Here is a 54,295-nt window from a genome sequence, read left to right on the forward strand (position 1 = left end):
GGACAGAATATCAATTCGCCATATTACTTAATAATTTTTCGGGGCTATCCGTGTCGCTACCTGCGTTAAAAATTTCTCATTTAGAACAACTAAATAGCGAATTTTTTGCCTAGCTATCAACACGTTTTTCCATCATCCAAAATAGATCACTTAATCAAACGAATTGGTATAAATGATTACTCGGCCGCAGCTTGTTTGGTTTTTCTAAACATAAACTCAAGGGGAATGTGTAGGCGCTTTGCCCATGCGTTTTCGGTGTGATCTTCCCCCGGGAAATACTGGCTTTGCCATAGCTTTGCTGGGTATTGTTGCGCCATAAATAAATCATCAATTTGCGCTTGTAGCTTAGGGTACATGGCATCTAAAGTGCTGTCGCCATAATCAAAATACACTTTTTGGTTACTTAGCTTGGCGATGTTGTTGGCAATGTAATTTTTAAACTCGGCAAATACCTCGTCGTCGTGGCTAAAAATACCCGGCCAGTGGGTCGACATACAAATAGCGCCGGCAAATTCGTTAGGGTAATTAAGTAGTGTATACCACGATATAAGCCCACCCATGCTAGAGCCACCAATATAGCGGTGCTGCGCGCCTTTGTTTACGTTGTAGTTAGACTCTATGTAAGGAATAACTTCTTTAACTAAAAAGCGTGAGTAGTTGTCTGAGTTCACCTTAGAGGCAAATAATTTGTGGCCTGGGTATTTTTCTAACTGGTATAGGGCGTTTTGTTTTTGTTTGCTTAAGGCTTCAAACGGTTGTTGTGGGTAGTATTCGCTGTGGCGGTTTTCAACGGCGTTTGGAATGCCTACCACAATAAATGGGCGTACTTTGCCTTGCTCTATTAATGAGCCGGCTACTTCATCTACGCGCCATTCTTGCTTGTTCCATGTGCTATTGGCATCAAACAGCATGCGGCCATCGTGCATGTAAAGTACATCGTAGGTGGTGTTTTTGTTGTAACCTGGCGGTAGCCATACATTTAAAAAACGGTTTTTTAAAAACTGTGATTCTATATTGTCGATCACCTCAATATGGCCCTTGCTTACTTGCACGGTGGGCGTGTTTGCATAGCTGGTATGCACTACAAATATTGATAAGCTAAACAGTAAAGCAACTAATTTCATGGTGGCACCTTAGCATACAAAAAGTGCACTATCACAAGCTTGCATTGTTAATTCAATGTGAATACGTATGCACTTGCATTTAAGCTACAAATGCACACGCATACAATTTATAAATCGCTGCGCCAGCCCATGCCCGACTCTTCCATAAGGCGCTCGTATACGCCCTCAATATTAAGTGGCAGCCATGCTTTGTATTGCTTTAAATCTGAAAATTCATCGAGCTTAACGTTTTGTTTTATTTGCTCTAGGCTTTGCCCTGCAAGCGCTGCTGCGGTTACTTTGTTGTACAGTTGCTCTATATAACTTAAATAACGTGCAACATCGGCTTTATTACCCATATCGGCATGGCCGCCCACAAAGGTATTAAAGTCGTAATTTAAAACCGCTTGGGTTGAATTAATCATACCTTGAATATCGTAGCTCCATAGTTTTTGCCATGGCATTCTGCCAATGACTATCCAATCGACCACAAATAGTGTTTTTTGCTTTTCGAACAGCATACTTACCGAGCCTCGGCCATCGTTAGGGCCGTGGTAGTTAAGTTTTAAGGTTGAGCCGCCAAGGCTAAGTATTAGTTCATCATCAAAAGTAAGGTTAGGCATAACCGTTTTTATTTTTGTGTTTTTAATATCTTGGGCGGTAAGTTTGTGCGCAACAAAGGTTGTGTGCGGGCTTTTAAATACCTCTGCGCCGTAAATATGGTCGCTGTGATTATGGCTATATACAACGTATTTTACCGGTACGTTATAGCGGGTTTTAATTTGCTCCTTTAACCACGTGGCAGCTTTTTTATTAAGTGGGTCGGTAACTATTGCACCTTGTGGGGTGATTAAAAATACCGAGCGGTGTCTGTCGTCAATAAAGCGGTGGAGGCCATCGCCTAAATCTTCAATTTCGTAACTTTGCGCCATAAAACCTGAAAATAGTAAGCTGGTGGCAAGTAGTGTTTGTAATAAGCGAAGCATGCACAATCCTGTTTAATGTTCTAAGGGTCTGTTGACCTTTGCGGATTAAAATTTGTTCAAACTAGGGGCTATTTAATCGCGGCGCGAGGTTTGTAACCTAGTGGGCTAAGTAAAAGCCGAGCAAAGCTTCCGCGTCCTGCTCACGCCCTTTACATACATCCATGTAGGCAACAAAGAGTAAATAGCCCCTAGGAAGAACCCTTTGGGCAGCGCCTGTTTGGCATTAATGCTACGTTATCGCCTATTTGTGGGGAACAACCACACTATATAGGCTCTGCCTTGTCTAAATACCAAACAGACAGCTGCAAATTTAACCTTAAAAGATCAACAGACCCTAGCATTAAGTAAGAAAGTGCTAATGAGTATAAAATTTCAGTCAAAGTAAAAGCCATTTTATTTTAAATATAAAATGGCTTTGTTAGGTTGGGTTTAACGCAGGGTGAGCTGCTGGTTTATTTCTTCAAAAATACCGGCGTCGTCTATGGTTGAAGGTATTTGTAGTTCGTCGCCATCGACCAGTTGACGTAAATTTTTGCGTAGTATTTTACCTGAGCGAGTTTTTGGTAATCGCTCTACGCTTACTATCGTTTTAAGGCACGCTATAGCGCCTATTTGGTTGCGTACTGTTTGCACAAGCTCTTGCTCTACATCGGTAGGGGAGCCGGTAAAGTCGTTTTTAAGTACGATCATGGCCATCGGTAATTGGCCTTTTAGTGTATCGGCAACCCCAAACACCGCGCACTCTGCAACGGCTGGGTGGGATGCGACTATTTCTTCCATTTCGCCGGTTGAAAGCCTATGACCTGCTACGTTTATAACATCGTCTGTACGGCCCATTATAAATAGGTAACCATCGCCATCTATGTAACCACCATCGCCGGAAAGATAATACCCTGGGTACTGAGTTAAATAACCGGTTTTAAAGCGCGCTGTGTTTTGCCAAATGGTGGGTAAGCAACCTGGTGGCAGCGGCAATTTTATAGCCACCACGCCTTGCTCGTTTGGTGCGCATTGCTCGCCTTGCATATTCAATATTTGCACATCAAACCCAGGAGTTGGCACGGTAGAGCTACCTGGTTTTGTTACTAATTCTTCTATGCCTACGGGGTTACAGGCAATGGCCCAGCCGGTTTCTGTTTGCCACCAGTGATCGAGTATTGGCAGGTTGGTTTTTTCTTTTAGCCAGTTGTACGTTGGCGGGTCGAGCCGCTCGCCAGCTAAAAATAGTCGTTTTAAACTACTGGTGTTGTACTGCTTAAAGCCCTTTGCATTTGGGTCTTCTTTTTTGATGGCTCTAAACGCAGTGGGCGCTGTAAATAATGCATTTACTTGGTACTGCTCTACTACTCGCCAAAATGCACTGGCATCAGGTGTGCGAACTGGTTTGCCTTCAAACAACACTGTTGTACAGCGATAAATTAGCGGGGCATACACTATGTAGGAGTGCCCAACGACCCAGCCTATATCTGAGGCAGCCCAAAATACGTCGCCGGGCTGCATGCCGTAAACGGTTTCCATGCTGTAGTGCATAGCAACACCATGGCCGCCGTTTTCACGCACTACGCCTTTAGGCGTGCCTGTAGTGCCTGAGGTATATAAAATATAAAGAGGATCACGCCCACTTAAAGGTACTGGCTCTACTGCAGTGGCTGTTTGCATTGCCTCATCCCAGTTAATATCTCTTGTGGGGATAAGCGTGGCTGCTACTTGTTCGCGCTGGTAAATAACGCAGTGATCTATTTTATGATTGGCAAGATCTATGGCGTGATCAATCAGCGGTTTATATTCTATTACGCTATCTACCTCTACACCGCACGAAGCGCTCAGTATGAGTTTAGGTTTTGCATCGTCTATACGTACGGCGAGTTCATGCGCTGCAAAGCCACCAAATACCACAGAGTGTATAGCGCCTAATCGGGCGCAGGCCAGCATGCCTATTACAGCTTGGGGGATCATGGGCATATAAATAACAACGCGGTCGCCTTTACTAACGCCTAACGATTGCATTACACCGGCAAATTTAGCTACCTCTTGCTGTAGCTGGTAGTAGCTATACTTCTGCTGCGTGTTGGTTACGGGGGAGTCGTAAATAAGCGCGGTTTGCTCGCCAAAACCGGCAATAACGTGTTGGTCGAGCGCTAAAAAACTGGTGTTTAGTTGGCCATCATCAAACCAATGGTAAAGGCCGTCAGTGTCTTGTGTGTAGGCGTTTTCGGGCTTTTTATACCAAGGTAGGCGCTTTGCTTGTTCAAGCCAAAATTGTGCTGGGTTTTGTTTAAAGCTTTCGTATTGTTGTTTATATGGGCCTAACATAGTGGGCTCCTAATACTAAATGTGTGTGAGAGACCTTACAAAAGGTAGGCTTTTTTTTAATCGATAGGTATTCGACTATGGTCGGCTAAAAGTTAAACAACACTTTAGGTTTTAAAATACAAAATTGACAATACAAAGCGTGTGGCTCAGCATGGCGAGCAATTAAAATAAGAGAAAACACAATATGAGTAACGTAGTAAGAGTAGGGGTTGCGGTTATTATAATGCGCCAAAACACTATTTTATTAGGTGAGCGAATAGGGTCGCATGGTGCAAATACATGGGCAACGCCTGGTGGACATTTAGAATTTGGTGAAAGTGTTGAGCAGTGCGCAATACGCGAGGTATTTGAGGAAACAGGGCTAAATGTGAGTAAAATTACTAAGCTTGATTTTACTAACGATATTTTTAGTGCTGAGAATAAACACTACATTACTTTATACGTAAAAGCCGATTACGAGGGCGGCGAGCCTGTGCTAAACGAGCCAAATAAATGTATGCAGTGGCGCTGGTGCGACATTAATAATTTACCATCGCCACTGTTTACATCACTTAAAAACTACTTAACTACAACAACGCTTACGGTTTAGTTGATGGGCTTAATACTAATTTTTTAAAGCTCACTTGGGCGTAATCACCATTTTGCTTGTCGGTGGCCCAATCGCCAGTGCCTAAACAGCCTGGGTACCAAATGCCTTTAGCGCTTTTGGTGCTACATTGGTTATAAGCACCCGCTTTAAAGTAATGCCAATCGGCAGCATAGCCATTAGGGTGATCTTTTTCATCTACCTTGCCATAGGCATCTACGTTATTGCCTAAGTTAATTGCGTAGTTAACGTCTTTTTTGCCTTGGGCGCTAAAGGTTAAGTACATCATGTTTTTATGCACGTTTACTGTGTAACTAAAGTCTTCGCCAAGCGCTATGCCTGTCGCACCGGGATCGTCCGAGTTTTCCCAGGTATTACCCCACACAGGGTATGTAATGTCGGTTCGGTTAGGATCTTTTTTTGGTAAGTTACGTTCGTAATTCCAAAAAACAGATCCGGTTTTATGGCCAGGCCATTTTTTATAATAAATTTTAAGTGGTTCGTTACCCCAGCCAAAACCCAGTTTTGTATCTATTAAGGCTTGGTCTTTACCTGCGTGAATTTGCCCTACCACCACAGAGTAAGCGGCTTTTTTATTAGGATCGTTAGCGCGAAGCGCAACATGATCCACCTTTAGCGTGGCTTCCATTTTTCCGCCTACCGAGCCAAAGCGCTCCGATAGCGGGTGTACAGCTAGGGCAAAATTATTCTTTGAATTTTTAGTTTTTATTTTGGTATTAGTGCCGCGGATCATTTGTCTTAGTTCACTGCGGGTATTGGTTGAATTGGCACTGGTAAGCGCTTTATTTGGCGAGGTAAATACCATATAACCTTGATCATCAAGGTAGAAAAAATCAGGGTGCGCGTAGGTTTGGATCTCTTCTACGTCTACGGTATCTATTTTTCCATCGTTATTGAGATCTACAGGTACGTTTATTTTCCATTGCGATAAATCAAATTTTGACGCAGGTACTGCGACATTACTATCAACAGGTGTACTTGTGCTGGCACAGCCCATAAATAGCAAAGGGGTAACAGCAGCCAGTGCTGTGAGTTTAAAAGTAGATGTTAGATTTTTCATTGTTGTCTCTGTGTGATGATATTAAAAATGAGCGATATTAACTTCGCTTAACTTTAATCTAACATACCAATTTAAAATATCAACATTACCAATTTTTTGTTTTTGTAGTTTTTATAGTGCCTTTTTGGTTATACCAAAGTGGTTTTTTTGTTGTTGTTGTTTTTTGCGTTTTTTATTTAGGTGTTTGCGCTGCGCTTTTTTTACATGCTTAACTATCCACTTTGTCATAAGAGGCATAAGTTCTGGCGCAAAGTTATGGCCCATCCCAGGGACTACTCTTAGTTTGGCTTTTTTTATAAGGCTTGCCGTTTTTTTGCCTGCACTTACGGGTATTACCACATCGTCGCTGCCGTGAATTACTAAAGTAGGCGTTTTAATTTTACGAATTAAATGTTGCCTGTCTTTACTCGCGGCCATAGCAATAAGCTGGCGTTTGTAGCCACTTGGATTATGCGAGCGCTCTACAATTTGCGTTGCATGATGGCGAAGTGCGTCTTCTGATTGAGGGTAAGCGGGGCTGCCAATAAGTTGGTTAAGTTTAATGTTGTAGTTTATTGCCTCATCACGGCTGGATGTTTTGGGCTTTAATTTGGCAAGCTTTATAAATACGCCAATGCTTTTGGCACTCAGCCTTGGCAGGCTAGAGCTTGACATAATAGTGGTTAAACTTAGCACCTTTTTTTTATGCTGAGCTGCAATTAGCTGAGCAATCATACCGCCCATAGAAGCACCTACAAAATGCGCTTTTTTTATTTTAAGCGCCGCCATAAGCGCCAATACATCGTTTGCCATATCATCAAGTAAATAGGGCGTTTTCGTGCGTATGGGCAGGCGTTTACTTAACCACGATTTAAATAAACTCGGGCTAGGGTGATGCTCTAAATGGGTAGAAAGGCCAGTATCGCGGTTATCAAAGCGTATAACCCTAAACCCTTTTTTTACTAAGGTGTAGTAAAGCGAGTCCGGCCACACGGTCATTTGTGCGCCTAAACCCATAATAAGTATGATTGCAGGGGCTTTTTTATCGCCTTCGTCTTGGTAACTGAGTTTTATACCCTGAGGTGTTTTAATTGTTCGCATAGCCAACTAGCAGTGTTTGCGTTGATAAAATTATAGACCCTGTTTATTACAACTTGTTGGCAGTAGCCGGAAGCGGTAGCTGCCACTTGGTTAAAATAGCCTGATATTCGCCGTTTTCTTTTAGCGCGTTAAGTGCATGGTTAATAGCGCTTGCGGTGTGTTTATCTAGGATTTTGTTGGCACTAAAATATAATTTTGAAGGGTAGTCGGTTAAATGAATTCGTTTCGTTATTAAATTGGGATTTAGGCCTGAGTGCTTTAGCTCGTTATTTAACGTAAGTGTGTTGGTTAGTACAAAGTCGATGCGTTTTTTATAAAGCATTTGCCACAGTTGCTGATAGTAGCTTACAAGAACTAGGTTTTTGTCTTCGGTAAAACCGGCGTTTTTCAAATAGGTGGCACTTGAATAGCCACGTATTGTGGCCACTTGGTAAAATTTTGCGTGATTAAGGTGGGTAACTTCATCAGTACGGTTTTTTAAGCTAACTAAATAAGCATCGGCAAAGTATGACTCACCTAGCCAGGTGTATTGCCTTGCTCTAATGGGGGTTTTTAAAAGAGACAACGCAATTGCATTTGGGTTGTTTTCAAGCATTGTAAAAATACGCGCCATAGGAATTATTTCAAACTTGGCGGATAGCTTTGCGTGTTTAATGGTGGCTTTGGCTAAATCGACTAATGCGCCGTCGGGTTCGTTATTTTCATTTATAAAATGATAAGGCGGGAGATCTTCTGCTACAAAGGTAATGGTTTGTGCGTTGCACATGGCGCTATAAAGCATAAACACACAAATACTTAATACTACACGCACAAATAAAACCCACATTTTTAATTATTATGCGCTCTAGTTTAAAGAGTGTTGATTAAAAGGTATACCATAAATGTTTATTTAATGTGAATAACACTGCGGTTCATTTACGTTTTAAAAATTGTGTGGGTGTGCAATGGTGCCATCGTAAAAAAGCACGATTAAACGAGCTCTGATCTTTAAAGCCTAACAGGTTAGCTAGTTCGCTAAGTGGGAGCGTACCAATTAACGTGTGGGAGCGGTTTTTTCTTTCTTGTTCAAGCAATTGCGCAAAGGTTACATGTTGTTTTTTTAAATGTCGCTGTAGCGTGCGCGGTGTTACGTTTAGTGCGCTTGCAACTGCAATAAGCTGGCTATTTTGTAATGTTGTTTTTGCGAAAAGTAGCTGTTTAACTTTTTCTGTTAGGCACAGCTGACTTTTAAAACGCGATAGCTGCTGTTGTGAAAGCTGCTTAAATGTAGCATTTACAATGGCGTTGTCGGTTTTAAAGGCAAGGTTTAAATAACTGCTCGGAAAGTTTATTTGGTTATGCGCTGCGCCGCTTATAACGGGGCATTTAAACCAGGCCTCTAACTGTTGTGTGTGTCTTTTAGGCCAATTATGTATAAAGCTGATACTGCTTGGGCAAAGCGATGCGTTTATTAATTGGCGAATAACGCTTACCCACGCAGTCATGTTTCGTAATACTACTTGTTCATTACAATGAGGATGAGCATGCCAGCGCACCGTAGCGGTGTCTGCAGTTTGCAAAAACTGCGCTTTACCAATATCTGCCACTAAGCTGTCGTAATTTAACAGTGCCTTTATAGCGCTACTTAGGGTATCGCTCGATTCTATTAAATAGCCCAATATACCGTAATCTGCGGGGCGAATGTGCATACCTAAAGTAAAACCAAACAGCGCATCGTTTAGCACTTTTTGGCCGTACACAAGCAGCGCATTGTAACTTTGTAAACTAATACGGGGTGCTAATTGCTGACTATGCTGGCGACTAAATTCAGTAAACCCGATTGCCTTAAGAGCCGTATTAGAATCAATATCTTGGGTTTGCAAGTAATCTAAAATGCTCGAAAAGTAATGATCAGCCAGTGTATGCATTTGTCGTCTAAAGCTAAAAAATGGTCGTGTATGAGCAAGCTTGCCATGTTCAATTTTTATATGCTAGTTACATGTGTAATTATCTTCGCTGTAAACTATGATCTTTATATCAATAAAACAAACGCTTAATGCAGATCCTTTGCAAATAATAACCACCTTGTTGGATCATCAGCAGTTAGATCGCTTTTTTAATGCCAAGTTTGAGCTAATAAAAACAGCAAATAGCGGTGAGCTAAAAGGCGGTAAAGGCGCTATTAGGCAAGTGAAAATGGCAAATGCTACGTTTAATGAGCGTATAATAATGGCTAACCCCAGCCACATTTGCTACCAAATAGTAGGCAATAAGCCTGTGGCACACCATCAAGGTGATATTTATTTAGTTGCTAATAAAGGCGCTAAAAGTATCACTACTGAGCTTAATTATTGTATACGCTGCAAAGCGCCGTGGTGGCTGCCAAATGCTTTGCTAAAACACCTAATTAGTAAAGATATAACCCAGGCATTAAATAAACTGCAGCATTACTTTATGGTGGGCAAAGTATGAACTCAGAAATTATTTTACTTGCCCTAAGCCCTGTGTTTTTAGTGTTTGTATGCTTTGAATTTGTAAAATTTAAGCGCTATTACAATATAAAAGACAGCCTAGCAAACACCGTTTTAGCCTTGTTGCACCAAGGCGCAGATGCAATGGCACTGCTGCTACTTATGCCATTTTTTTACATGCTTTACGAGTACCGCTTATTTGATATAAAGCTAAGTGTATTAAGCGTTGCTTTTGCATTTTTACTGCAAGATTTTTTGTACTATTGGTTTCATCGTGCGTCGCATCATATTCATTGGTTGTGGGCTGCGCATGTGGTTCACCACAGCTCCACTAAAATGAATTTTACCACTGCGTTTAGGCAAAGCATAATGTACCCAGTAGCCGGCATGTGGGTATTTTGGCTACCTATGATACTACTAGGGTTTGACCCTTTAACCGTATTTAGCGTAGTGGCACTTAATTTGGCATATCAATTTTTTGTGCACACGCAAATAGTGGCTAAGTTAGGTTGGTTTGAAAGCGTATTTAATACGCCATCGCACCACAGGGTTCATCATGCAATTAATAAACGCTACCTTGATAAAAACTTTGCCGGTGTGCTTATTATTTGGGATAAGTTATTTGGCACCTTTGTAGAAGAAGACAAAAATCAGCCCTGTAAATACGGCATAGTAGGGCAGCTAAATAGTAATAACCCACTAATAATAACGTTTCATCAGTGGGCTCATTTATTAAAAAGTACCTATACGGCGAAAGGGTTAAAAGCTAAATGCAAAGTACTATTTGGCTACCCAACCAGTAGCGTTAAAGTTAAATAACAGACTTAAAAGTAAAACTGCACTGCAAAACTAGCCGCAGTATTATAGCTGTGCCATTTTTCGTGCTTTATTTGGCTGCGAAGCGCTATGTTACGCGACAGCGCGTAGCTCCAAGTTAGGGCAGCTTCGCTGTGGTTATTAGCATTATTATTGCTTAGCCAAAACATATTACCTGTAAGGGCTAGTTTGTGATTGTTATTTACTTGCCAAATAACGCCCGCCTCACTGCCTAATCCAACGCTGAGCTGGTTAGTAATATCTCCAGTATTTAGCTCAAACTGTCCCAAAATGTAGCCATGCACACTGTTTGGATTGCCATAAGATTTACCGTATCCACCCTTAGTAAAAAACCGGCCAGAGCGTTTGTTTGGGCTTGGTTGCCTATCAAAGCCCATTTTTATATTCCACGACCAGCTATCAAATACACGGTTATCGGGGGCAAGCGACATAGCATCAAGTAAGTAAAAGTGCTCAATATGGCTATTCCCGCTATCTGATAGGTTGGCTGATAAGTCAAAAAAGCTAATTTGTGCACCGGGTATAAAGCCTGCGGGTCTGTCTAGTAAATCATGATAAGCAAGGCGATAAGCTACATTGGTGGTGATTTGCTGGTTATTATTTTGCACTCTTTTAGCCGTTAGCCTTGAAGAGCCATGGCCTTGCTCTGGTGACGCTTTAGGCTTTGCCGGCTTAGACAAAGGTGAAGGAACCGCATACTTACTGCGCATTAAAAGTAACTTAGTAAGACGAGGGGCTATTTCCTCACGGTTAAGGGCTTTGTCGTAAAATTCAAAATTTAACCATTCGTACGCCATTTCTAATATGGCAACAAGTTCTTGCTGTGAGTAATTACGTGTATTTAATGGCTTGCCTTGCATAAGGGCTCTGGCATCACTTAGTTGTTGGTCACTTAATTGCGTTGAATAGTGGAATAACTTAGTGCCAAAGGCGGGACGATAATTTGGCGTTTGCAGTAAATTGTTATCCCTTAACACGGCAACAGTGTCTGAAGGAATAGCCTGCATATTAAATTGTGAGGTTAAGTTAAGCTCCTCATTTGCTAATTGCAGTAACGCGAGTAACTGATAGGAGCAATTTTCGTCTATAAAAAAATAATCAAAAGTGGCGTTTTGTAGCTCCCACAAATGCAGTAATACCAGCTCAACTTGTTGCTCGGTTAAGTTGAGTTTGTATTCCCAAATATCGCGTGATTCTAAATCATTATATTCGCGTACTTTTTTATAATACGGCATAAGCGAAAACTTACCCGGGTAGCTACCAATAAGGCCTTTTAATGCGTACATAGCAGCGTTATCTGAGCCATCAGGTTCTGCCGCAAAGTTTACAGCAAAGGCAATCAGCTCTTTACTACGGGTTTGATCTTTAGCATCGATGCGCAGCAAAGTGTGCCCAAACATAGAAGAAGGGCTGTTCATAAATGCAGTAGGGAATACAAGCGTAACTCCTTTAGGATTAATGACTTGTTGCCAGGCCTTAAGCTCAGCGCAATCAAGAGCAGGCCAATTGTTTTTAATTTTTGATTTTAGCCATGTGTAGCGAGCTGGAAATTGGCAGCTGTATTTTTGTTGACTGCTTTTATTGGCATTAAATGCGCTAATGGTGGCATTTAGCTCATCTACTGGGCTGGTTTTACCTGTAGGCGATAAAAAAAACTCGGCGCTATCTACTTCGCTTTTAAAGCTACCTAATGTGGTATTGCGGTAGTGGCCCAGTTTAAGCCAATAAGGGTGTGTGGCTAAGGTACTTTTTTCAATACTTTTAGCATGTGAATGCGTACTAAAAAGTATGGCTAGCAAGGTAAATAATATTTTTTTCATAATCACTAAATCATAAAAAAGCCGCTAGAGGATACTCTAGCGGCTTTATTTATACATATAAAACCGGCTAATTTAGCTGATTAAGAAAGAGTATAAGAAGCTAGTTGTGCATCGCTTGCTACAACAGCGTTTAGGTTTTCTAACACTGTTTGTGAAGTTACGTTCTCAGAAGTAAATACTGAAGAAAACTGTGCTTGAGCAAGCTTGTTGAATGCTGCTTTATCTTGTTCTGAAACGCCCCAAACCTCAGCAAGTGTTGCTAAAGTTTCGCCTTCACCTTGAGACATATCACGAGCAAGCTGCTCCATGTTGCCATCGATGAATAATGCGATTTTTTCAGAAGAAGTAACTGTACCAGTACCGTCACAACCTAAAGTACCAAATGTGATACCGAAAGTTTGGTTACCAGAAGTACCATTAGTTGTAGCGCCTAAAATTTTAACGCCTTTACCTTGCTGACCAGCAAATAACATAGAGCCTAGGCCACAACCAATATCTTGGTCAGCCATTGCATTAGAGAAAGGAAGTAAAGAAAGTGCTGCTACTGCGATTATTTTTTTCATATTCATAAATCCATATACGATTAGTCTTTATTTAGGGTAAATAAAGATCGCGGAGGATTCTAACAGAGTTGTAGAAAAAAGGAACATAACTAGCTATGAATTTTTTCATGTTGCGTTTACTTTAAGCAATAAAATAAACAAGTTACTTACTGTTTTTAGCTTGCTTTTAAGAGCTTGGCTTTTTACTTCTTGGCGCTCCGAGTAAAATAAACATGTGGCAAATACAAATAGATAAAAACGCACTCACACCTAAGGCACCGCCATAACCATCAAGCTTTGGTACTAGGTATTCAAATAAAAACGAAAATAAAATAGATGAGCTGGCCACGGTATAAATACCAAATCGGTGTGGGGCGCTCATGCCTATAAACGTGCCGCCAAAAAACACGACTGAGTATAAGTCGGGGTTTAGGTTTAAAGCACTTAATAGTAAATAAGCAATAATAGAAAGCGAGGCCGATGCACGTATGCCGTCAAAACGATTATGTTTGGCTAAGTAAAACGTTAGAAACGCACCTAATAAGGCTATAAATGGGTATTCTAAATTCATAAAACCATTCCTTTGGCCAACATAAATAAAGCCACGCTGGCAAAGGCAACACTGCCAAGCTTACCGCCAAATCCGGTAAACATATTTATGGTAAGCACATATAAACTGGCGCCAATAACAGAAATTATGGCTATTTCCCAATAACTTGTAATTAAGTATGTAGAGCACATACCGGCAAAACTACCTGCGTAAATAGCCGCATAGGGATGATTTTTAAACCGAGCAGGAAAAGGAATAAACGAGCCAATTAGCCCTGTAAGCGCCGCCGAAATAACTAAAGGCAATGCAAAAGTAGTGTGCATGGCAAAGCAGGCAACAAAGCCTAAAAAGAAGGTTATAAACTTTAAAAATAAGAATTTAATCATAGTGGCGCATTTTAAACTAATCCTTTTACGCTTTCTAACTATCTCTAATAAATAAAATGTGGGTGTTAGCGTTAAATGTTATTAAGGCTACTTTTTAAGCTGGATTGGTATTAACTATGCTTATTTGTGGCTGTTAATGTTTCATAAATTATATTTTATGTATAATAGAGGTTATTAATATACAAATTTAAAAGATTAAAGGTAATTTATGTCTAACTGTTTGCACTTGGCTATACCCGCTGGCGATTTAAAAGTAGCGAAAACGTTTTACTGTGATGTGCTTGGCTGTAAAACAGGGAACAGCGAAGAAGGGCGCTGGGTAGACATAGACTTTTGGGGTAATGAGCTCACCTTACACCAAAGCGAAGAGCGCTTACCCACTGTTCGCCACGATGTAGATATGGGCGCAGTGGCGGTACCGCATTTTGGTATTCATTTATCTGAAGATGAATTTAACGGTTTAAAAAAACGTATAGAAGATGCGGGGCTTGAATACCTAGATAAACCGTATCGCCGTTTTGTTGGTGATGAGTTTGAACAAGAAACCTTTTTTATTGAAGATCCAAACGGCAACGTGCTTGAAATGAAAACCATGGTAAACCCTGAGGTTTTATTTAAAAAAGCGTAAGCAATATTTATTAAAGAATAGGCCACTTTTGTAGTGGCCTTTTTTGTACCTATAGATGAAAATAATTACACCGTATGAGTGATATTTATTCACTCTACAGTACGGAATTTTAAACGTAGACTAACGCGCAACTCTCATACTTTATAGTTATTTATGTTGCTGTTAAAACTCACCATTGCGCCATTACTTTTATTATTTATTCACTTTGCTCAAAAACGCTTTGGCAGTTTTGTAAGCGGTATTATTCCGGGCTTGCCTATTACATCGGGCCCTATTTCGTATTTTATTGCGCTTGAGCAAGGTAAGTTATTTGCCAGTAACTCGGCTGTGGCGTCGCTGTATGGCATGAGCGGTATAGGCTTATTTTGTTTTTGTTATGCTGCCATGCTTGCAAAATACGGGGTAGTTAAAGCGCTGTTTGCTGCATTAACACTATGGTGCGCTTTTAGTGCATTTACCTTGTTATTGCCGGTGAATATTGCCTTTGCATCGGTGCTCTCGCTCAGTACTTTATTGGTGCTTGCGCTGGCATCGAGTAAGTTAAAATTTGCGCCCGATGCCAAACCTTTTACCGCTGCGTGGGAGCTGCCGCTAAAAATGTTACTGGTCAGCTGCTTTATTATGTTAGTTACGTTTATATCGGCAAAAATAGGGGCAATGTGGAGCGGGTTACTTTCTACTTTTCCGGTAATTTTGGCGGTTATGGGCAGTATTGCGCATGCAAGTGATAAAAAATACTCGGCGTATAAGGTGCTTAACGGCGGCATTATTGGCTCGTTAGGGGGCTGTGTGTTTTTTGCTGTGATTGCACTCGCGCTTAAGTTTGAATTTGTGATTTGGCAGGTATATGCAGCGGCTGCAGTGTGCTCAACTTTATTTACCATTATTATGAGCCACTATGTAAACCGTAAACAATTTGCCAAGCCGGCTACGGTTTAATAGCAATAAGCAGTATTGCTTAAATTTAGCCATCTACTAACGTGAGCGGTTTAACCTTTCGTTGTATTTTTTCGTGGTACATGGCGGTGTCGCCCGCTTTTAAAATTTCATCAATAGAGTGGGGCGGTTCACTAAATACGGTAGTACCCATACTCGCTTTAATGGCTATAGGGTCGTTGTTGTGATTTATTGTGAGCCTATTTAAGGCGGTTTTTAAATGATGAGTTTTAGGATTTACCTGCGCATTAGTATAAAAATGTGCAAGTACGACAAATTCATCACCGCCTAAGCGCCCTACAGCATCGCTGCTGCGAACACTGCTTTTTAAGCAACGGGCAACGTTGCATAAAGCGTCATCGCCTACAGCATGGCCGTAGCTGTCGTTTATTTGTTTAAAGTCGTCTAAATCTATATACATCAAACATAATACGCCGCCTTTTTTGGCGTGCATATTGATAAGCGCGGATGATTTTTTAGCCCAGCCCCTGCGGTTTAAAATACCACAAAGGGGGTCGTAGTCTGCTTCGGTTTCGGCGCGCTTTTGTGCAATTCGCATTCGGCTTATACGCCTTGAAACCGCAACAGCTAATAAAAATGATTCAACCGCAAACGCTAAGACAAACCCATAACGCTGCATAAACGGGCTTTGGTTAATAAGCAGCACCCTAAAAATCATACTTACTAATACAAAGCTAAGCGCTACAAATACGAGTGTTGCCTCGCGTACACCTTTGAGGGCTTGCATGGCTGCTAAAGTAAAAATAACAGCCACAATAAACAGCGAAGAATAAGCCATTATATGCCCTGCTATTGTCCAAAATAACAGGTCGGTAACGAGCATTTTAAGTACCGCGCATAGCATTACAGTACAGGCCAATGTTTTGAGCAGCTTGGTTAATTTAGGCCAGCGTTTATTAGTCTCGAGTAACGCAAGCATAAACCATGTGGCACTTAGTACGGTTAAGCCAATGCTAAGTAGGTATAAGTTAAAAATAACGCCAGAGACATGCTGCGTTACAAATAAATACAGTTGCCCTTCTTGGAGTAAAATAAAGCTGCCAATACAAAAAATGTAAATGCTGTAGAGCTTAAATACACTTTCGTTAAGTCTATGTCCCATTATTAATACATAAAAAATAAGTGTAATGCACAACCCATAAAATGAGCCCATAATCAGCGAATGTTGCTGTGCTTTTTTAAAATAAATATGAGTTGGCTGCCATTTAAACCGCGGTGTGTAATTAAGCTTTGATTCTAATGTTATTGTGGCTGTAAAAGCCCCCGAGTCCATTAAGTAGGCTACTTGCCCTGCTTTTAAGGGCGCTTTTACAGTGTTGTTTTGCTGCCAAGTAAAGCTATCTAGCCCCGGGCGTAAAAAGCTTAGTACGCCACCATTTTTAACAGAGCAACTTATTTTATATTGATTAACACCGCGTTGAGCAGTGAGTTCAGAAGGAGTATTTACCTTTAGCACAGAGGCAGGCGTGGGTGAGTTTAAGTGCTTTATTTTACATGTATCGGCAGCATGAGAATCAAAAGTAATAAATAACGTGAGCAAAGTAATGAAAACAAAAAAGAGCGCCCCCTTATTTTTAGGTGGGAAAAACGTCAATCTATTACCTTTATAGCTCATAAGCGGATCCAATTTTTACTACTTTTTTTATACTAGCAGAGCCGGACTATTTAGCTATTAGTTTACTGTTTAATAACGCTTAAAAGTGCGCTATTAAACTAGCTCCTGAGGTGCTTATGCCCGCTAAGTACAAAATAGCCGCAACTTAGTTAAGCAATTAAAAACACCATGTTGATAATTTGGCAATAATATTCGTATTAATTGTTTTAAATGATGATAGTAAACTGTACTCATTGGTTACTAGCCTTATTAACAATAAAACAGGATCACACTATGAAATACTTACACTCATTATTAAGCTCTAACGCAGGAATGGCAGCACTTATTTTACGTGTACCCGTTGGTTTAATTTTAGCAGCGCACGGCGCACAAAAATTATTTGCTTGGTTTGGTGGCTACGGTCTTGAAGGCACAGGGCAGTGGATGGCAAGCATTGGCCTTGAGCCTGGCTATTGGCTTGCAATGATGGCAGGCAGCGCTGAATTTTTTGGCGGCATTGCCTTAGTCATTGGTTTATTAACGCGCCCAGCGGCTGTAGTTACGGCGTTTACTATGCTGATTGCGATATTTAGCGTACACATTAGTCATGGTTTATTTGCAGCAAACAACGGCTATGAGTTCGCACTTACTTTGTTAGTTGCCACGGCTGCACTGGCTATACAAGGGGCAGGTAGCTTATCGGTTGATAACGTAATTGCTAAAAAGTTAGCGAACAAATCGCTGCCTCAGTAGTAGTAAATAACAATTCAGTATTAAAAAAATAGCGGCTAAATTAGCCGCTATTTTTGTATGGGTTAAGCGCTGTTTTATTTAGCACTGAATTTTAAAGAGTAGTTGTATTGCTTTTGCTCTAGTAAATACTCTTTATGGGTACTTGGGCTCCACGAGTCATCGCCGCCAACCCCCATATGTTGATGGTCAATATGTACATGTAAGCAATCATCAGCGACTAGCTCATTAGTGTGCTTTGCTTGCGTTAACATGCTTTGCGAATACTCGTTGGCGGCAAATAAAAACGTACCAGTCACGTTTAAGTTATTAATGCTTAGTAATTGGCAATCACTACGTACGCCATTATCGGTTGGGAATATATACGGAGTATGTAGCTCATTATATTGTGCGCTGTAATACCCTAAGCGCGCAGCAGCTTTACGATCTGGGTAGTTTTCAAATGGGCCTAAACCAAGCCAATTTACTTGTATATCGCTTGGTTTATTAAGCGTTGTGCTTACCCCTATGCGTGGCATGGGCGGGAGAGTATCGTTTAGTTGTACATCAATATTTAAGTTAATTTCACCTGTATTATTAAGTGTATAAAACCAAGTTGTTTTTGCTTGTACTGCGCCATTAAATTCATAACTAAATACACAGGTAATACGTATATCTACTTTTGATTGCACGACTTCAAACGAGCGACATGTACGCTGCCACTGCCCAATACCTGCTCTTAACCAGCGTGCTTCCCATGCGTTAGGGTCTAGGTTGTCTACTTCGCTTACGCCTATGTCGTTATCAAGCGGGGCGCGGTAAAAATTATCAACCAATGGGCTTTTAATAACTTGGGTTTGATTGTGCAGCCATTGCTCAATAAGGCCTGATTGGCTATTAAACACAAGTTTAAAGGTATCGCCTTCAATGCTTAGCTGTGTGTTGGTTTCGCTAATATTTAGTGCGCCGTGCGTTGAGGCGTTTGTTAACGCAGGCGAAAATGTATCAGCGCTTAAACTTTGGCTATTTATAAGCTTAAATTGCTCGGTGTTTAATACATGCTCGGCATTTGCAAAGCTTGAGTCGTTAATCAGTGCAACATCTAAATTAAGGTGATATTGCGCACCTGCTTTAAACACCAATTTTGTATTAATCGTTAGCGTTTGCGTGCTTTGCGGAGCAATATTAATAACTTGCTCGCCTTGCTCTACACATTGGCCATTTTCTATTAACTGCCAAACCAGTTTTTCGTTATCGGTTGCTCTAAATACATAATCACTAAATACATCAACGGTGTATTGGTTTTGAGTTTGCTCTCGCAGCGTAAATTGTAAATGTTGCTGGCTGTATTTAGCTTCAAACAGGCTTGGGTGCGGTGTACGGTCTGGAAATAATAAGCCGTTTATACAAAATTGGCGGTCGTTTAGTTCATCACCAAAATCGCCACCGTAAGCCCAGTAATGCTTGCCGTTTTTATCTGTTTTAGATAAACCTTGATCGACCCAATCCCAAATAAAGCCACCTTGCAAACGCGGGTATTCTCTAAATGCTTGCCAGTAATCGTCAAAGCTACCTAGGCTGTTACCCATTGCATGGGCGTATTCACATAAAATAAGTGGGCGCGTTTCACCTGGTAGGCTTAACCATTTTTTTATAGAGTATTTAGGTACGGCGTCATCGGCAACATGGGTATCTACACGGGCATACATAGGGCAAATAATATCGGTTGCGGTGGTATTTGCGCCGCCACCTTCGTATTGCACTGGGCGCGATGGGTCAAAGCTTTTAGACCAGCCGTACATCGCATCGTGGTTGGCACCGTGCCCGCATTCGTTACCCAGTGACCAAATAATAATAGAGGCGTGGTTTTTATCGCGCTCAACCATTTGCGTATAGCGCGACATAAATGCACCAGCCCACTGCGGATCGCTCGCTAAACGCCCCATAGGAAACATGCCGTGGGTTTCTATATTGGCTTCGTCTACTACGTATAAACCTAGCTCGTCACATAACTCGTAAAAGCGTGGATGGTTAGGGTAGTGAGCGGTGCGTACTGCATTAAAGTTATTTTGCTTCATCAGCTTAATATCTTCAATCATGTCGGTGGTACTCACCGTGTGGCCGTTTTCGGGGTGGTGTTCGTGGCGGTTAACACCGCGAATAAGTAGCGGTTTGCCGTTTAAGCAAAGCTGCCCGTTAAGCATTTCTACTTTTCTAAAGCCAATGTTGTAGGCTTCTACATCTACAGTGTTGCCTTGCTCATCTAGTAAGCTTACAACACAGCGGTATAAGGTCGGGGTTTCGGCGGTCCATTTTTTAGGGTTTTGTATATCAATTGTTTGAAATACTACATCGCTCCAACCGCCTTTTTCATCAACGCGTTTATTGTTAGTGCTTTGTATGTGTGGCTCACACAGTGCCTGTTCACCATCAAAAACCTGTACTGCTACTTGGTAGTTATTTGGCGCATCTATTGCGGTTTTTATATGTAGCGCTGCATCGCGGTAGCAGGCGTCTAAATCTGGGGTTATAAATACATCGCGTATTTGGTGTTGTGGTTTAGTAAGTAAATTAACATCGCGGAATATACCGCTTAGCCACCACATGTCTTGATCTTCTAGGTAACTGCCATCGCTCCAGCGAATAACCATAACCGCAATGCGGTTGGTGCCAGCCACTAACAGTTTGCTTAAATCAAATTCGCTGGGTAAGCGGCTATCCTGCGAGTAGCCCACCCATTGACCGTTACACCAAAGGTGAAACGCCGAGTTTACGCCTTCAAAAATAATATGATTACGCTGAGCTAATTGATCCGCCGTAATAGTAAACTCAGTGCGGTAGCAACCTGTTGGGTTATCGCTTGGTACAAATGGCGGGTTTACTGCAAAGGGGTATTTAACATTACAATAAATAGGTTTATCAAAGCCGTGTAGTTGCCAGTTAGAAGGCACTGGAATACTTTGCCAGTCGCTGGCGAGTGTTTCACTTAGCAATGACTCATCAACCGCTTCGGGTTTATCAAATAATTTAAAATCCCACTGGCCGTTTAAACTTTGTTTTTGTGATTGTGTGTTGGTACGGGCATGGTCAACGCTTTTAAAACCATTAAGTGGGCTGTGTGCTTTTACTTGATTAACTTGCACCGAAATAGGGTTTTCCCAATCGCGACGGTTAATTATGTGCTGTAGTGAGTTCATTAGTGTCCTATTGCATGTGTGGCAATTAAAGTGGCTTAAATATAGCTAAAATAATGTGTTGCGGTTATGCTTAAAGCTCTCTTTTATTTATCCAAAACTATCATTTTAAATTATGCGCAACACCATTGTAGATGTACTCGATATTGGCCCAGAGTGTACAGAGCGGTTTATTGATTTAGCCACGCTTTCGCAAATGCCAAGCCTTGAAATAGAGCTGGCAGGTTGCTCAAATTTATTGGGTGATTATTGTGTTGCGCGTACTAACCCGCTTGAACACACTCTTTTTTATACCTTGGCTGGCCAGGGCACGCTAAAAACCATTAATAACCAATATGCACTTGCCGAAAATAGCTTAGCTATATTGCCTGCAAGGCAAAGTTTTGAGGTTAAAATAGCGAGCGAAAAATGGGATGTTATTTGGCTAAACCTTGCAAACACCAAGCGTTGGCAACATTTAAATTTAGCGCAGGCTAAAGTATTAACTAATCAGCAGTTAGCGCCATTACATTTAGCTATGGAGCTTTTATACAGCGAGACAAACGCTACTTTGCGCGAAGGCGTAATGCCTATTTTAAGCCACTACTTAAATACTACGCTTCAAAGCGAGCCGCAAATAGGCGGGCAAAATAGATTAACCAGCTTGTTTTTAGAGGTAGAAGAACGCCTGCAGTTTGATTGGACAATAGAGGCTATGTGCGAACAAGTACATTACTCAGCACCGCATTTACACAGGTTATGCCAAGCGCAATTTGGTAAAAGTCCTATGCAGCAGCTGATTTATTTACGTATTAAACGGGCTAAAAACTTGCTACTAAATACCCGCTGGCCGGTTGCCCATATTGCCGCTTACGTGGGGTACCCTAATATATTTAATTTTTCAAAACGGTTTAAAAAATCAGTGGGCGTGTCACCCACTGAGTTTAGAAAAATGAGCATTTAAAAAATAGCTTGGTATAAAAAGCCTGCACCAATAGCCATAGTAATAATGACAAACAAAAAGGCGGCTATCATTTGGTTTTTAAAAATTGATTTAAGCAAAATAACTTCTGTTAAGCTTGCGCCCGCGCTGCCAATTATTAATGCCATTACCGAGCCAAGCGCCATGCCTTTTTTGACCAATGCGGCACTTAGCGGAATAACGGCTTCGGCTCTAATATAAAGTGGAATACCAATAATGGCTGCAATAGGAATGGCATACCACATACCATCGCCCGCATATTTAGCAATTAGCTCGGTAGGAATAAAGCCATAAATAAACGAGCCTATTGCTACCCCTAGCATTAAGTACGGAAACACCTGTTTAAAGTCTTTAAAGGTTGCATGCCACACTTTTACCCAGCGATTAGGCTGCGCTTTTTTAGTAGGCTCTATTGCTTTAGGTTCGCCGCAGCTTGTGGTTGCACAGCTTGGCTCAACTTCTTTAGGCTCACTACAGCTTGGTTTTGCGCAGCTACTAGTAGATTCTGTGCTGTAAGCTTCTGGTTTTACATACCTTTCAAAGCCTAGCTTTTCAAGGGTATAGCCTGCTACAACCGACACCACCATAGCCACTAAAAAGTAAAATAAAGCGACCTGCCAGCCAAAGGTAATTACAAATAACCCAATGATCACCGGGTTAAGTAGCGGGCTGCCAAATAAAAATACCATCATAGGGCCAAAGCCCGCTCTCGCTCTTAATAATCCTTTTAAAAACGGAATGGTTGAGCACGAACAAAATGGTGTAATAGCCCCCAATAAAGCAGCAACAACGTAGCCCTTACCGTTTTTTGAACTTAAAATAGATTGAATTTTTTCGGGTGTTATAAATAGCTGTAAAACACCCACTAAATAACTAATAACAATAAATAAAATAGTTAACTCTGTAGCTAAAAAGGCAAACATGCCTAACGCCTCTTTTGCCATTGCTAGCATTTCATTACTCATAACGCACTCCAAAGTACACAGGGTATAACTTACGTTAAGTAAGTTATATTTCGAATTTTATGGAAGTATATTGATGGGCAATAATATCGTCAATACTTTATTTCTAGATATATAGAAATAGTTTTTATGCCCTTGTTTTTAAATGTTTTATTTTTTAACTTTTAAGGTAACTTGCTAATAAAGCTGTATTTAAAGATTCAAATTGTTATTATTTCTAATAATTTAGAAATTACGAGGTTGTAATGGAAATTATCGACGTTGCAAAAGCATTAAAAGAATTAGGCCATCCTACGCGTTTAACTATATATAAGCGTGTAGTTAAAGCAGGGCACACTGGAATTAGTGTTGGCAATATACAAGAAGAGCTAAGCATGGCGGGCTCTACACTTTCGCACCATATATCGGGCTTAGTTAACGCTGGGCTAATTAGCCAAAGGCGCGAAGGGCGCACGCTTTATTGCGTGGCTATGTACCAGCGCTTAGACGATGTAATTGGTTTTTTACAAAACGAATGTTGTGTAGACGAAGGGCAGTAAACTTTTATCAACGGTTTTGCGCGTTGTTTATTGACCTCAAGACGCGCGCGGGTTTAATATGCCGCTGTTCCTAGTTTGTAAAATAGGAACCTACTTTAAATTTAATTAGGTAATGGATGCGCTCAAACTACTTTTTAGTCGTGATACTTCTTGTGCTTGTACACAGCTTTATTAGCTGTGATGCTGCCGCGTATCATTTACAAGAAGAAGTCGATCATGCTTCGCACATTCAGTCTGTGGCCGATACAGACGATGAAGACGCGCAACCACCTACCGAAATTCATGCCCATCAGCATTGCCACTGTGGTTACTACAGTACGATAAATCATTCAATAAGCCCTGAACAAAGCCAAGCCACAAACAATGCTTGTTACAATGGTTTAAATTACCCACCAGATGTTCCGCCACCCAATTTTTATAGCTAGTTTTTAATTTTAAACACTTTGTATATAACTGCCTGCGCCTGTGCGCTACAAGGCTAGTTATGTACATATTTAGGTTGCTTAATCGCGCTTGTTTTTAAAATAGGCATAGTGATTAAGCCAACTCTGTTTGTTAAAACGGATATGCTATATGAACAAAAAACTACTTATGCTGGTGGCGCTACTGTGTGCACTACCAACACTGAGCGCTTTGGCAAAAAGCGAGCCTCAAAACGTATTAACGCTAAAGCAAGCGCTTAAAAATACCGAGCAGCAAAACTTACAGCTTAAACGCTACCCGTACCATCAAAAAATATTAACCGCGCTTAAAAGCCAAGCCGCGCTTTCACCTAACCCTGAGCTGAGCTTTGAAGCTGAAAACTTTTTAGGAACTCATGGCTCTCATGCGTTTTCGGGGGCGCAGTACACGCTGGCTTTAAGCCAGTTAATTGAGCTTGGCGATAAACGCCAAAATCGTATTAATTACGCTACTGCAAATATAAAAGCGCAAACAATTGAGTATAAAAATACTCGGTTAGCACTTTTAGCAACCACCGCTGAGCGTTATTACCAAGTGCTAAAATTTCAGGCGTTAATTGCACTAAACAGTGAGCGTAAAAACACTGTTAAGCAGGCACTCAACGCAATTGAAAAACGCGCTAAAGCCGGTGCGGTCTCAAGTGCTGATGTAACCCGCATGCGTTATGCATTAAGCCAAGTAGATTTAAACACGGCCATGCTACAAAGTGAATTTGAGCGCTCTCGCTTAGCACTCAATGAGCTTTGGCAAGAGGAGCAAGTGAGTGATTACTATGCGGGAGATTTATCAAAAATAGCTGCTATTAAAAGTGAGGCAGCGTTACTTGATATGGTAAATACAGCACCAGAATTTGCACTACTACAGCAGCAATACATGCAACAAACGGCTAATTTAGCACTGCAAAAATCAACGGGTCAAAGTGATTTAACCCTTGGTGGTGGTGTGCGATATAACCAGCAAGCTGATGCCAGCTCGTTAGTGTTTTCGTTTTCAATGCCGCTGCAATTAAGTAACGCTAATGGCGGTAATATTGAGGCGGCGCAGCATCAGCTTACGCTACTTAATGAACAACAAGGGCAATTACGTATACAGTTACGTAAGCAAATACGCACGCTCTATGCGTATTACCAAGGTAAAGCGGCGCAAGCACAGCTTTTAACACAGCGCGTTATTCCACAAGCGCAAACGCTCATAAAACAAAGTTTAAAAAGCTATCAACAAGGGCAAATATCGGTATTGCAATTACTCGATGCACAGCAAGCTTTATTTGATTCTAAACGTGCACTTATCAACACCCATAGCGAGCTATATCAAGTGCTCCTTACCCTTGAGCGTTTAACTGGCCAACCTTTAATTGAGACTCATCAATCATGAATAAAACTCTTATCGCATTATTAATTACGCAATTACTTACACTCCCATTTTTAAGTAGCATGGCTATGGCATCTGATGACAATCACGAAGAAAGTCATGGTGACAGCCACGAACAAGGCCATAAAGACGAACACACACAAAAAGGCCCGCATGGCGGCTTTTTACTAACCAATAACGCCCTTGATTTAGAGCTTAAATTAACCCAGTTTGCCGGTAATACCGAGCTGCGAATATATGGGTTTAATAACGGTAAAGCCGTTGATGTAAACCAGTTAGAGGTAACCATAAACGTGCAGCGTTTAAGTGAAGCGCCACAGCTTATTCGCTTTAAAGCTGAAGATGACTATTTAGTAAGTACCGTGAGCGTAAACGAGCCGCATTCTTTTAAGCTTGATGTAATGGCTCGCTATAAAGGCGCTGAAATAAATTATCATTATGAGCAAGAAGAAGGGCGTACAACGCTAAGCGAGAAAGCAATTGAACGCGCTGGTATTAAAACTGACATTGCAAAAGCAGGTAGCGTTGAGCTAACCGATACTTTATTTGGTGTTATAGCGCCCACTGCGCAGAGCACCGTTGAAGTAATGGCGCCTTATACCGGGTTAGTTAACGATATTTTTGTAAGCATTGGTCAAAACGTTAAAAAAGGCGATAAGCTTGCCAGCATAACCAACCGCGAAACCCTACAAAATTACACCATAAAAAGTCCAATTACAGGCGTTATTACCGAGCAATATTTAAAGCGCGGCGAGCTTGCCAGTAGCGCGCTAACGCAAATAGTAAACCTTGAAACCGTATGGGTTGAGCTGTCGGCCTTTCCCGATAACATTGAAAAGCTCGCCATAGGGCAAAGCGCTACAGTGTACGACTTACATCATCATTTAAATGCCCAAGGTGAGGTGTTTTACATAGCCCCAATGATGAGTGGCGGGCACATTGCACGTGCGCGAATCGAGCTTAAAAACCCTGATGGCCATTGGCGACCAGGTATGCATGTTAATAGCGACATTAGTACTGCAAAAGTAGATGCGGCTGTACGCGTCAAAGCGATTGCTATTCAGGAATTTAACGGCAAACCTAGCGTGTTTATAAAAAGTGGCAATGTGTTTGAAGTACGCCCAGTAAAACTCGGTGCTAAAAACAGCGAATGGGTAGAAGTGCTTGAAGGGCTTTCGCCAACCAGTGAGTACGTAACTGAGAACAGTTATGTAATTAAAGCCGATATTTTAAAAAGCGGCGCAAGCCATTCACATTAGGAGGCAGCATGATTAACTGGATAGTTTCGTTTGCGGTTAAGCGCCGCATGATGGTGCTTGCACTCACACTTTTATTTGCTGGGTTTGGCGTCTACAACACACAAAATTTAGCCGTTGATGCCGTACCCGATATAACTAATGTGCAAGTGCAAATAAATACCAAAGCGCCGGGCTTTACCCCGCTTGAAGCCGAGCAGCGTATTACGTATTTAATTGAAACTGCAATGGCGGGTATTCCAAAGCTTGATTATACCCGCTCAATTTCGCGTTATGGGCTTTCGCAAGTTACCGTTATTTTTAATGAAGGCACCGATATTTACTGGGCGCGCCAGCAAATTAGTGAGCGTATTCAAAGTATTAGATCAGATTTACCTGCCAATATTGAACCAAACTTAGGGCCAATTGCCAGCGGGTTAGGGGAGATTTTTACTTATTCTGTGCATGCAAATAACGGTGCATTAAAAGATGATGGCACGCCATTTAATGCAGAAGATTTACGTACCCTGCAAGATTGGGTTATTCGTCCGCAGCTATTAAAAGTAAAAGGTGTTACCGAAATAAACAGCCAAGGAGGCTTTGAGCGCCAGTACCAAGTAGCGCCCATGCCTGAAAAGCTACTCGCTTATAAGCTCACGCTAAGTGATGTTATTACAGCACTTAAATTAAATAATAGTAACCAAGGTGCAGGGTTTATAGAGCGTTTTGACGGGCAATATTTAGTGCGCTCACCAGGGCAATTAAAAACCATTGATGATATAGCCAATACCGTGGTTGCTAAGCGCGATGATGCACCCGTTCGCATAAAAGATGTGGCGAACGTGCGTTTAGGCAAAGAGCTCAGAACCGGCGCCGCTACTTATAATGGTAAAGAAACCGTGCTTGGCACCGCCATGATGCTCATTGGTGAAAACAGCCGCGTAGTGGCAAAAGCCATGGCTGAAAAACTTAAAGATGTACAACTTAGCTTACCAGCTGGTGTAGTGGTTGAGCCCGTGTACGACAGAACAACCCTTGTTGATAAAACCATAGACACTGTAAAAACGAACCTGTTTGAAGGTGCGGTGTTGGTGGTTGTTATTTTACTGCTACTACTGGGTAACGTAACTGGCGCATTGATTACGGCCATGGTTATTCCGCTTAGTATGTTATTTGCCATTACCGGTATGGTAGGTAATAGAGTGTCGGGTAACTTAATGAGCTTAGGCGCAATCGATTTTGGTTTAATTGTTGATGGCGCAGTAATTGTGGTTGAAAACTGTTTAAGGCAACTTGGCCTTGCGCAGCATAAACATGGCAGGCTACTTACACTAAGCGAGCGTTTAAATGTGGTAACCGCCGCCACTAAAGAAGTGTTCAGTCCAGCAGTATTTGGCATTTTAATTATTATGCTGGTGTATTTACCGCTGTTTGCATTAAGTGGTGTTGAGGGCAAAATGTTTCAGCCAATGGCGTTTACAGTGGTTGCTGCATTAGTGGGCGCACTTATTTTTGCAGTAACTTTTGTACCTGCCGCCATTGCGGTATTTGTGCGAGGAAAAGTAAGTGAGAGCGAAAATTCCGTGATGCGCGGAATTAAAAAAGGCTATAAACCGCTACTTGGCTTATCGCTTAAATTACCGTGGGTGATGGTTAGTATTGCGGGTGTGCTTGTAATTGCGCTTGGCTTTAAAGTTAAAAATATGGGGGCTGAGTTTTTACCGCAGCTTGATGAGGGCGATATAGCTATGCATGCGCTGCGCATTACCGGCACCGGTATTGAGCAATCGGTAAAAATGCAAAAAGAGCTAGAGCAAGCCATTTTAGCTAAGCCTGAGGTGGCTAATGTATTTTCAAAAATTGGTACTCCCGATGTAGCAAACGATCCTATGCCACCTAACGTTGCCGACACCTTTTTAATGTTAAAACCTCGCGATCAATGGCCAAATCCCGCTTTAAGCAAAGAAGAACTGGTTAAGCAAATTCGCCATTTGGTAAATGAAGTACCAGGTAACAACTATGAGTTTACCCAACCAATAGAAATGCGCTTTAACGAGTTAATAGCTGGCGTGCGGGCCGATGTGGCAGTGCGTATTTACGGCGATGATTTATCAACATTAAAACAGTATGGCGAAAAAGCCACAGCCTTGGTGCAAAGCATTACTGGCGCAACCGATGTACGCCTTGAGCAAATGGAAGGCCTGCCTACGCTTTCGGTTACGCCGCTTCGCGACCACATGGCGCTGCTAGGTTTAACAGTAACCGATATACAGCAAAGTGTAAGTGCTGCTATAGGCGGTGTGCAAACTGGGCTTATTTATGAAGGCGATAAACGCTTTTCGTTATTAGTGCGTTTAGATGAGCGTTGGTCTAGCGATGTAACACAGCTTGCACGTTTACCTGTTGCTGTGCCAAAAAGTGCTAATCCCGACCTTGCATTTGTACCGCTTGGCGAAGTTGCAAATATTAGTATTGATAAAGGGCCTAATCAAATAAACCGTGAAAGCGGTAAGCGTAATGTTGTAGTAACTGCAAATGTAGAAGGGCGCGATTTAGCAAGCTTTGTAAGCGACGCGCAAGCCGCTTTAAATTCGCAGCTTAATTTACCTAGTGGTTATTGGATTGAATACGGCGGCACGTTTGAACAACTAGAATCGGCAAGTAAGCGGCTATCGCTGGTGGTACCGGTTACTTTATTACTTATATTTGGCCTGCTTTATAGCGCGTTTAATTCACTGCGTGATTCGTTAATTATATTTAGTGGCGTACCACTTGCCCTTAGTGGTGGTGTGCTTGCGTTACTGCTACGCGATATGCCGTTATCAATATCGGCAGGTGTGGGGTTTATCGCGCTAAGTGGTGTAGCGGTATTAAATGGCGTGGTTATGCTGTCGTTTATTAAGCAGTTAAGAGCCGATGGGATTAGTTTAGTAGATGCAATACAAACCGGTGCGCTTTCGCGCCTGCGACCAGTACTTATGACGGCTTTAGTGGCGAGTTTAGGGTTTATTCCTATGGCGCTAAATACAGGCACCGGCGCTGAGCTACAAAGGCCGCTGGCGACGGTTGTGGTTGGCGGTATTATTTCATCAACTCTACTGACGCTATTAATATTGCCTGCGCTTTATAAATTAGTGCATGCAAAGTTTATTAGGCATAAAAAGGCTGAGCTTATTTAGTATAGTCTGCAATTTTTTTAATATAAATTATCTATCTGGTTAAATATCTTAACTAAAATAAGCACTCATTTTTTACTTTACTGTGAGCAGAGGAATAGAGTTAAAGGTACTATAGGTATGCAAAACCATCATTTTTCGGCTGATTTCCTAAAATATTAGGCCTTGAGTGAAACAGAGCTAACAAGATATGTCGTGTAGCAGTATAAAGCTATTTTAATGGCTTTTTACTGCTAACTTTTTGTTTATAAAATCGCGCATTTCATCGGTTAATACACTGCTAGAAATATATTGCATACCTTTATTATGGTGCACTAAGTAGCCGTGGTTAGTTTTAATAATATGGGTTATTTCTGCCCACTTAAATGTATGGCTTTTATAGTGGTTTTCGGTGCTAATAGCGTCATCGGTAAACGAAAGAGTAACCGTTGAGCCCGAAGCACGACTAAACATTTGGCGCGTAACCCACCAAGGCCTGCGGTAATAAAAGGCAACGCATTCTAATACACCTAGCATTATTAAAAATGTACCTAGGTAATGATCGTCCATAGCGTAAATACTAATTAAACCTAAGCACACCAGTAATGCCAGCAAAAAATACTTTGGCTTGGCTGCTTTACTATAAGAGTGGGACTCGTCAAAGCATTCGTAGTAGTAGGGTTTATCGAGTGTGTAAGTGGTGGTCAGTGCCATAATTGCTAATAAGTAATAGTTTTCGCTATTTTAACAAGCTAGCGTAAAAATCACACCCGTTAATGTAGGCTATGCATTATAAGAGTTAGAAGCCGCTTTTTATTAGCGCACAAAAAAACGGCTTATTAAAAGCCGTTTTTTACGTTACCAAACAGATTAACAGTTAGTTTCTTCTGCGTTAACGCCTTCTTTTACATTTTCACATGCATCTTCAACAGAGTTTTGCACGTCAGTTACTGCTTCATCAATACGCTCACCTGCTTCTTCTGCGTGGTTGTCTTCACAACCCATCATAAAGAAACCTGCAAATACGGCGATTAGTGCTGCTTTTAAAGTTGTTGAGTTCATAATGTAATTCCTTGTATATGTTGATTGTTTAGTGTTTTAAATATGTTAGTAGCTACCTGGGCGATTTACCGCGCAGCGCACCTGAAACTAAAGAAATCACTAAAAGTACTAAAAAGATAAAGAATATAATTTTTGCTATACCAGCTGCGGCACCTGCGATACCACCAAAACCTAACACTGCAGCGATTAAAGCAATAACTAAAAATGTAATTGTCCAGCGTAACATTGTTTTCTCCTTGGTTATCAAATTCGTTCGAAAGTAATAATGCCAGTTGCGTGCCAGAGTTTAATTTTATTAATTTTCAATATGTTATGGTTTTTTGAGCGAAGATTGTAAACTTAGGATTGGTAAGTTTTACGTTTAACGATGTAACTTATTCACACTATTGTAAAGAGAGTAAAAAAATAAATATTTTTTGTGCGCTGCTTTACTAGTCTTGGTAAGACCAATTTACATTTTAGCCCAAACTGATTTTTTACCTGCCGTTTAACTTACTATTTTTTATAGTTTTTAAGTTTTTTTGGGTTTAACCATATAACCTTTGCCTATAACGGTTATTTTTATCATCTATATCTAAGCTAGTTTAACCCTGTATTAGCTATGTTAACTATTGTGGCTGTATGTTATTTTAATTTTAATTGGTTTTACCAATTGACAGGTGGTGGACAAAGTTAAAAGTTTTGTTATCATTCGGTGAATAATTATTTAAATAAAGCGGTTTTTTATATCGCTATATAGTGCAGGGGGAGAAAAATGGATATAGGAGCTGTACTCACAACCGCAGGTAGCTTGATGCTGACGGGCATGGTGGGCGTGTTTGTATTTCTTTCAATATTGATTGGTGCTGTGTCACTCATGTCTAACTTGGTTGCTCGTTTTGACGAGGCTGAAGTTGCAATACCGGTTAAATCACCATCTTTAAAATCTCAAGGTGTGCCAAGCGAGCACATCGCTGCTATTAGTGCTGCCATTGCTCAGTACAAATCAAATAATAAATAAGAGGCACACATGGCTAAATTAAAATTAACAGAACTTGTTTTACGCGATGCTCATCAGTCTTTACTTGCAACCCGTATGCGCTTAGATGACATGCTCCCTATTGCTAGCAAACTTGATGATGCCGGTTATTGGTCTATTGAGTCATGGGGCGGCGCTACGTTTGACTCGTGTATTCGTTATTTAGGTGAAGACCCGTGGGAGCGTATTCGTGCCCTTAAAAAAGCAATGCCGAATACTAAACAGCAAATGCTATTGCGCGGGCAAAATTTATTGGGTTACCGCCACTATGCCGATGACGTGGTAGAAAAGTTTGTAGAGCGTGCCCACAAAAATGGTGTAGATGTATTTCGTATTTTTGACGCCATGAACGATGTACGTAACTTAGAAACGGCAATTAAAGCGGCTGTAAAAGTAGGAGCACACGCGCAAGGCACTATTTCTTATACTGTAAGCCCAGTGCATACCCTTGATATGTGGTTAACCCTTGCAAAACAGCTAGAGGATTTAGGTTGTCACTCTATTTGTATTAAAGATATGGCAGGCTTATTAAAACCATATGATGCAGAGCAACTTATTAAAGGGCTAAAAGAAACCGTTTCTATCCCTATTGCTATGCAGTGCCATGCAACCACAGGTTTAAGTACTGCTACATATCAAAAAGCCATTGATGCAGGCATTGATATGCTTGATACCGCTATTTCTTCAATGAGTATGACTTACGGTCATTCAGCTACAGAAACCATTGTAGCGATTGTTGAAGGAACGCCCCGCGATACCGAATTAGATTTAAACCAGCTAGAAGAAATAGCGGCTTACTTTAGAGATGTACGTAAAAAGTACGCTGCCTTTGAGGGGAGCCTTAAAGGTGTTGATGGCCGTATTTTACTCGCGCAAGTACCTGGTGGCATGTTAACCAACATGGAAAACCAACTGAAAGAGCAAGGCGCAGCAGATAAGCTAAATGAAGTATTACTTGAGATCCCACGCGTGCGTGAAGATTTAGGTTTTATTCCGCTAGTTACTCCAACATCGCAAATTGTAGGCACACAAGCAGTACTAAATGTGCTTACGGGTGAGCGTTATAAAACAATTACCAAAGAAACCGCCGGTGTTTTAAAAGGCGAGTATGGTTTAACACCTGCACCTATGAACAAAGAGCTGCAAGAGCGAGTGCTTGATGGCAGCGAGGTTATTACGTGTCGCCCTGCAGATAATATAGCCCCAGAGCTTGCATCGCTTGAAGCAGAGCTGCAAAAAGAAGCGCAAGAACAAGGTTTAACACTTGCTGATGAGCAAATAGATGATGTGCTTACCTATGCATTATTCCCACAGGTTGGCCTTAAATTTATTAAAAATCGCAACAACCCAGATGCCTTTGAAGCAGTGCCAAGTGCTGATGATGCAAACGCTAAGCCTGCAGCAAAACCTGCAAATAACAAAGGTGTTAGCGCTGAGCAATACAGCGTTAAAGTTGACGGTAAAGTTTACGATGTAGTGGTTGCGCAAGGTGGCGAGCTTAAAGAGGTAACGCTAAAAGATTCAGAGCACTTACCACAATCAGCATCGGTTGCATCAGGTGAAACACTGAATGCGCCACTGGCGGGTAATATTTTTAAAGTAAAAGTAAAAGCAGGCCAAGCCGTAAACGAAGGCGATGTGGTTGTTATTATGGAAGCGATGAAAATGGAAACCGAGGTTCGTGCAATGCACTCAGGTACTGTGGCTGAGGTCTTAGTGTCTGAAGGTGATGCTGTGACAACGGGCGATGCAATTATAGCGATGGCGTAGGAGTAGCTTTAATGGAAGGTCTTTTAAACCTTTGGCATGCTACCGGCATTGCTAACTTTACGTTTCCTGGCTTAATAATGATTGCGGTAGGGTGTTTGTTGTTGTTTTTAGCCATTGCTAAAAACTTTGAACCCCTATTACTGCTGCCGATTGGCTTTGGCGCAATACTGACTAATATTCCGGTTGCTGGGCTTTCTGACCCAGGTGGTTTGCTTTATTACGTGTACTACGTAGGTATTGATACGGGGATCTTCCCTTTATTAATTTTTATGGGAGTAGGGGCGCTAACCGATTTTAGTGCGCTTATTGCCAACCCGCGTATGTTATTACTGGGTGCAGCCGCGCAGTTTGGTATTTTTGCCACCTTGTTTGGGGCAATTTTATTAAACTATGTACCTGGCTTTGAATTTAGCTTACAAGATGCCTCAGCCATTGCCATTATTGGTGGTGCCGATGGCCCTACAGCTATATTTTTAGCATCAAAGCTTGCCCCTGATTTACTAGGTGCCATTGCGGTTGCTGCTTATTCTTACATGGCGTTAGTGCCAATTATTCAGCCGCCTATTATGCGCGCATTAACTACACCTGATGAGCGTGCTATTAAAATGCCAGAGCTGCGCAAAGTATCTAAAAAAGAGAAAATAGTATTTCCTTTAATGGTACTGAGCTTAACCGCTATGTTTTTACCAGCGGCTATTCCCTTAGTAGGTATGTTCTGTTTAGGTAATTTAATGCGTGAGTCTGGTGTTGTAGATAGGCTTAGTAACAGTGCCCAAAACGAAATTATTAATATAACCACGATATTTTTAGGTTTGGCAGTGGGCTCTAAACTAGCGGCCGATCAGTTTTTAACTGTAGAAACTATTGGTATTTTGGTGCTCGGTGCGTTGGCATTTGCTATTGGTACAGCGTCGGGTGTGTTTATGGCAAAAGGCCTTAACAAGCTTTCTAAAACACCTATTAACCCTTTAATTGGTGCTGCGGGTGTATCGGCAGTACCGATGGCGGCGCGTGTAGTTAATAAAGTTGGGCTTGAGAATAACCCACATAACTTTTTACTTATGCATGCTATGGGGCCAAACGTAGCTGGAGTACTAGGAAGTGCCGTAGCCGCAGGTATATTACTGGCGCTTGTTGGCTAGTATTTAGGATTTAATCCAACCGATTAGCGCAGTTTACTGCGCTTTTTTTATGCCTATAAAACTGCACGTATTAAAGTTTGTTTGCAGACGTATTTTTGTTTACAGTGAGGGCTATGCACACTAATAAGGATAGTCATCATGCTTCACACCCCTTTGGCAAAATATTTACCTCATGTTAGTAGACTCGTTTTTGGCTGTATGGGCCTAGGCGGCGGTTGGAATAAAGACGCCATTACTAAGGCTCACTTAAAGCAAACTCACGAGTGTATTGATGCAGCCATAGCTGGCGGCATTAACTTTTTTGATCACGCCGATATTTATACCTTTGGCAAAGCCGAGCAGGTATTTGGCCAAGCACTAGCTGAGCGACCAGAGCTGCGCGAGCACATGTATATTCAATCTAAATGCGGTATACGCTTTGAAGATGATAAAGGCCCCAAGCGTTACGACTTTTCGGCCAAGTGGATTGAAGAGTCAGTTGAAGGTTCACTTAAACGTTTAAACACCGATTACCTTGATGTGCTTATGCTTCATCGTCCTGATCCGCTAATGGAAGTAGAAGAAATTGCACAAGTATTTAGCTGCCTTCAAGAAAGCGGCAAAGTACGTAATTTTGCCGTATCAAACATGCAGCAGCACCAAATGAACTTTTTACAACATGCCCTAGATATGCCTATTGTTGCTAATCAAATTGAAGCAAGTTTACAAAAACACCAATTTGTTGATGAAGGCGTTTATGCAGGTAATGCAGATGGAAAAGATCTTAACTTTACACCGGGCAGTGTAGAGTATTGCCGCCACTTTGATATTCAAATACAAAGCTGGGGAAGTTTATGCCAAGGGCTATACACAGGGGGCGATTTAACAAATGCATCGCAAGCCGACATAAATACCAGCATACTCGTAAATAAGCTTGCTGCACTTTACGATACAACGCCTGAGGCGATTGTTTTAGCTTGGTTATTACGCCACCCTGCATTAATACAGCCAATTATTGGCACAACGAACGTTGAGCGTATTGCAGCGTCATGCGGTGCGCTAAATGTTACGTTAAGTCGCGAACATTGGTATGCATTGTATGTAAGCGCCAAAGGCCATGAATTACCATAATTAAGGTTTAGGAATGAATATATTTGTTATTTTAATTTGCTTGTTTGTCGCTCTAGCGGTGCTGATACCTTTGCTTGAAAAGTACCAAGGTAAAATGGGGTTGGATGGCGCAACCAAATACAGCAAATATATTTGGCCGCTGGTTATGGTTTCTTTAGTCGTACAGCTAATTTATGTATTAATGAACTAATAAACTAATAAATTAATAAAAAACACAAAAAAGCCTTTGCAGGTTAACCCTGCAAAGGCTTTTTTAGTATCTATAACTTATACGTTACTTAAGTGCTAGCTGTAGTTCGCGATTGCGTTCAAGCTGTGCAATAAAGTTTTCGGCAATAGGTTTAAACTTAGCAAGTTCAGAGCGTGGTAATGGCTCAGACTTAGGTAACTTAACGGTTTTAGGATTACGGTGTACACCATTTACTAAAAATTCGTAGTGCAGGTGCGCGCCTGTTACACGGCCGGTAGAACCCACTGTACCAATTTTGTCACCTTGTTTAACCTTTTGGCCTGTTTTAACAAGCTTTTTGTTAAGGTGTAAGTACTTAGTTACGTACTGTGTGCCATGGCTTATAAATACGTAGTTACCATTGTACTTACTGTAACCTGCTTTAATTACTTTACCGTTACCCGAGGCTACAACCGGTGTGCCTGTACGTGCTGCGTAATCAATACCACGGTGCGCTCTTACTTGCCCTGTTACTGGGTGTAAGCGACGTGGGTTAAAGCTCGAGCTAATATACTTAAAGTTTACCGGCGCACGTAAAAATGCTTTTTTCATGCTGCGCCCTTCAGGCGTATAAAAGCTGCCGTCGGTATGGCGAATAGCCGCATAACGCTGGCCTTGGTTTATAAATTCTGCCGCAATAATTTTACCAGTGCCAATAAACTCGCCATCAACATAATGCGACTCGTAAATTAGCCCAAACTGATCGCCCTTACGAATATCGTTGGCAAAATCCACATCCCAACCAAATATATCAGCAAAGTTCATTATTTGGCGCTCGCTTAAGCCTGCAGCAATTGCTGAGGTCCAAAAGCTGCTAGAAATTTCGCCACCGGCTGTTTTGCTCAGTGTTTCTATTTCTTTGCTATCTATTGATGTGTCGTAATTACCTTCGTCATTTAAGGTAACAAACAAAGTATCTGTTTTTGAAATAACATAACGAAGCTGAGCTAAATCACCGTTTTCTGCTGTTGCAAAACTAAGTATTTCACCTGGGTGAATTTTAGTTAGTTTGCGTGTTTCAGCATTGGTGTTAATTAGCTTGTGAAGCGTTTGCGCTGAAAAGCCAGCACGCTTGAAGATAATTGCTAAATTATCGCCGTTTTTAACTTGATGATCGACTAAGTCGTATTCTGACAGCTTTTCTGCTGCTTCTGGCGAATTTAATTCAGTTAATTTTTCGTTGTCTTCAACTTTAACTTGTAACTCGTAACGCTTACCAATTTCTAGTGCATTTGCACTATTGTCTTTGGATGCAGTCGCTTTTTCTGAAGGAAGAAAGGCTAAGCCAACAATAGCAGAAACCAAACCTAGAATAAGCAATTTGTGTTTTTTGGGAAGCGTGTTAACCACGTGAACCATAACGTGCCTTTTCTGCTGTCGTGAAAATAAAATATATATTAATGCAGGATATACGTAATAAGGTACGAATACTAGTAAATAAAGCTAAAAGCCCCGCAAATGTTAGTAAAATGACAATTTATATTTGTTTAAGTTTATCGATTTAAACTGATTCTAAAGTGCGCTAAAATCGGCGTTTAAACACCATTTCTAATTGCCTAACACAGTGAGACTAGGCTTATTGAGTTTAGTTGCATTATTCGCATAAAAAATTGTTTTAATTAGGTAGAAATTTGTTATGTTAGCAACATAAGTGCTTTTGGTTTAAATCTGTTTTAAACCCTTATGTAGCAAGTCATCTAGTTGCCCCTTCGTTGGCAGAATTTTGGAGTAATACACAGTGGATTTACAAACCGCTCTAGCAGAGATAAAACGCGGTGCAGAAGAGATATTAATTGAAGACGAATTAGTTGAAAAACTAAAGTCGGGCAAAAAGTTAAAAATTAAAGCCGGTTTCGATCCTACCGCGCCAGACTTACATTTAGGTCACACTGTACTAATTAATAAAATGAAAACCTTTCAAGATTTAGGTCATGAGGTTATTTTCTTAATTGGTGACTTTACCGGCATGATTGGCGATCCAACAGGCAAAAATGTAACACGTAAACCACTGACCCGTGAAGATGTACTTGCCAATGCTGAGACTTATAAAGAGCAAGTTTTTAAGATTCTAGACCCAGCTAAAACCACCGTTGCCTTTAACTCTTCGTGGATGGAAAACCTCGGTGCCGCAGGCATGATCAGACTTGCAGCTAATCAAACTGTAGCGCGTATGCTAGAGCGTGACGACTTTAAAAAGCGTTACGGCAACGGACAACCCATTGCAATTCACGAATTTTTATACCCACTCGTACAAGGCTGGGATTCGGTTGCACTTGAGTCAGACGTAGAGCTTGGTGGTACTGATCAGCGCTTTAACCTTTTAATGGGCCGCGAGCTTCAAAAAGTAGAAGGCCAAAAGCCTCAAACAGTATTAATGATGCCATTACTTGAAGGTACTGACGGCGTTCAAAAAATGTCTAAGTCGCTTGGTAATTACATTGGTATTACTGATGCGCCAAACGATATGTTTGGTAAAGTAATGTCGATTAGCGACGTACTTATGTGGCGCTATTACGACTTACTAAGCAGCTTATCAATCGAAGAAATTGCAGCGCAAAAACAACGCGTAGAGCAGGGCACTAACCCGCGTGATATTAAGATTGAGCTGGCGAAAGAGTTAATTGCACGTTTTCACAGTGAAGAAGCTGCGCAAGCCGCACACGATGACTTTATCAAACGTTTTCAGAAAAAAGCGCTACCTGATGAAATCCCTGAGCTGACAATTACCATTGCAGAAGAAGGTATTTTAATTGCTAACTTACTTAAAGAAGCTAATTTAGTAGCCAGTACTTCTGAAGCAATGCGCATGATTAAGCAAGGTGCAGTAAAACTTAACGGTGAAGATAAAATCACTGATACAAAACTTGAAGTAGCAAAAGGCACGACCGCTATTTACCAAGTAGGTAAACGTAAGTTTGCCAACATTACTGTTGCGTAAGCGCAGTTAAAACTAAAAAACCAGTTTAGGCTGGTTTTTTTGTGCGCGTATTTTGGCTGCTAAAAAAACACTAAATCAGCTTTAATATCTCAATACTGATAATAACTAACAGCCAAAAGGCACGCGCTTGATTTAATCTATTTATGATCACAGGGACGTCTTCGGCTTTTGGGAGTCGCTCGGTTCCAATTCGCATTTTATTAAAACGCTTACCAAAATAAACCGCAGGGCCGCCTAGCTGTGCGCCAATAGAGGCGGAGCACACACTTAAAATCCACCCTGTATTTGTTTGATAAAAGTGTCTGCCATAGTGCTTTATGTAATGCATACTTTGTTTACTGGCTTTGCTTGCAGCAATTGTTAATGCAAGTAAGCGTACGGGGATAAATTCGATTATAAACAAAAGTAGTTTAAGCGGTTTTAAAAAGTGGCTATTAGGTGAAATATCGGTGCGCCAAGCATGCTGCATTAAAGTCAGTAGCCGATACGCTAAAGCGGCAATTGGCCCAAGTAATAAAAATATAAATATAACGGTAAAGTAATTACGGGCAGTTCGTAAAATTAAGCTTTCAATTAAGGCTTTAATAATACCTGGCGCTGAGAGCTTATTGACCTCTCGGGCAAGCAGTGGCTTTACGAGTTCACGCGCGGTAGATTTTTGGTTTTGTTTTACTAACTTTGCAACACGCAGGGCTTTTTTTTCAATCGCTTTGCTTTCTAGGCACAAATATAAAATGAGGCCCGCGAGGAGCTCAGGATAAAAGGCAAATTCAAGCAGTAACACAATAATAATAAGAATAACGCTTAAAACTAGCGTACAGGCAAGAGTGGAGGCTAAATAAAGGTAACTTTTAGGCTCACTTGGTTTATAAATCCGTTTTCCTATAGCACTAAATACAGCGGTTAATACTGTATTAGGGTGATACCAGCTTTTTAACGGGAAAAAGCGCTCAGCAATGAGCGCCACAAAAAAGGCAATAAAGTCCAAATGGTTTTGAACAATATTGCTTAGCATTTACAGCGTAACTTTTGTTAGTTTTTCCAATAGTGCAACAACCATTTTTGATGAGTTGATTGATGCAGTCTCTAAGTATTCTTCAAACGATTGCGGCGACTCTTTACCGGCAATGTCAGACATAGAGCGAATAACCACAAATGGCGTATTAAGCGCAAAACACGTTTGTGCAATAGATGCGCCTTCCATTTCTACTGCAAGCATTGTAGGAAAGTCGCTGCGTGCTTTATCAATTCGCACTGGATCACACATAAATGAATCACCCGTACAAATTAAGCCTACTAAGGTTTTTACTTCGCTAATTTGCGCAATGGTTTGCTCGGCAGCTTCAACTAGTTTTGGGTGTGCGGCAAAGCCTGCTGGCATTTGTGGAACTTGGCCGATTTCGTAGCCAAAAGCGGTTACATCTACATCGTGATGGCGTACTTCTGAAGAGATAACAACATCGCCAACACTTAAAGAGGGATCAAAGCCACCGGCAGAACCTGTGTTGATAACACAGTCAGGATTAAAGTTATCAATTAATAACGTGGTTGCAATCGTTGATGCCACTTTACCAATACCCGATTGCACAAGTGTTACTGTATTACCTGCTAATTCGCCTGTGTAAAAGGTAAACCCTGCTTTTGTTAGCACTTGTGGGTTTTGCATTGCTTCACGTAAAATTTTAACTTCTGGCTCCATTGCGCCAATAATACCAACATTCATAGTGTTTGATTCCTGAGTTTGAATACGTAGATTATACGTGAAGTTAGCAATAAAAAACAAAAAAGCGAGCTGTTTTACGGCTCGCTTTAAATACTTTTAGGAGAGTATTTAATTCTATTTTAAATTTCGGCTAACGCAGTGGTTTGGGCTTTAGCCTGAGAAGGTGACAATACCGCAGGTTTACTTACACGATTACGTGTTGGACGAGCCGATTGCACCGCTGCAGGTTTGCCTAATTTAAACATAATTGCATCGCGCACCTCAGAAGCGCGGTAGCCTGATTTTACTTTCATACGAATATGTGGAATGCCAGCGGATTCTAAAGCGCCGTTTACAAACCAGTCGCGCTGCGCTTTGTGGCCATCTTTATTGGCGTTGTTAACTAAATCGACCGCTGCCACTATCGTCATTTTTTCTTTATCTACCAGCACAAAATCGAGTTGTTTATTTTTAGCTTTAGCTAAAGCTGCACGTTTTGATTTAGCAGAAAGGCCTTGCTTGCAGTCGATTACATCGATGAGTTTGACGCGGCTCACAATTTTGTATTGATCGCCTACCGCACGCTCTAAAAGATTTAAAAATGCACCCTCAACCTGTGTAAACACGGTTTGTTTGCGGGTAAAAGGATAGGGATTGCCGCCATCATCACTAAATTTTGACGCAACCACAGAGGCCCCAACCACTAATACTAAAATTGATAATAAAGCGAATTCCATACGGTAACTCCATAACAACAAATTGACACTGCTCAAGTAAAGCAATTTACGTGCCTAAAAATTGGTTGTTATGGCTAATTACCGTATGTATTTATTATTAATGCAGCAGGGCTGCTAGGCTTTGTAACCGCCCTCAATTCCTTTAACGGCAATAGCGACTGCATCATGCGCATGGAGTGATTCGTAATGATTAATTTGTAGCCAGTAATCACTAAAGTTATCGTTTTCAAGAACCGCTTTAATTTTACGTGCAGCGTCTTCACAAAACATTAAATTTTGACCGTTAAGGCGGGCAAATTCTTGCTCATCTTCACGTTTTACTGCCGCTTGTACCGGGGTTTTTAGTTCAGCTTCTAATGTATCAATTAAATTTACTACGTCAAATTCACTAATCGTGTTGTCTAGCTTTACTTTAACGTTTGCAATTGAACGCTGTGAGTGAGGCGTTGCCACAATACCCTGTGTTGTACCTAGCCATGCTAAAACGTCTTTTTGATTAAGTGTTTCTTGGTTAAACTTTTCGCTAAAAGCATTTTGAATAAGCTGGCGAGCAAGTGCTGCAGAGCATGGACAGGTTGATGAATAAGTAACATCCACGCTTAGCTCGTAGCTAATTACGCTATTTTCAATAGTGCTGGTTAGGGTAATTGGGTAGCTTTTCCAACCTGCTTTACCGCTTAATAACGATTTACGACGCAGCGGTAACTCAAATTTAAACTCTATTTGGGCTTTGTCACTTAATCCTTCGTGGCTGGTGATAAAGGTATCGAGTGCTTGAGCTAAAGTTTGTGGGTTAACTTGTTGCTCTGTAGAGAGTAAATCAAGCGCTAAAAATAAACGCGACATATGAATGCCTTTAGCGTCTTCTTTATGCAAATTAACAAAGGCACGCGCTTTTGCGTTAACGGTAACGGGTGCTAAATCTTTCGATTCAAAAATAAATGGCAGTTCTATTTCGCCCATACCAACCCAGTCTAACTTACCTGTTTGTAAGGCGGGAGCCGTATCAGCTATATCGGGCATGTTGGTTTGCATGTGCGCTACTCGTTATTGGTCATAATAAAGCGCAGCATTTTACACTAAATAATTTATTGCTGAAATGATGAGTTTAACAAGTAGGCAAAAGTAAACATGAAAATTTTCTGTTTTTGTCGCACAACATGAATATAGCTAATAGAAAAATGCTAAAATCTGCTGCAAAATGCGTTTGACTATTAATAGGCACTTTTTATTTATGCCTAGTAACGAGATACACTGACCTATGACCGATTCTTCTTTGAGCCCTTGGGCTCGAGTACTTTCTAGTTTAATAACTCGCTTTGGTGAGTTAAAAACCGCGGCAATGTGCTACGCGCTTTTGTTAGGCGTGTCGCTTATATTGTCGAGTATGTTTTATTATGTGGCACTGGGTGAGGTTAATTTAGTTGATATTTTGGCTGTGGTATTTTTTACCGCGGTTGTATCTCCTTTTATGATCAGTATTTTACTCAACTCGATTAGACAATTAGATGCCTCATACGCTTATTTAGACAGCGCCACAAAACAAGAAAAGCTGTTAAATCAAACATTAAAAGATAATATCAACCGCCTCAACATTGAAATAGATGAGCGAAAAATGGCTTTTCATGCCAAGCATCGCGCCATTGAAGAGCTTCGCCGCGAAATAGCAGAGCGTAAAAAAACACAACAAGAACTTGCTCAGCAAGGCATGCTCCTTCGCTCTATTGTCGACTCTTCCCCCGATTTATTTTATTACCGAGATAACAACGGCGTGTTTGCCGGCTGTAATAAAATGTTTGAAGAGGTTATGGGCAAAACCAGTGCTGAATTAATTGGTAAAACAGTTGAGCAAATTTTCCCGAGCTACTTTTTAGCAGAAGTACTCAGAACCGATAAACAAGTAGAGCAAACGCATCAAGCGCTGACAATTGATGTTGAATATATGGTTAATGGTGAAAACCGTTGGTTTGAGCTGCGTAAATTACCGTTTATAAACGATCAAGGTGACTACATAGGTTTGCTTGCATTTGGCCGTGATATAACCAGCCGTAAAGAAGCAGCACAAGCGCTTGAAACAGCCTATAAGGATAAAGGTAAGTTTATAGCAACGCTTAGTCATGAGCTGCGCACGCCATTAAATGGCATTGTAGGTTTAACCCGAATGCTACTTGATACAGAGCTTAATAAGCAGCAACGCAGTTGGTGTAATACGGTATTTTCGAGCGCTGAAACCTTAGGTAATATTTTTAACGATATTATAGATTTAGATAAAATAGACCGAGAGCAGTTAGATATAGCAACCGACTCTATTAACGTTTCAGACTTTATTAACGATGTAGTGAACTTTGCAGGTTTAATTGCTGAACAAAAAGAGCTTGAATTTTCAATTGAGCGAAATGGCACATTAGATGTTTACGCACTCCTAGACCCAACGCGTTTACGCCAAGTGGTATGGAACTTAATTAATAATGCCGTTAAGTTTACCCAGCATGGCGAGGTAAAACTCACATGTAGCCGAGAAGAGCGTAACGACGGGCCGTGGCTTGAACTTAAAATATCAGACACAGGGCAGGGGATCCCAGAGGATCAACTCTCGCGCATATTTGATATGTACTACAAAGCCCCAGATTTAAGCGGTAAAAATGCGATTGGCTCAGGCATTGGTTTAGCCGTAACCAAAGCGTTGGTCAGTGCAATGAAAGGCACTATTTCGGTAACCAGTACAGAAGGTGAAGGCAGCTGCTTTACAGTACACATACCGCTTAGCTTATGTGTAGCGCCTACCGAACAAAGCTATGCCGGTAGAGGTTTATATATTTTACTTGTAGAGGATGTGCCATTAAATGCTGAAATTGCGACAAACCTGTTAGAGCAGCGCGGCCATGAAGTAATTTGGGCCGAAACAGGTGAAGATGCACTCTCGTTTGTAGAAACCGAAGACGAGCTAGATTTAGTACTACTTGATATGCAACTGCCCGATATAAATGGTGATGAGGTGGCAAGACAAATACGTGCCGATAGCCATTTTGATAAACTACCTATCGTTGCGCTTACAGCGAATGTACGTAGCGCCGAAGAAGACTTAGAAGGTATTTCGGTGCAAGGGGCGCTTGCTAAACCGATTAATACAATAAAGCTTGATAAAATGCTAGCTGATTTGTTTGATATTCAACAAAGTGAATCAGACAAACCGCTGCTAACGGTAAGTAAAGAAGCGCTTGAGGGCATTAATGCAGGTGTGCTTGATGTTGAAACCATTGAAGACTTTGTAAACTCTATGGGGCTTGAAGTATTTAAGCGCAGCAGTGGTTTGTTTGAAAAACTAAACCCGCAATATCAGCAAGAGCTGCAAAGCGTGTTAAATGAAAACGACAGGGAAGAGTACAAATCGGTGGCGCATAAGCTTAAAGGTGCTGCGGGCTCTGTAGGATTAAATGACGTACAGTTACATGCTAAAAAGATGGAACACGGTGCGCTTGATGAATCAGATGAAGTACTAAGAGAATGGTTGGATACATTGGCTGATAAAATAAATGAAGGACAAATTGCCCTTCATTCGTTTTTACAATTATTAGAGTAAGCGGTTTACTCTAATTAAGCGTCGATTTTACCAATAAAGCGGTAACCTTCACCATGGATGGTGCTGATTAGCTCAGAAGTAGAATTATCACTTTCGAAGTGCTTACGAATACGACGAATAGTTACATCTACTGTACGGTCATTAGCGCGAAGCTCACGGCCAGTCATATGCTTAATAAGTTGCTCACGGCTAAAAATACGCCCTGGAGAATCAAGCATTAAACGCAGCGCTCTGTATTCACCTTTAGGTAAACGCTTAGCATCACCATTTGGTGACGTTAAACAACGGCTGTTTTCGTCAAGTTCCCAACCATTAAATGTAATTACACCGTTGGTTTCTAGCACTGACTCTTCGCCGCCTAGCGCTGTACGGGTAATTAAGTTGCGAGCGCGTATAGTCAATTCACGAGGGTTAAAAGGTTTAGTGATGTAATCATCAGCACCAATTTCTAAACCTAAAATACGGTCTACATCGTTATCACGGCCGGTTAAAAAGATTAAACCGACTTTACGTTTTTGGCGTAATTCACGTGCTAAAATTAGCCCGTTTTTACCCGGTAGGTTGATGTCCATAACTACAAGATTGACGTCATCATTATTTGTAAGCTTGTCATGCATATCATCGCCATCAATGGCTTCAATAACTTTGTAACCTTCAGCTTCAAATAAACTCACGAGGTTTAGTCGAGTTACGTCTTCATCCTCTACGATTAGAATGACTGGCGTTTGCATTATTAATTAACCTTTTTGGAATATTTTATTTACAAAAAATCGAATCTTAACTAAATAATTCGATTACTAGAGATTATAGGATTATACCCAAATGTTAACAAGAAAAAACAAGTTGGATAAAAATAAAACAGTAGGGGTGTTCCAAACTAACCAAAAGGCATTGTGCAAAAACTACTGTTTAATGATATATAACGGATGCAGCTTTTTGAATTATGAAAACGAAGCCATTTCCTTTAATAATTGATACATCCACCAATCGCTTAAAGGTACTAAAAATAATCGCGCAAATTCAAAACGGAATTATATCATTTTATAACCTTTCATCAATGTATGTGATACTGCAAAAGCAATAAAGTTCAGAAATTGTATCGCTTAATTATTAGATCAAGTTAAATAATTAAACATGAAATATCACATGCTCTCTCTATAAGGTCATTAAATGGTAATTCAAGTAAAAAGCGTAAATAAATACTCTTTTTTTAAACACTTTTTATGGAATTGTAATAACAAAGCGTACGCCGGGTTTTGCATCTAGGTCATACAGTATATGCCCACCTAGTGCTTGGGTTACTAAGTTGTACACTAAGTGCATGCCTAAACCACTTGCCCCTTGGCCTCGCTTAGAGGTTACAAATGGGTCAAATATCCTGTTTTTGACGTTTTTATCAACGCCTTGGCCGTTATCTGTGTAGATTATTTTTATTTGTGGGCCTGTTATTTCTATATCAAACTTAATTTCGTTATTTTCGCTATTGCTAAAACCATGAATAGCAGAGTTTAAAATAAGCTGTTGGAAAATTTGTTGTAATGGCTCAGATTTACTCTCAATGGTTAAATCACTCGGACAATTAATCACTACGTTAGGCTTTGACTTTATTAACTCTGATTGAATCGACATTAACACATCAGATATTAACCTATGGATGTTTACATGGGTTTTAATCCCGTCATCTTGAATTACAGCTACCTTTTTAAAGTTAGAGATAAGGTCGGCCGCACGGTTTAGGTTTCTATAAATTAAATCAAGGTTTTCGATACCTTCGTCAATAAAGCGTTTTAATTGGTTAGAAGTAAGAGACTTATTATCAAAACTAAGCTGAATATCGGCAAGTTTATCGCGCAGCAAGGTTGAGCCAGTAATACCTAGGCCAATTGGGGTGTTAACCTCATGGGCTACGCCGGCTACCATTTGCCCTAATGATGCCATTTTTTCGTTTTCTACTATTTGTTCTTGGTATTGATGCATTCGCTCAAGGGTAGAAAGTAGCTCTTGGTTTGCTTCGCGCAGGGCTATTGTTCTTTGGCTTACCTTTTCTTCTAAGCTTTGGTTGAGTTGTTTTATCTCTAGTTTGTCTTTTTCATGACGTTCTATTTGCTTACGGGTGCGAGTAAGCATGATATTTAAGCTGTTTGATAAGGCTGTAACCTCTTTTACGCTGGTGCTTGGTGCGCGTACGTCATAGTTATGATTTTTTGATACGTCTTGTAGCAATACACTTAAGTGTTCAATAGGGTTAGCGATACTTTTTTGTGTTTTTATCGCTATAAAGTACACAAAAAACAAAATAAACAGGGTAAGGAAAATATCTATAATAATTTTTTGTTTTATAAATTCATCTAGGCTTTCTAAGCTGCCACGCATATAAACGTAACCCACCACCTGCTCGTTATTAAGTACAGGTGTTATTAGCTCAATGTAGTTGTTGGTCACTCTTGGCTCGTTAAGCTCTTTAATGCTGTCTACTCGCAGCGGAACAGGTGGGGTTTTTTTAGCATTAAAGCTAATAAAAAATACAGGTTTACTCGATGTTTTTTCTATTGCGTAAATATGAATGTTTTTAACAAGAGGGATTTTATCAAACGACTTTAGGCGTTTTTCTTCTGTTTTTCTGTCGTCTTTTACCAATGAACCTGCGGCATCAAAAGCAACAATATCGGAAAGGATCACGAGCTTGTTTATGATCAGTTCCTTTTGTTCTTTTACACTCATATAAGTGGAAATTGAAACCGATAAAGTTAAACAAATAGCAGTGATAAGCATGATTGTGTTGATCAGCGCTTTTCGAATACTTTTTTGATGTACTTTTTTTGGCATTATTGCTGCATCGCCTAAGCATGAATATTTATATTTAGAACTTTAGTTTAGCAAAAACCATAGAAAGTGAAGGGAAATAGTGAAATTAATTCTGATATTTATTCGAAAGTTAGGCTAAGTATTAATTACACTTAGCCTAACTAAGTATAATTAGTTAGCTACTGTAAACGGCAAATTTGTTATTTTTGTACACAGTGTGGAAGCTACCAAACTGCGCCTCTAAAATTGGCGGGTATTTTAAAAAGCTATTAGCCACTATGCTTAGCTTTCCTACCTTGGTTAAGTGCTGCTTAGCATTTGATAAAAATGCTTCTGCAATTGTGTAGTCGGTCGCTATGCCAGTATGAAAAGGCGGGTTACTAACTATTAAATCAAACTTGCCGCTAATACTTTTTAAGCCATCACTTAAAATAGTGCCGCCTTTAATATTATTAAGCTTTAATGTTTGCTCAGTAGCATAAGTTGCAAGTGCGCTCACATCGCTGCAAGTAAAAGTCAGTGCTGGGTTTTTAATACCTAAAAAAGTGGCTATTAAGCCCGCACCACAGCCAAAATCCAGTACATTACCTTGTTTAGTGGTCGGGGCATTTTCTAGTAGCATTTTTGTGCCAGCATCTAAAGCGCCGTGGTTAAATACACCCGGAACACTGATAGCATCAAACTCTACTCCTGCTACATTTACTCTAAACGTTTTATGGTAGCGGCTAATCTCAAAGGTTGGGCTGTTCTCTAGTTGCTCAAATGAGAACAAAATACAATGCTTAGCAGAGTCAATTTTATTACTGTACTGCGCTTTGCCCGCGAGCTGCTTTTCTATCGATTTAACGCCACTTTTATTTTCGCCTACCACAAGTAGCTGTGCTTTTTCGTTAATAACGGCGCGAATATTATCAAGTGCCATTAATACTTCAGGCTTTGATTTTGGGTAGTAAAGAATGACTAAATCGTAATCGTTGGCGGCCATTTCATGGTTAACACACACATCTATGCCATTTATTTTTTTAGCAAATTCCCCATTAGCATGGTTATAACTAAATGCGGTGATGGCACTTTGAGGATTTAGCTGCTTTAGCTCTGCTAAAAAGCCATCTTGAACAAAGTTGACCACCAAGATAGATTTTCCCACTAGTTCTTCGCTATTACGAAGTAACAGTAAACTTGGGTTGGTTAATACGCTCATAAATGGCTTTGCCTTACAAATTATTGATTAGTAAATTGGTGTAATTATTTTGTGCGCTCAAACATTAAGTCCCACACGCCGTGACCTAAACGGTGGCCGCGCTGTTCAAACTTAGTTAGCGGGCGCGAATCAGGGCGAGGTACGAAGTCGTTGGTAGATGACTGATTTTTATAGCCTGGCGCTGCTTGCATAACTTCTAGCATGTGCTCGGCGTAGTTTTCCCAGTCAGTAGCCATATGAAAAACACCGCCAATTTTTAATTTGCTACGCAGTTTTTCAGCAAATTCTGTTTGCACTATACGGCGTTTATGATGACGCTTTTTATGCCATGGATCAGGGAAGAATAACTGCAGCGTTGTTAAGCTTTCATCTGCAAGGCAGTCAGCGAGTACTTCTACTGCATCGTGTTCAAATACACGTAAATTAGTAACACCGGCTTCATCTGCATCCATTAAACATGCGCCAACGCCTGGGCGATGTACTTCAATACCAATAAAGTTTAGGTGCGGTGCATTTTTTGCCATTTCAACTAATGACTTGCCCATACCAAAACCAATTTCTAATACTACATCATTGTTATTGCCAAATACTTGAGCTAAGTCGAGTAGGCCGTTTTTATGCTCAAGCCCCATAGTTGGCCAGCATTTTTCAATTGCGGCAGCTTGGCCTTTAGTTAAGCGGCCTTCGCGTTTTACAAAACTGCGAATTGTGCGGATATACTTACCTTCTTGCTTAGCTTGCTCAAGGTTGTTGTTACTTGATTCACTCATATTATTGGCCTGACAAAAACAATGTGTTTAAAAATGGTTGCGTATTATCCCTGACCACGCAGCTAATCACAAGTATTAGCGTGTTATAGCGCCTTCATAGCTTGATCTTTTTATTAACTGCAATAGACTGAGCCGCTATTGAGCATGAGTAAAAGTAGTATATGTTGGATTTAAATAAACAGCAGTCAGACAAATTTGCTAACCAAGTGGTTCAGTGGTATCACCTTCATGGGCGTAAAACATTGCCTTGGCAACTAGGTAAAACACCGTATAAAGTGTGGGTATCAGAAGTAATGTTACAGCAAACGCAAGTTGTTACGGTTATTCCATACTTTGAAAAGTTTATGGCAAGCTTCCCAGATATCATTGCTTTAGCAAATGCAGATGAAGATTTAGTGTTGCATCATTGGACTGGCTTAGGTTACTACGCACGGGCACGCAACTTACATAAAACGGCCAAAATAGTGCGAGATAAATACCAAGGTAAATTTCCAACTACACTTGAAGAAGTCATGGATTTACCCGGAATAGGGCGCTCTACCGCAGGTGCGGTATTATCGCTGTCGCTTGGCCAGCACCACCCTATTTTAGATGGTAATGTTAAGCGAGTGCTTGCCCGTTATTTTATGGTTGAAGGGTGGTATGGGGTAAAAAAAGTAGAAAACCAACTTTGGCATTTGTCTACCCAGTTAACCCCTAAAAACAATGTGACTGAGTTTAACCAAGCCATGATGGACTTGGGCGCCAGCCTTTGCTCTCGCAGTCGCTTTGACTGCCAAGCGTGCCCACTTAATAGCGATTGCGGTGCGTTTAATGCCGGTAAGGTTAAAGAGTTTCCTCATTCTAAACCTAAAAAAGCGGTTCCTAAAAAGAGTTGTCATCAGTTAATAATTCAACATGACGAGAAAGTTTTAATGGAAAAACGCCCAAGTAGCGGTATTTGGGGCGGTCTGTTTGGCTTTTTTGAGTTTAACGAATACAGCGAAATGGTGTTATTTTTAAATCAGCAAGGCTTAAAAACCGAGCTGGAAGAGTTAACGCCTTTTACTCATGTGTTTTCGCATTTTGAGCTGACAATAAATCCACATGTGCTTAATATTAATAACGTACCGGATGTAGTAAACGATAAACAACTTGTGTGGTACCCACTCGATCAATCTATAGAGGTGGGTTTAGCCGCACCGACTAAAAAGTTGGTTAAACAAATGAGCCCAATAGGTTAAACTATTAGCATTTAGCGCTTAAGAGAGTCAATTATGGCACGTACAGTATTTTGTCAAAAGTTACAAAAAGAAGCCGAAGGGCTTGGATTTCAGTTATACCCTGGTGAACTAGGCGAGAAAATTTTTAATAATATTTCTAAAGAAGCATGGGGCCAGTGGCAGCATAAGCAAACTATGCTAATCAACGAAAAGCATTTAAATATGATGGACCCAGAGCACCGTACGTTTTTAGAAGAGCAAATGGTTGGCTTTTTGTTTGAAGACAAAGACGTAGAAATTGAAGGTTATCGACCTCCTGAAAAGTAATTTTTAGGCATAAAAAAAAGGGCTGTATAGCCCTTTTTTTATAGCTATATTTTATAGCGTTTCTTCATCAGTATTCGCTGAGCGCACTTGCTCTTTTAAAAACTGCGCAGCTTTAGAATATTCAATTTCAAGGGTATCTCTTTGCGCTATTAGCTCATCAGTATCAAGCTCAGTATTTCGACACTTCTCTTCAAACTCTTCTGCACATTGCGCAACGGCCTCTGCACCAATAGTTTTAGAGATAGCCTTGAGCTGATGACAAGCACTGCTTATCTCGTCTCTGTCATTAACCATAACGCCGGAATTAATGCTTTTAATTAGGCTTTGGCTTTGCTCTAAAAACATTTTGAAAAAGCGTAATTGTTTGGCTTCGTCGCCGTTTACATAAGTAGATACTGCGTCCATATTAATAGGCATGGCAGGCTTTTGATGAATGACAACAGTTTGGTCTTTATTATGCTTATCATACCAACGCTTTAAGGTATCTTCTAAGGCATTAAGCTCTATAGGTTTAGTAATAAAGTCATTAATACCTACCGCCAGGCAACGCTCTTTTTCACCTTTGAGCGCATTGGCAGTAACCGCAATAATATAAGGCTGAGCGTCTATAGAGTCTAACAACTCGGCTTCATCACGAATTTTTTCAACCATATCGTAACCTGACATTTTTGGCATATGTAAGTCGGTTAATATGAGCGAGTAATTGTTTTGACGCCACATATCTAAACCTTCTTCACCGTTATTTGCTACTTCAACGCCATAGCCTAGTATATGCAGCTGGTCGGTTAAAACTTGCTGGTTTAGTAGGTTATCTTCTACTAATAAAATGAGTTTATTTGCATCGCGTGCTTGTTCAACATTTAAATAATTGTTGAGTGTTTTTGTTTTTTTAATTTGTTTAGGTTGATGCAAGCCTGCTGCTACCAATATCGACATCATAAAGTTAGATTTACACAGCGGTGAGGCATTAATATAAAATACATTTTTATGGTTTATAGCGGCTTCATCAAGCTTACTTAATACCACCACTTGTTGATTATTATCTTCAAGTGAGTAAATAAGACGACGCAGTAAAGAGTTAACTTTTTCCATATCATCTATGCCATCGACAACCCATATAATGTCGTGCTGCTCTTGTTGAGCTTCTATTTCTTGCTGGTTGTGCACGTAGGTAATTTTAGCGCCCATAAACGATAAATAGCGGTACATTGCTTTTTCGCGCTCTAAATGATTGCTCACTACCACTACATGTTTGCCATTGAGCGCATTTTTATGTGCGTACTTAATTTTTCCCGAGGTACCAAATGGAAGCTCAACGGTAAATTCGCTACCAATGCCTGCATGGCTAGTTACATTAATCGTCCCGAGCATAAGCTCGGTTAAACTTTTACAAATAGAAAGTCCTAAACCAGTGCCGCCGTATTCACGGGTAATTGAGTTTTCGGCTTGCACAAACGGGTTAAATATTTCTCGCAGTTGCGCTTGGGTCATGCCCTTGCCGTTATCGGTTACGCAAAAACGCAGCGTAAAATGATCCGCCGTATTATGGGCCACTTCTACCGATATTTTTACGTGCCCTTGGCGTTTATCATCAGTACTGGTGAACTTAATTGCATTACTACATAGGTTATACAGTACTTGGCGAACCCGTATTGTATCGCCAGTTAAATTAGTTGGAATATCTGGCGCAATAGAAAGCTCTAAATCTAATTTGCGCTTTTTAGCAACAGATGAAAGCACGCGAGCAACCTCTTCAATCGTATCAGTAACTGAAAAAGGCGTAGGGTCAATATTTAGCTTACCCGCTTCAATTTTAGAGAAGTCTAAAATATCATCCAAAATACTTAATAGTGAAAACGCTGACTCACGGATAATAGTACTTAAACGATGCTGCGCGCCATCAAGCTCTGTTTGTCTTAATAAATCTATAGTGCCAATAACGCCGTTCATAGGGGTGCGAATTTCATGGCTCATAGTGGCTAAAAAGGTCGTTTTAGTTTCGCTAGCGCGTTGTGCTTTTAATGTCGCTTGCTCTAATGCAATTGTTCTTTGTTGTACTTCGCTCTCAAGGCCTGTTTGTAATTTTTGAAGCTCTTTTTGCGCAGCCTCTTTTTCAGACATTACTGAGTTAACTTTATCTAGCAGCAAGTTAATGTTTTTAGCCACGCCAGATAAGCCTAAGTCTAGTTTTTCACTTACTTTACTGTCGTAATTGCCATTTTCGGTAATCGCTTGAAGTTCTTCATTTAATAAATGACTACTTTTACGCAAGCGAGTATTTATATAGGTATTAAATAGTAGGGCTAATGCAAATAAGGCAAACACGCTTACAATTGCAATAATATAGGCTATTACTTGCGAGTCTTGCTGCGTTAAAGGCGGTGCTGGTAACTGCTGTTTTATTATTAGCTCACCAATAGGCTGGTCGTTCAAAAGCAATATATGGTGCAATATACCTTGCTCAGTTAAATGCTCATCTACTTTTTTAGACTCGATAGCGGGTTTAGTGCTGCTATATACAAGTTGGGTTTCTGAGGTGGCATTAAAGCGATAGAGCGTATATTCAAACTCATCATCTAATATTGAGGTAAGCTCAAGTAGCTGGCGAACCTTGCCTTGCCCATACATAGTAAGTGCATCTACCATTGGTAAATCAAGTTGTTGTGCTAGCTGCGTAATACTTACTTTTTGTTTGGCTGCTGGTGCAGGTTGTGTGTTTTGCGAATAAAACGCAAAGGCAACAATAGCAAGCGCTGTTACTGCAATATTAATAATTAAAAAAAACGGCAGTAAGCCTTTTACCGGCGAAGAGAGTTTACTCTGCATTGATTGTTCCCATTGGTATTTGTCTGTACGATAAGCCTTAACGCATTATCAATGTGATCGTATCATTTACATCAAATAATACACTACGTTTTTAGTCTGGTTTAATTGGTTAAATTAAGGTTTTTCGTAAGTTTTTGTTGGATAAATAAACATTAGTCTATAAAAACTCGCTTTGTTGTGTGAAAACCGTTCAAACAGTTATAAAGAGTAAAAAAAAAGTTGACTTGTAAGGGCAAAACTCGTTTAATACGCCGCACGCCCAGATGGCTCAGTCGATAGCGCTGAGTGGGAATTGCATTAAAAATCATTTATGACTTTTTAATTAGCACTGTTAAAGTGCCTCGATAGCTCAGTT

At 40.7% G+C, this 54,295-nt stretch carries 48 protein-coding genes; 21 read left to right on the forward strand and 27 right to left on the reverse strand.

All coding sequences use genetic code 11. The annotated features are described in order from the left end of the window. Positions 1–176: 176 nt before the first annotated feature. The 3 genes from CWB60_RS17690 to CWB60_RS17700 form a co-directional block, all read right to left on the reverse strand. Positions 177–1,124 carry an alpha/beta hydrolase gene (locus tag CWB60_RS17690; protein ID WP_138578498.1) on the reverse strand — a complete coding sequence of 316 codons (948 nt, stop codon included), beginning with the start codon at positions 1,122–1,124 and terminating at the stop codon, positions 177–179. A 107-nt stretch (positions 1,125–1,231) separates the two neighbouring features. Then, positions 1,232–2,089 carry an MBL fold metallo-hydrolase gene (locus CWB60_RS17695; RefSeq protein WP_138578500.1) on the reverse strand — a complete coding sequence of 286 codons (858 nt, stop codon included), beginning with the start codon at positions 2,087–2,089 and terminating at the stop codon, positions 1,232–1,234. A gap of 429 nt (positions 2,090–2,518) precedes the next feature. After that, positions 2,519–4,402 (reverse strand): AMP-binding protein, encoded by a 1,884-nt coding sequence (locus CWB60_RS17700; RefSeq protein ID WP_138578502.1) that lies wholly within the window; start codon positions 4,400–4,402, stop codon positions 2,519–2,521. A gap of 184 nt (positions 4,403–4,586) precedes the next feature. Between CWB60_RS17700 and CWB60_RS17705 the strand changes: the two genes are divergently transcribed. Then, positions 4,587–4,991, forward strand: a complete 405-nt coding sequence (locus CWB60_RS17705; RefSeq protein ID WP_024033224.1) for a nucleotide triphosphate diphosphatase NUDT15 — start codon at positions 4,587–4,589, stop codon at positions 4,989–4,991. Here the strand turns inward: CWB60_RS17705 and CWB60_RS17710 are convergent. The 4 genes from CWB60_RS17710 to CWB60_RS17725 form a co-directional block, all read right to left on the reverse strand. After that, positions 4,981–6,069 (reverse strand): polysaccharide lyase family 7 protein, encoded by a 1,089-nt coding sequence (locus tag CWB60_RS17710; protein WP_055252782.1) that lies wholly within the window; start codon positions 6,067–6,069, stop codon positions 4,981–4,983. The genes CWB60_RS17705 and CWB60_RS17710 overlap by 11 nt on opposite strands. Positions 6,070–6,180: 111 nt before the next feature. Further along, positions 6,181–7,149 carry an alpha/beta fold hydrolase gene (locus CWB60_RS17715; protein WP_138578504.1) on the reverse strand — a complete coding sequence of 323 codons (969 nt, stop codon included), beginning with the start codon at positions 7,147–7,149 and terminating at the stop codon, positions 6,181–6,183. A 46-nt stretch (positions 7,150–7,195) separates the two neighbouring features. Beyond that, complete coding sequence (locus CWB60_RS17720) at positions 7,196–7,975, reverse strand: substrate-binding periplasmic protein (protein ID WP_138578506.1); 780 nt, start codon at positions 7,973–7,975, stop codon at positions 7,196–7,198. Positions 7,976–8,060: 85 nt separating this feature from the next. Continuing rightward, positions 8,061–9,056 (reverse strand): AraC family transcriptional regulator, encoded by a 996-nt coding sequence (locus tag CWB60_RS17725; RefSeq protein ID WP_138578508.1) that lies wholly within the window; start codon positions 9,054–9,056, stop codon positions 8,061–8,063. A 97-nt stretch (positions 9,057–9,153) separates the two neighbouring features. Between CWB60_RS17725 and CWB60_RS17730 the strand changes: the two genes are divergently transcribed. Then, positions 9,154–9,600, forward strand: a complete 447-nt coding sequence (locus CWB60_RS17730; RefSeq protein WP_138578510.1) for an SRPBCC family protein — start codon at positions 9,154–9,156, stop codon at positions 9,598–9,600. Continuing rightward, complete coding sequence (locus CWB60_RS17735; RefSeq protein WP_096740120.1) at positions 9,597–10,418, forward strand: sterol desaturase family protein; 822 nt, start codon at positions 9,597–9,599, stop codon at positions 10,416–10,418. The genes CWB60_RS17730 and CWB60_RS17735 overlap by 4 nt, the downstream gene beginning before the upstream one ends. Before the next feature lie 5 nt (positions 10,419–10,423). Here CWB60_RS17735 and CWB60_RS17740 read toward each other — a convergent pair whose 3' ends face one another. The 4 genes from CWB60_RS17740 to CWB60_RS17755 all read right to left on the reverse strand — a co-directional run bounded on the left by CWB60_RS17740 (position 10,424) and on the right by CWB60_RS17755 (position 13,671). Further along, a complete protein-coding gene (locus CWB60_RS17740) occupies positions 10,424–12,256 on the reverse strand; it encodes an Lnb N-terminal periplasmic domain-containing protein (protein WP_138578512.1) in 1,833 nt (610 codons plus the stop codon). A gap of 80 nt (positions 12,257–12,336) precedes the next feature. Then, complete coding sequence (locus CWB60_RS17745; RefSeq protein WP_024033216.1) at positions 12,337–12,819, reverse strand: DUF3015 domain-containing protein; 483 nt, start codon at positions 12,817–12,819, stop codon at positions 12,337–12,339. 166 nt (positions 12,820–12,985) lie between these two features. Further along, positions 12,986–13,369 carry a hypothetical protein gene (locus tag CWB60_RS17750; RefSeq protein ID WP_024033215.1) on the reverse strand — a complete coding sequence of 128 codons (384 nt, stop codon included), beginning with the start codon at positions 13,367–13,369 and terminating at the stop codon, positions 12,986–12,988. Further along, positions 13,366–13,671 carry a hypothetical protein gene (locus CWB60_RS17755; RefSeq protein WP_138578549.1) on the reverse strand — a complete coding sequence of 102 codons (306 nt, stop codon included), beginning with the start codon at positions 13,669–13,671 and terminating at the stop codon, positions 13,366–13,368. The genes CWB60_RS17750 and CWB60_RS17755 overlap by 4 nt, the downstream gene beginning before the upstream one ends. Positions 13,672–13,942: 271 nt before the next feature. Here CWB60_RS17755 and CWB60_RS17760 point away from each other — a divergent pair, with 271 nt between their 5' ends. Further along, positions 13,943–14,362: a VOC family protein gene (locus tag CWB60_RS17760; protein ID WP_024033213.1), complete on the forward strand. Its 420-nt coding sequence runs from the start codon at positions 13,943–13,945 to the stop codon at positions 14,360–14,362. Between the two features lie 153 nt (positions 14,363–14,515). Beyond that, positions 14,516–15,301 (forward strand): hypothetical protein, encoded by a 786-nt coding sequence (locus CWB60_RS17765; RefSeq protein ID WP_232423966.1) that lies wholly within the window; start codon positions 14,516–14,518, stop codon positions 15,299–15,301. A 25-nt stretch (positions 15,302–15,326) separates the two neighbouring features. Here the strand turns inward: CWB60_RS17765 and CWB60_RS17770 are convergent, their stop codons facing one another. Continuing rightward, positions 15,327–16,913, reverse strand: a complete 1,587-nt coding sequence (locus CWB60_RS17770) for a sensor domain-containing diguanylate cyclase (RefSeq protein WP_249318433.1) — start codon at positions 16,911–16,913, stop codon at positions 15,327–15,329. 294 nt (positions 16,914–17,207) lie between these two features. On the opposite strand from CWB60_RS17770, the gene CWB60_RS17775 reads away from it, so the two are divergent. Continuing rightward, a complete protein-coding gene (locus tag CWB60_RS17775; protein WP_138578516.1) occupies positions 17,208–17,666 on the forward strand; it encodes a DoxX family protein in 459 nt (152 codons plus the stop codon). 74 nt (positions 17,667–17,740) lie between these two features. Here the strand turns inward: CWB60_RS17775 and CWB60_RS17780 are convergent, their stop codons facing one another. Continuing rightward, on the reverse strand, positions 17,741–20,839 hold the full coding sequence (locus CWB60_RS17780) for a beta-galactosidase (protein WP_138578518.1): 3,099 nt from the start codon (positions 20,837–20,839) through the stop codon (positions 17,741–17,743). A gap of 112 nt (positions 20,840–20,951) precedes the next feature. Here CWB60_RS17780 and CWB60_RS17785 point away from each other — a divergent pair, with 112 nt between their 5' ends. Then, positions 20,952–21,779 (forward strand): AraC family transcriptional regulator, encoded by an 828-nt coding sequence (locus CWB60_RS17785; protein ID WP_138578520.1) that lies wholly within the window; start codon positions 20,952–20,954, stop codon positions 21,777–21,779. Here the strand turns inward: CWB60_RS17785 and CWB60_RS17790 are convergent. Next, positions 21,776–22,762 carry a permease gene (locus CWB60_RS17790; protein ID WP_054982782.1) on the reverse strand — a complete coding sequence of 329 codons (987 nt, stop codon included), beginning with the start codon at positions 22,760–22,762 and terminating at the stop codon, positions 21,776–21,778. The two genes, CWB60_RS17785 and CWB60_RS17790, sit on opposite strands and share 4 nt — an antisense overlap. 242 nt (positions 22,763–23,004) lie before the next feature. Between CWB60_RS17790 and CWB60_RS17795 the strand changes: the two genes are divergently transcribed. The 5 genes from CWB60_RS17795 to CWB60_RS17815 all read left to right on the forward strand — a co-directional run bounded on the left by CWB60_RS17795 (position 23,005) and on the right by CWB60_RS17815 (position 29,545). After that, on the forward strand, positions 23,005–23,298 hold the full coding sequence (locus tag CWB60_RS17795; protein WP_024033207.1) for an ArsR/SmtB family transcription factor: 294 nt from the start codon (positions 23,005–23,007) through the stop codon (positions 23,296–23,298). A gap of 116 nt (positions 23,299–23,414) precedes the next feature. Next, positions 23,415–23,723: a hypothetical protein gene (locus CWB60_RS17800; protein ID WP_138578522.1), complete on the forward strand. Its 309-nt coding sequence runs from the start codon at positions 23,415–23,417 to the stop codon at positions 23,721–23,723. Between the two features lie 148 nt (positions 23,724–23,871). After that, entirely contained in the window at positions 23,872–25,134 is a 1,263-nt protein-coding gene (locus tag CWB60_RS17805; protein ID WP_121637903.1) for a TolC family protein, read from the forward strand. After that, the gene (locus tag CWB60_RS17810; RefSeq protein WP_138578524.1) at positions 25,131–26,390 is read left to right on the forward strand and encodes an efflux RND transporter periplasmic adaptor subunit; all 1,260 of its coding nucleotides are present in this window, start codon (positions 25,131–25,133) and stop codon (positions 26,388–26,390) included. The genes CWB60_RS17805 and CWB60_RS17810 overlap by 4 nt, the downstream gene beginning before the upstream one ends. An 8-nt stretch (positions 26,391–26,398) precedes the next feature. Beyond that, positions 26,399–29,545, forward strand: coding sequence for an efflux RND transporter permease subunit (locus CWB60_RS17815; RefSeq protein ID WP_138578526.1), 3,147 nt, complete (start codon positions 26,399–26,401; stop codon positions 29,543–29,545). Between the two features lie 213 nt (positions 29,546–29,758). Here the strand turns inward: CWB60_RS17815 and CWB60_RS17820 are convergent, their stop codons facing one another. From CWB60_RS17820 to CWB60_RS17830, 3 genes are all read right to left on the reverse strand, one after another. After that, positions 29,759–30,235 (reverse strand): YcxB family protein, encoded by a 477-nt coding sequence (locus CWB60_RS17820; RefSeq protein ID WP_138578528.1) that lies wholly within the window; start codon positions 30,233–30,235, stop codon positions 29,759–29,761. Between the two features lie 156 nt (positions 30,236–30,391). Next, a complete protein-coding gene (locus CWB60_RS17825; protein WP_004587517.1) occupies positions 30,392–30,583 on the reverse strand; it encodes a hypothetical protein in 192 nt (63 codons plus the stop codon). Between the two features lie 52 nt (positions 30,584–30,635). Then, positions 30,636–30,809, reverse strand: coding sequence for a DUF1328 domain-containing protein (locus tag CWB60_RS17830; protein ID WP_002961939.1), 174 nt, complete (start codon positions 30,807–30,809; stop codon positions 30,636–30,638). A gap of 528 nt (positions 30,810–31,337) precedes the next feature. Between CWB60_RS17830 and CWB60_RS17835 the strand changes: the two genes are divergently transcribed. From CWB60_RS17835 to CWB60_RS20780, 5 genes are all read left to right on the forward strand, one after another. Then, entirely contained in the window at positions 31,338–31,583 is a 246-nt protein-coding gene (locus CWB60_RS17835) for an OadG family protein (RefSeq protein ID WP_138578530.1), read from the forward strand. A gap of 9 nt (positions 31,584–31,592) precedes the next feature. Then, the gene (oadA, locus tag CWB60_RS17840; protein ID WP_064385655.1) at positions 31,593–33,371 is read left to right on the forward strand and encodes a sodium-extruding oxaloacetate decarboxylase subunit alpha; all 1,779 of its coding nucleotides are present in this window, start codon (positions 31,593–31,595) and stop codon (positions 33,369–33,371) included. An 11-nt stretch (positions 33,372–33,382) separates the two neighbouring features. Continuing rightward, positions 33,383–34,513, forward strand: a complete 1,131-nt coding sequence (locus CWB60_RS17845; protein WP_004587520.1) for a sodium ion-translocating decarboxylase subunit beta — start codon at positions 33,383–33,385, stop codon at positions 34,511–34,513. Between the two features lie 138 nt (positions 34,514–34,651). Then, positions 34,652–35,623: an aldo/keto reductase gene (locus CWB60_RS17850; protein WP_004587521.1), complete on the forward strand. Its 972-nt coding sequence runs from the start codon at positions 34,652–34,654 to the stop codon at positions 35,621–35,623. Positions 35,624–35,636: 13 nt separating this feature from the next. Further along, positions 35,637–35,813 carry a hypothetical protein gene (locus CWB60_RS20780; RefSeq protein WP_004587522.1) on the forward strand — a complete coding sequence of 59 codons (177 nt, stop codon included), beginning with the start codon at positions 35,637–35,639 and terminating at the stop codon, positions 35,811–35,813. Positions 35,814–35,897: 84 nt separating this feature from the next. Here CWB60_RS20780 and CWB60_RS17855 read toward each other — a convergent pair whose 3' ends face one another. Continuing rightward, positions 35,898–37,211, reverse strand: a complete 1,314-nt coding sequence (locus CWB60_RS17855) for a peptidoglycan DD-metalloendopeptidase family protein (protein WP_138578531.1) — start codon at positions 37,209–37,211, stop codon at positions 35,898–35,900. A gap of 379 nt (positions 37,212–37,590) precedes the next feature. On the opposite strand from CWB60_RS17855, the gene tyrS reads away from it, so the two are divergent. Next, positions 37,591–38,790 carry a tyrosine--tRNA ligase gene (tyrS, locus tag CWB60_RS17860; protein WP_138578533.1) on the forward strand — a complete coding sequence of 400 codons (1,200 nt, stop codon included), beginning with the start codon at positions 37,591–37,593 and terminating at the stop codon, positions 38,788–38,790. 70 nt (positions 38,791–38,860) lie between these two features. On the opposite strand, the gene CWB60_RS17865 is transcribed toward tyrS, so the two are convergent. The 4 genes from CWB60_RS17865 to folE2 form a co-directional block, all read right to left on the reverse strand. Continuing rightward, the gene (locus CWB60_RS17865) at positions 38,861–39,805 is read right to left on the reverse strand and encodes a cobalamin biosynthesis protein CobD/CbiB (protein ID WP_138578535.1); all 945 of its coding nucleotides are present in this window, start codon (positions 39,803–39,805) and stop codon (positions 38,861–38,863) included. Continuing rightward, a complete protein-coding gene (mtnN, locus tag CWB60_RS17870; RefSeq protein ID WP_004587526.1) occupies positions 39,806–40,513 on the reverse strand; it encodes a 5'-methylthioadenosine/S-adenosylhomocysteine nucleosidase in 708 nt (235 codons plus the stop codon). 119 nt (positions 40,514–40,632) lie between these two features. Continuing rightward, the gene (locus CWB60_RS17875; protein WP_138578537.1) at positions 40,633–41,229 is read right to left on the reverse strand and encodes a DUF2726 domain-containing protein; all 597 of its coding nucleotides are present in this window, start codon (positions 41,227–41,229) and stop codon (positions 40,633–40,635) included. Between the two features lie 114 nt (positions 41,230–41,343). Continuing rightward, positions 41,344–42,264, reverse strand: coding sequence for a GTP cyclohydrolase FolE2 (folE2, locus tag CWB60_RS17880; protein ID WP_055254809.1), 921 nt, complete (start codon positions 42,262–42,264; stop codon positions 41,344–41,346). 226 nt (positions 42,265–42,490) lie between these two features. Here folE2 and arcB point away from each other — a divergent pair, with 226 nt between their 5' ends. Then, complete coding sequence (arcB, locus tag CWB60_RS17885; RefSeq protein ID WP_138578539.1) at positions 42,491–44,809, forward strand: aerobic respiration two-component sensor histidine kinase ArcB; 2,319 nt, start codon at positions 42,491–42,493, stop codon at positions 44,807–44,809. A gap of 14 nt (positions 44,810–44,823) precedes the next feature. Here arcB and arcA read toward each other — a convergent pair whose 3' ends face one another. The 4 genes from arcA to trmB form a co-directional block, all read right to left on the reverse strand. Next, positions 44,824–45,540 carry a two-component system response regulator ArcA gene (arcA, locus tag CWB60_RS17890; protein ID WP_004587530.1) on the reverse strand — a complete coding sequence of 239 codons (717 nt, stop codon included), beginning with the start codon at positions 45,538–45,540 and terminating at the stop codon, positions 44,824–44,826. 490 nt (positions 45,541–46,030) lie between these two features. Next, the gene (locus CWB60_RS17895) at positions 46,031–47,635 is read right to left on the reverse strand and encodes a HAMP domain-containing sensor histidine kinase (protein ID WP_138578541.1); all 1,605 of its coding nucleotides are present in this window, start codon (positions 47,633–47,635) and stop codon (positions 46,031–46,033) included. Between the two features lie 154 nt (positions 47,636–47,789). Then, positions 47,790–48,815, reverse strand: coding sequence for a methyltransferase (locus tag CWB60_RS17900; RefSeq protein ID WP_138578543.1), 1,026 nt, complete (start codon positions 48,813–48,815; stop codon positions 47,790–47,792). Positions 48,816–48,859: 44 nt separating this feature from the next. Further along, entirely contained in the window at positions 48,860–49,585 is a 726-nt protein-coding gene (gene trmB / locus CWB60_RS17905) for a tRNA (guanosine(46)-N7)-methyltransferase TrmB (protein WP_138578545.1), read from the reverse strand. Between the two features lie 161 nt (positions 49,586–49,746). Between trmB and mutY the strand changes: the two genes are divergently transcribed. Further along, on the forward strand, positions 49,747–50,808 hold the full coding sequence (gene mutY / locus CWB60_RS17910) for an A/G-specific adenine glycosylase (RefSeq protein WP_029772456.1): 1,062 nt from the start codon (positions 49,747–49,749) through the stop codon (positions 50,806–50,808). A gap of 33 nt (positions 50,809–50,841) precedes the next feature. Further along, positions 50,842–51,114 (forward strand): oxidative damage protection protein, encoded by a 273-nt coding sequence (locus tag CWB60_RS17915; protein ID WP_004587535.1) that lies wholly within the window; start codon positions 50,842–50,844, stop codon positions 51,112–51,114. A gap of 51 nt (positions 51,115–51,165) precedes the next feature. Here the strand turns inward: CWB60_RS17915 and CWB60_RS17920 are convergent, their stop codons facing one another. Further along, a complete protein-coding gene (locus tag CWB60_RS17920) occupies positions 51,166–53,940 on the reverse strand; it encodes a hybrid sensor histidine kinase/response regulator (RefSeq protein WP_138578547.1) in 2,775 nt (924 codons plus the stop codon). Between the last annotated feature and the right edge of the window lie 355 nt (positions 53,941–54,295).

This window comes from Pseudoalteromonas sp. S327 (assembly GCF_005886415.1).
Classification (GTDB): Bacteria; Pseudomonadota; Gammaproteobacteria; order Enterobacterales; family Alteromonadaceae; genus Pseudoalteromonas; species Pseudoalteromonas atlantica.

Coding starts and splice junctions, on each gene's coding strand:
- arcB (WP_138578539.1), top strand. CDS start 42,491: ATGACCGATTCTTCTTTGAGCCCTTGGGCTCGAGTACTTTCTAGTTTA.
- CWB60_RS17710 (WP_055252782.1), bottom strand. CDS start 6,069: ATGAAAAATCTAACATCTACTTTTAAACTCACAGCACTGGCTGCTGTT.
- CWB60_RS17875 (WP_138578537.1), bottom strand. CDS start 41,229: ATGGAATTCGCTTTATTATCAATTTTAGTATTAGTGGTTGGGGCCTCT.
- CWB60_RS17805 (WP_121637903.1), top strand. CDS start 23,872: ATGAACAAAAAACTACTTATGCTGGTGGCGCTACTGTGTGCACTACCA.
- CWB60_RS17775 (WP_138578516.1), top strand. CDS start 17,208: ATGAAATACTTACACTCATTATTAAGCTCTAACGCAGGAATGGCAGCA.
- oadA (WP_064385655.1), top strand. CDS start 31,593: ATGGCTAAATTAAAATTAACAGAACTTGTTTTACGCGATGCTCATCAG.
- CWB60_RS17695 (WP_138578500.1), bottom strand. CDS start 2,089: ATGCTTCGCTTATTACAAACACTACTTGCCACCAGCTTACTATTTTCA.
- CWB60_RS17745 (WP_024033216.1), bottom strand. CDS start 12,819: ATGAAAAAAATAATCGCAGTAGCAGCACTTTCTTTACTTCCTTTCTCT.
- CWB60_RS17900 (WP_138578543.1), bottom strand. CDS start 48,815: ATGAGCGTATTAACCAACCCAAGTTTACTGTTACTTCGTAATAGCGAA.
- CWB60_RS17800 (WP_138578522.1), top strand. CDS start 23,415: ATGCGCTCAAACTACTTTTTAGTCGTGATACTTCTTGTGCTTGTACAC.
- CWB60_RS17725 (WP_138578508.1), bottom strand. CDS start 9,056: ATGCATACACTGGCTGATCATTACTTTTCGAGCATTTTAGATTACTTG.
- mtnN (WP_004587526.1), bottom strand. CDS start 40,513: ATGAATGTTGGTATTATTGGCGCAATGGAGCCAGAAGTTAAAATTTTA.
- CWB60_RS17830 (WP_002961939.1), bottom strand. CDS start 30,809: ATGTTACGCTGGACAATTACATTTTTAGTTATTGCTTTAATCGCTGCA.
- CWB60_RS17795 (WP_024033207.1), top strand. CDS start 23,005: ATGGAAATTATCGACGTTGCAAAAGCATTAAAAGAATTAGGCCATCCT.
- mutY (WP_029772456.1), top strand. CDS start 49,747: ATGTTGGATTTAAATAAACAGCAGTCAGACAAATTTGCTAACCAAGTG.
- CWB60_RS17895 (WP_138578541.1), bottom strand. CDS start 47,635: ATGCCAAAAAAAGTACATCAAAAAAGTATTCGAAAAGCGCTGATCAAC.
- CWB60_RS17750 (WP_024033215.1), bottom strand. CDS start 13,369: ATGAATTTAGAATACCCATTTATAGCCTTATTAGGTGCGTTTCTAACG.
- CWB60_RS17820 (WP_138578528.1), bottom strand. CDS start 30,235: ATGGCACTGACCACCACTTACACACTCGATAAACCCTACTACTACGAA.
- CWB60_RS17740 (WP_138578512.1), bottom strand. CDS start 12,256: ATGAAAAAAATATTATTTACCTTGCTAGCCATACTTTTTAGTACGCAT.
- CWB60_RS17785 (WP_138578520.1), top strand. CDS start 20,952: ATGCGCAACACCATTGTAGATGTACTCGATATTGGCCCAGAGTGTACA.
- CWB60_RS17765 (WP_232423966.1), top strand. CDS start 14,516: ATGTTGCTGTTAAAACTCACCATTGCGCCATTACTTTTATTATTTATT.
- CWB60_RS17850 (WP_004587521.1), top strand. CDS start 34,652: ATGCTTCACACCCCTTTGGCAAAATATTTACCTCATGTTAGTAGACTC.
- folE2 (WP_055254809.1), bottom strand. CDS start 42,264: ATGCAAACCAACATGCCCGATATAGCTGATACGGCTCCCGCCTTACAA.
- CWB60_RS17720 (WP_138578506.1), bottom strand. CDS start 7,975: ATGTGGGTTTTATTTGTGCGTGTAGTATTAAGTATTTGTGTGTTTATG.
- CWB60_RS17920 (WP_138578547.1), bottom strand. CDS start 53,940: ATGCAGAGTAAACTCTCTTCGCCGGTAAAAGGCTTACTGCCGTTTTTT.
- CWB60_RS17825 (WP_004587517.1), bottom strand. CDS start 30,583: ATGAACTCAACAACTTTAAAAGCAGCACTAATCGCCGTATTTGCAGGT.
- CWB60_RS17705 (WP_024033224.1), top strand. CDS start 4,587: ATGAGTAACGTAGTAAGAGTAGGGGTTGCGGTTATTATAATGCGCCAA.
- CWB60_RS17690 (WP_138578498.1), bottom strand. CDS start 1,124: ATGAAATTAGTTGCTTTACTGTTTAGCTTATCAATATTTGTAGTGCAT.
- CWB60_RS20780 (WP_004587522.1), top strand. CDS start 35,637: ATGAATATATTTGTTATTTTAATTTGCTTGTTTGTCGCTCTAGCGGTG.
- CWB60_RS17735 (WP_096740120.1), top strand. CDS start 9,597: ATGAACTCAGAAATTATTTTACTTGCCCTAAGCCCTGTGTTTTTAGTG.
- CWB60_RS17810 (WP_138578524.1), top strand. CDS start 25,131: ATGAATAAAACTCTTATCGCATTATTAATTACGCAATTACTTACACTC.
- CWB60_RS17755 (WP_138578549.1), bottom strand. CDS start 13,671: ATGCACACTACTTTTGCATTGCCTTTAGTTATTTCGGCGGCGCTTACA.
- CWB60_RS17845 (WP_004587520.1), top strand. CDS start 33,383: ATGGAAGGTCTTTTAAACCTTTGGCATGCTACCGGCATTGCTAACTTT.
- CWB60_RS17855 (WP_138578531.1), bottom strand. CDS start 37,211: ATGGTTCACGTGGTTAACACGCTTCCCAAAAAACACAAATTGCTTATT.
- CWB60_RS17780 (WP_138578518.1), bottom strand. CDS start 20,839: ATGAACTCACTACAGCACATAATTAACCGTCGCGATTGGGAAAACCCT.
- CWB60_RS17730 (WP_138578510.1), top strand. CDS start 9,154: ATGATCTTTATATCAATAAAACAAACGCTTAATGCAGATCCTTTGCAA.
- CWB60_RS17760 (WP_024033213.1), top strand. CDS start 13,943: ATGTCTAACTGTTTGCACTTGGCTATACCCGCTGGCGATTTAAAAGTA.
- CWB60_RS17915 (WP_004587535.1), top strand. CDS start 50,842: ATGGCACGTACAGTATTTTGTCAAAAGTTACAAAAAGAAGCCGAAGGG.
- CWB60_RS17790 (WP_054982782.1), bottom strand. CDS start 22,762: ATGAGTAATGAAATGCTAGCAATGGCAAAAGAGGCGTTAGGCATGTTT.
- CWB60_RS17835 (WP_138578530.1), top strand. CDS start 31,338: ATGGATATAGGAGCTGTACTCACAACCGCAGGTAGCTTGATGCTGACG.
- CWB60_RS17715 (WP_138578504.1), bottom strand. CDS start 7,149: ATGCGAACAATTAAAACACCTCAGGGTATAAAACTCAGTTACCAAGAC.
- trmB (WP_138578545.1), bottom strand. CDS start 49,585: ATGAGTGAATCAAGTAACAACAACCTTGAGCAAGCTAAGCAAGAAGGT.
- CWB60_RS17865 (WP_138578535.1), bottom strand. CDS start 39,805: ATGCTAAGCAATATTGTTCAAAACCATTTGGACTTTATTGCCTTTTTT.
- arcA (WP_004587530.1), bottom strand. CDS start 45,540: ATGCAAACGCCAGTCATTCTAATCGTAGAGGATGAAGACGTAACTCGA.
- CWB60_RS17815 (WP_138578526.1), top strand. CDS start 26,399: ATGATTAACTGGATAGTTTCGTTTGCGGTTAAGCGCCGCATGATGGTG.
- CWB60_RS17700 (WP_138578502.1), bottom strand. CDS start 4,402: ATGTTAGGCCCATATAAACAACAATACGAAAGCTTTAAACAAAACCCA.